Genomic DNA, 43297 nt, shown 5'->3' on the forward strand with positions numbered 1-43297 from the left:
ATCGACCGGCGCAGCTACCAAGCCACCACCAGTATCGACATCGTCATCCCCGACCCTTGACGACCACACCAACCACTTAACTGAACGGCGTTGCAGCTAGAAGCCGAGCGATCTTGGCGGTCAGCGGGCCTCCGGGTCGAGGCCGAGCACGGCCCGTCCGCCGTCCACCGGCAGCGTCACCCCGTTGACGAAGCTCGCCGCGGGCGACAGCAGGTACGCGACCGCCTCGGCCACCTCGTCGGCCCGCCCGATGCGGCCCACCGGGTGCAGGCGGGTCAGCTCGGCGTCGATCCACTGGGCCTGGGTGGGCTCCTGCGTGGCGAGGAATTCGGCGTGCCGCTCGGTGGCGATCGAGCCGAGCGCCACCGCGTTGGCGCGGATGCCGTGCCGCCCGTACTCGACGGCCAGCGCCCGGGTCAGCCCTTCCACTGCGGCCTTCGCCGTCGCGTACGGCAGGGCACCGGACACCGGTCGACGGGCCTGGTGCGACGAGACGTTGACGATCGCGCCGCCTGCGGCGCGGGCCAGGAAGCGCCGGACGGCGACAGCGGCGCCCACAACGGCTGGGCGCAGGTTCAACCCGATCAGGTCCAGTACCGTGTCGGCCGACGCGGTGTGCAGCGTGGCGTCGCGGAACACCGCAGCATTGTTCACCCAGCCGGTCAGCGGCGCGGCGCGGTCGGCCAGCTCGGCGGCGCGCTCGGCCACCTGCTCGTCGGCGGCGTCGCCGATGACTGCGACGAGCCGATCGGCGGCCGGATGGTCGGCCAACCAGTCGACAGCGTCGGCGTCGCGTTCCAGTACGACGATGGTTGCGCCGGTCGCCAGCAGCCGTTCCACCACCGCCCGGCCGACACCGCGACCGCCTCCGGTCACCACGCACGACGTGGGCACGGCTCAGCCCTGCGGTCGGCGGTGGACGACCACGCAGGCCAGGCCAGGCCCGGCGTGCGCGGCGACCACCGCACCCGCCTCGGAGACGTACGTGTCGTGCAGCCGGTCACCGAACCGCTCGGTCAGCGCGGCGCGCAGCGCTTCGGCGCGTTGCGGCGCGGCCAGGTGGTGCACCCCGAGATCCACGTCGTCGCCGTCGGCCGTCTCGAAGGCCAGGTCCACGAGACGGGCCACTCCCCGGCTGGCGGTGCGGACCTTCTCCCGCAGCACTATCGCCCCGTCCGGCATGTGCATGATCGGCTTGACGGACAGCGCGGTGCCAACCAACGCCTCGGCCGCGTTGATCCGGCCGCCTCGGCGGAGGAACTCCAGCGTGTCGACGTAGAACCAGACGGTGGTGCGGGCGATGGCGCCGAGCGCCGCGTCGCGTACAGCGGCACTGTCCGCGCCAGCCTCGGCGGCGGTGGCGGCGGCGATGGCCGGAAAGCCCAGCCCCATGCCCGCCGAGCGGCTGTCCACTACCTCGACCCGGCCGTCCAGGTCGGCGGCGGCGAGCCGGGCGGCCTCCACAGTGCCGGACAGCGCGGCGGAGATGTGCACCGAGACGATCCCGTCGGCGCCGGCGTCGAGCAGTCGACGGTACGTCCTGGCGAACTGTTCGGGTGCCGGGCGCGAGGTGGTCGCTGTGACCCGGCGGGCACTCAGCGCCACTGTGGCGTCGGCCGGCTGGGTCTCCACCCCCTCCAGCCCTTCCGCGCCGTTGAGCACGACGGTCAACGGCACGACGGTCAGCCGGTGCGCCTGCACCAGCTCGGACGGAAGGTAGGCGGTGGAGTCGATGACAACCGCGACGGGCATGCCCGGCACGCTAGCCGATCGAGGCCCCGAACGCCGAGGCGCGAATGCTCAGACCGCGTCGACGGCGACCGGGGCGGTGATCAGGCCGACGTTGTGCGCCCGCAACTGCCAGCCACTGACGTCCTGCGGACGCCCGATGGCCGGCGCACGGTCGTCGTGCCGTAGCTCACTCCAATGGCAGTTGGCCAATGAGCCGATGGAGCGCAGCACACCAGTGTCCCAGCCGAGCAGATGACCCATGCCCTGCCGGGAACCGCCACCGTGGGTGGCGACCACCACAGTGCCGCCGGCTGCCGCCTCGGCAGCCTCCCGCAGCGCGGCACCGACCCGCTCACCGAGGTCGTGCAGGGGCTCCAGATCCGCGCCCGGGTCCGGGTCACCGGCCCGCCAGCGCGCGTACTCGTCGGGGAATCGCTCGGCGACCTCGGTGAGGTGCAGACCCTGCCACTGGCCGAAGTGCCGCTCGCGCAGCCGGGCGTCGGTGCGTACCGGTAGGCCCGTCAGCGCGGCGAGCGCGGCGGCGGTGTCGGCGGCGCGGCTCAGGTCGCTGGCCACGATGGCGTCGGGCCGCAGCCCCGCGAGCAGCGGGGCGGCGGCGCGGGCCTGGTCGCGGCCAAGCTCGTTGAGGGGTACGTCGGTCTGCCCCTGGACGCGGTTGGCGGCGTTCCAGTCGGTGTTGCCGTGCCGCCAGACGATCAGTCGGGTCATTCGGCCGCGGCGGACCCGCTGGCGTCGGCCTCGACCAGGTCGCGATCGACGAACGGGATGGTGGGGCAGTCCTTCCAGAGGCGGTCGAGCCCGTAGAACTCGCGCTCCTCGGTGTGCTGGACGTGCACCACGATGTCGACGTAGTCGAGCAGCACCCAGCGGCCACCACGCTCGCCCTCGCGCCGCACCGGCTTCGCCTTGTCCGGCAGCTCGAGCAGGCTCTCCTCGATGGCGTCGACGATGGCCAGCACCTGACGCTCGTTGGGGGCAGCAGCGAGCACGAACGCGTCGGTGATGGCGAGCTGGTCGCCGACGTCGATGATCGTGATGTCCTGCGCCTTCTTGTCGGCGGCGGCCTGGGCGGCCGCGATAGCCAGCTCGTGAGCGCGTTCGGAAATCGTCACCGTTCTCCTTCGATCAAGCGTGCGATCCTCCAAGCGTCTCATACCCGGCGGCACCCCGATCGTCCAGTTCTGGTCGGTTAACGGCACGAAACTGGGCATAACGGGTGCACTCAGCGCTGATAGAGGCTCCGCTTGGCGATGTACTGCACCACACCGTCTGGCACCAGGTACCAGACCGGCTCGCCTCGGGCTACCCGAGCGCGACAGTCGGTCGACGAGATGGACATAGCGGGCACCTGGATCAGGCTGACGGTGTCCGCCGGGAGGTGCTTGTCGCTCAGCGGAAAACCGGGCCGGGTCACGCCGATGAAATGGGCCAGCTCGAAGATCTCATCCAGGTCCTTCCAAGACAGAATGCGTTGCAGGGCGTCCGCGCCAGTGATGAAGAACAACTGCACCTTCGGGCCGTACTCGGCCTGAAGGTCACGCAGCGTGTCGACCGTGTAGGTAGGGCCACTACGGTCGATGTCGACCCGACTGACCTGGAAGCGGGGGTTGGAGGCGGTGGCGATCACTGTCATCAGGTACCGGTCCTCGGCCGGGCTGACCGGCTCGTCGGCCTTCTGCCACGGCTGACCGGTGGGCACGAAGACCACCTCGTCCAGGCCGAACCGGTCCGCCACCTCGCTGGCCGCGACGAGGTGCCCGTGGTGGATCGGGTCGAAGGTGCCACCCATGATCCCGATCCGCCGGATATCTTCCTCCACCCAATGATCGTAGGCCGAGCGTCGTGGCCGACCGTCCCGGCCCGGCACCGTGATCAACTCGACTTCCTGAGAGTCGGCCCATCTGGGAGACCCGGACACCGCGAGTTCATGAAAACCGAGTCAATCCACCGAGGGCACCGCACGTAGGGGGTCGTAGCATTCTGACCGTCGGCGTATATTCGTCGGCGAGTAACCGTCGACGAGCGAGGGGGTCATCGTGCCGAAGCGGCGCAAGGTCGGCAACCTGCTGGCGCTGGCCGTGCTGTCCGCGCTGGTCCAGCGGCCGATGCACCCGTACGAGATCGCCACCGCACTGCGTGCCTGGGGCAAGGACCAGGACATGGAGTTCAAGTGGGGGTCCTTCTACACGGTGATCGGCAACCTGGACAAACACCACCTCATCGAGGCGGTGGAGAGTGTGCGCGAGGGCCGACGCCCGGAACGCACCGTCTACCGGATCACCGACGCGGGGCGGGCGGAGCTGGTCGACTGGGCCCGCGAGCTGGTCTCCACCCCGATGGCGGAGCATCCCCGCTTCCGGGCCGGGTTGTCAGTGCTCGCCGCGCTGCACCCCGACGAGGCCACCGGCCTGCTGCGGCAGCGACTCGACCTGTTGGAGGCCGCGGTCCACCAGGACCGCGAGACCCTCGACGCGCACCTGCGAGAGATCCCGCGGCTGTTCCTGGTGGAGTCGGAGTACGACCTCGCCATCCGCAACGCGGAGGCCGCCTGGCTGCGGGCACTGCTCGCCGAGCTGACCTCGGGCAGCTACCCCGGGTTGGACACCTGGCGGGCCTTCCACGAGACCGGCGAGATGCCTGCCGAACTGACCGAGTTGGCCGAGAAGACACACGCCCCGAAGGCCAACCCCGACACCCCGACCACCCACACCCAGGAGGCCAGCCCCGACAGCGCCGAACGCCCCGACAGCAGCAGCCGGGGAGCCGACACCACCGGCTGAAGAGCGGCCCCGGCGAGGTGCGCCAACACCTCACCGGGGCCCTGACCCCGAACCGACGCCTGGGAAGGCACCCGGCCCGAAGCGGCAACCACGAGGATAACCGGGCTCCCTCCCAGGTCCGCGCGCCCGCGCACCGACCACACCAGGTCCGCGCCCGCGCGCCAACGACCACAACCAGGGAGAGAGCATGACCACGGTACGAACCGCGATCGTCATCGGCGCTGGCATCGCCGGGCCGGTGACAGCGCTCGCGCTGCGCCGCGCCGGCATCACCGCAACCGTCTACGAGGCTTACCCGACCACGGCCAGCGGCATCGGCGGCACCCTCGCCCTCGCGCCCAACGGCGTGGCGGCTCTGCGTACGGTCGGCGCGCACGAGGCGGTGACGGCGATCGCCACACCGATCGACAGCAGCGCTCTGGCCGTCGGCCGCCGCCGCATCGCCATGCCCACGCTGACCGGGGTGCCGCCGCTGCACGTGGTGCACCGGGCTGAGCTGTACCAGGTGCTGCACGACCAGGCATTCGTCGAAGGTGTGCCGTTCGCGTACGGCAAGCGGCTGGTCCACGCCGAGCAGACCGGCGACGGCGTGACCGCACGCTTCGAGGATGGCAGCACCGCGACCGCCGACATCCTCGTCGGCGCGGACGGGATCCGCTCCACGGTCCGGGGTCTCATCGACCCGTCCGCGCCCGGCCCCCGGTTCACCGGGCTGCTCGGCTTCGAGGCGGTCGCCCGGCACGAGGTGGACGCCGAGCCCGGCACTATGACGTTCGCGTTCGGCCGACGCGGCTACTACCTGTACTGGCCGGAGCCTGGCGGCGGCACCCGGTGGGGGGCCAACCTGCCGCAGCGGCGGCCGATGAGCCTCGTCGAGGCCCGGGCGGTGCCGGCGGAGCAGTGGCTGGACACGCTGCGCGCCACCTACGGCGACGACGACCCGGGCCGGGAGTTGGTCGCGACCAGCAACGCCGACGACCTCCAGGTGGTCGGGTCGTTGCAGATCATGCCGCCCGTGCCGCATTGGCATCGGGGCCGGATGGTGCTGGTCGGCGACGCGGCGCACGCGCCGTCGAACAGTTCGGGGCAGGGCGCGTCGTTGGCCATCGAGAGCGCTGTGCAACTCGCCCGCTGCCTGCGCGACCTGCCGGACGTTCAGGCGGCGTTCGCCGCGTACGTGCGGTTGCGTCGTACCCGGGTGGAGAGGGTCGCGGCCCGCGCGGCCCGCATCAACCACGCGAAGGCGCCCGGTGCGGTCGCGCGGACGCTGATGCCGCTGCTGATGCCGCTGATGGTGCGCACGGTGCTGGACCCGGAGAAGACCGTCGCCGACGAGCAGCGCTACGTCATCGACTGGGACGCGCCGGTCACGGCGGAGCCCGCCCTGCGCTGAGCGGTGGCTGCGGGGTGGCTGGCCAGCCACCCCGCAGCGGCCAGCCCGCGCCGGGCCCGCCCGCGCCGGGCACCCGACGGCGTCAGCCCACGCGGGCAGCGTTCAGGCCGAGGCGGCGGCCACCGCCGTCCGGGCGACCAGCGCGCGACGCAGGTCGTCGTCGGCGTCGGTCACCACCCGGCGCAGGCCGGGGGTCAGGTCGTCGCGGGCCAGCAGCGCCGCGGCCGCCTCCCGGGTGGGCTGCGCCACGGCGTAGCGGGGGAACGCCAGGGCGGCCACCCGGTCGGCCGTCCAGGGGGTACGCCGGTGCGCGGCGGCCGGCATCTCCGCGAAGTACCGATCGACGTACGCGGCGGTCAGGTCGGCCTGTTCGGGTTGCCAGAACCCCTCGGTGATCGCCTCCAGCAGCCGACCGGACAGCTCGGTGTCCCGCACGATGATCTCCCAGGTCGCCTGCTTCGCCACCGGGTCGGGCAGCGCCGCCCGGCAGTAGGCGGCCCGTTCCGCGCCCGTGGAGCTGTTGTCGGCGGCGGCCTCGATGGCGATCTCCGCCTCGCCGGCGGCGCCCAGCACCACCAGGCGACGCAGCACCGCCCAGCGCAACTCCGCGTCGATCTTCAAACCGGCCGGCACGTCCCGGCCGGCGAGCCAACCGACGAGCAGGTCAGCGTCGGTGGTCGCGGCGATCCAACCCCGTGCGGCGGCGAGCTGCAACGACTCCCCGGCCGGCGCGCCGTCGAGCAGCCGCTGGCACGTCCCGGCGACCCTGGCCAGCGCCGTGGAGCGGGTCAGCGGGTCGAGGTAGCGGTCGACAAGGGACCGGCTGAGTGTCAGCACGTCCTCCGCGATGATCACCTCCGTTTCGGCGGGCAGCGCGGCAGCCATCAGATCGACCAGGCCGGTGACCGGCCGCTCGCCGTCGGTCGCCGCGTCCAGTGCCTCGCGCCAGAGCATCGCCCGGGCCAGCGGATCGGACAGACCGGGCAGCACCTGCGGGACGGCGTCCGCCGACGCCGGGTCGAGGCGTACCTTCGCGAAGGTGAGGTCACCGTCGTTGAGCAGCAACAACCGGGCCGCCGGCTCGCCGGTCAACGCACCGAGCACGGTGCGGCCTTCGTCGGCGTTCGGGTCGATGTCCACCTCGTCGCGTCTCGCGGTGCCGTCCATCGAGTAGCGGCCCACGCCGATCCGGTGAGGGCGCAGCACCGGGTACGACTCGGGCGCGGTCTGCACCACTGCCACCTCGGTGTAGCGACCGTCGGCGTCCACGGCGACCTCGGCCCGCAGCGTGTTGACCTGCGGGCGGCGCAGCCACAGCTCGGCCCAGTCGGACAGGTCCCGCCCGCTGCTGGCGGAGAGGCTGGCCAACAGGTCGGCGAGGGTGGCGTTGCCGAAGCGGTGGGCGGCGAAGTGCGCGTTCAGGCCGGCGAGGAACGCCTCGTCGCCGAGCCACGCGACAAGCTGCCGCAGCACGCTGGCGCCCTTGGCGTACGAGATGCCGTCGAAGTTGAGCAGGCCCGCCTCGGCGTCGACGACCTCCTGTGGGGCGATCGGGTGGGTGGAGGGCCGCTGGTCGGCGGCGTAGCCCCAGGCCTTGCGCCGCATGGCGAAGGTGGTCCAGGCCTGGTCGAAGCGGGTCGCCTCGGCGGTGACCCGGGTGCCGAGGTACTCGGCGAAGGACTCGTTCAACCACAGGTCGTCCCACCAGCTCATGGTGACCAGGTCGCCGAACCACATGTGGGCCATCTCGTGAGCGATGGTGCCGGCCCGCAGCTCGCGCTGGGTGTCGGTGACGGCCGAGCGGAACACGTAGTCGTCGCGGAAGGTGACCAGGCCCGGGTTCTCCATCGCGCCGGCGTTGAACTCGGGCACGAACGCCTGGTCGTACTTGCCGAACGGGTAGCGTTCGGTGAAGAGCTTGTGGAACCGGTCCAGGCACTGCCGGGTGATGGTGAAGATCTCCTCGGCGTCGGCGTCCAGGTGCTCGGCGAGTGACCGACGGCAGTAGATGCCCAGCGGTATGCCGTCGTGCTCGGCCCGCCGGACGTGGTACGGCCCGGCGATCAGCGAGAAGAAGTACGTGGCCAGGGGCTCGCTCTGGGCGAACTCCCAGCGCCCGGGGGCCGGGTTGGCGGCCAGCTCGGCGTTGCCGGCGACGATCCACTGCGGCGGTGCGGTGACCGAGAGGGTGAACGGCGCCTTGAGGTCGGGCTGGTCGAAGGCGGCGAAGATGCGCGGCGCGTTGTCGAGGAAGGACTCGGCGTAGAGGTAGGTCTCGCCGTCGGCCGGGTCGACGAAGCGGTGCATCCCCTCCCCCGTTTTGGAGTACGCCATCTCGGCCTCGACGATGAGCGTGTTCTCCTCGGCCAGGTCGTCGAGCGGCAGCCGGTTGTCGGCGAGCAGGGCGGGGTCCAGGTCGCGGTCGTTGAGGCGTACACCGCGCAGTTTGGCGGGCTTGACCTCGACGAAGGTCGCGGCGCCGGTGGTGGCCCGGAACCGGATCTCGACGCGGGAACGGAACAGGTCGCCGTCACCGGTCAGGTCGAGGTCCACCTGATAGGACTCGACAGTAATCGCCGCGCCACGCGCGGTCGCCTCTACACGGGTCAGGCTCGGCATCCGCTTATCCTGCCCGATGGGGATCGGCACCCGGTCACCACACGACCCTCGGCACTGGAGGAAAGAACCATGGCGCAGCACCCCAAGGGCGACTTCGACCTCTCTCGGGCGGTCTGGCAGCGGGCCGAGGGGGACACCTCCGACAGCGCCGTCGAGGTTGCCTTCGTCGACGACCTGATCGGGATGCGCAACTCGGCCGAGCCGAACGGGCCGGTGCTGGTCTTCACCCAGGCCGAGTGGGACGCCTTCGTGGCCGGCGCGCAGGACGGCGAGTTCGACCTGGACTGACAGTGCCCGCCGACCCGTCGGCGGTCGATCGCCGTGCCGGTGCCCGTGGTCGGGACACCGGCACGGCCACGCTGGCGGGTCGGCCGACACACCCCCGGATCGGCCATCCAGGGCTGGGGGTCAACCATCGCCGGGAACATCGCCGTCGCCCCAGCCGAGGCCACCCGGGCCAGGGGCGTGGTGGAAGCCCGGATGGTCGGCCACGTCGACGCAGCGTTCGCCGTCCGGGCCGACCGCGCCGCAGAACAGCCGCTCGGCCCGCTGCCAGGCGTCCGCCGGTGACAGAGCCGCCGCTCCGATTGCCACCTCCGAGCGGAGCAGGCTCAGCGCCTCCGCGTACGCCACGGCCAGCTCGCGGGCCTCAGCCGGGCCGGGCGCGGTGAAGCCCAGGTGCACTGTGAAGAACCGGTGCGGACGGGTGGGCCGCCTCGGCGGCCCGATCAGTGACCGCCCGTCGCGGCCTCCGCCGAGTGCCCCGGCCGCTCGCCGCTGCCGCCAGTGCGGCGATGTGTTGTCGCGCATCCGCCCTCCCCGTGCTCGTCCCACCAGCAGCAAACCAGGTTCCGCCGCCCCTGGGAGGGGCCAGCCGGGCGGGGTTCAGCGGCGTCGACGGGGGTATGCGCGCTGACAAACGGCGACCAGCCGCACCTGTGCGTGAGGAGACCCGATGGCGAGCATGCCGGCCGACCGCAGCCCGGACAGCACCCTCGCGCTGCTCCGCGCCGGTTACCGGTTCATCGGCGAGCGCTGCGAGCGGTACGGCAGCGACGTCTTCAAGACCCGGATCCTGCTGGCCCCGACCATCTGCCTGCGCGGCCGGCCGGCGGCGGAGCTGTTCTACGACACCGACCGCTTCCAACGCGCCACAGCGATGCCGCTGCGCGTGCAGCGAACCCTGACCGGGCGGCGCGGGGTGCAGGGGCTGGACGGGCCGGAGCACTCCGACCGCAAGGCCATGTTCATGTCGATCATGACACCGGCGGCGATCCAGCGGCTCGGTCGACTCTTCGACGACGAGTGGCGGACCCGGGCCGCCGCCTGGGAGGCCGCCGGCCCGGTGTCGCTCTACGACGAGCTGGGCCGAATGCTGACCCGGGTGATCTGCGCCTGGGCCGGGGTGCCGCTGCCCGCGTCGCAGGTCGAGCGCCGCACCGTCGAGCTGCACGCCATGATCGAGGCGCCGGCCGTGCTGGGACCCCGGCACTGGCGGGGACGGCTGGCCCGGTACCGCGCCGAACGCTGGCTCGCCGACCTCGTCGAACGGACCCGGGTCGGTTTCGCTCGGGCGCCGGCCGGTAGCGCCCTGGCCGTGATCGCCGAACACCGGGACGGGCGCGGCAACCTCCTTCCCCGGCGGATCGCGGCGGTGGAGCTGCTCAACGTGCTGCGCCCGGTGGTCGCCGTCGACCAGTACATGACCTTCGCCGCGCTCGCCCTGCACGACCATCCGGCCTGGCGGGAACGGATCCGTGACGACGACGAGGCCACCGAGCACTTCGTCCAGGAGGTACGCCGCTACTACCCGTTCTTTCCGATGGCGGCGGCCCGGGTCCGGCGGTCCTTCGACTGGCAGGGCCACCACTTCCCGCGCGGCCGGCGGGTGCTGCTCGACCTCTACGGCACCAACCACCACCCGACACTCTGGCCGCAACCGGAGCTGTTTCGCCCGGAGCGGTTCGCGGGCCGCCGGGTGGACCCGTTCGAGCTGATCCCGCAGGGCGGCGGTGAGCACTGGGCCGGGCACCGCTGCGCCGGTGAGTGGATCACCATCGACCTGATGAAGCGGGCGGTCACCAACCTCGTCACCACCATGCGCTACGACGTTCCCGTCCAGAACCTGGCCCTGGATCTGCACCGGATGCCAGCACTGCCGCCCCTCGGGCTGACCCTCACCAACGTCCGCCACACCTCCTGAGCGGACGATGATCGTGCGTGGTCGAGGTGACGAAGCGACACGGCGGACCGAAGCCCCGCCGACCCGCCTACCGATGACGTACGTGCTACCGCTGCGTTGGCACACCGACACCGACACCGACACCGACACCGGCCTGGCCGAGCTGACCGACTACCTGCGCTGGCTCGGTGACCGGGTCGAGGTGCTCGTGGTCGACGGCTCACCTCCGACCCTCTTCGCCCGGCACGCCGAGGCGTGGCAAGGGTTGATCCGGCACCTTTCACCGGATCCGAGTGAGCGTGGGCTCAACGGCAAGGTGCTGGGCGTGCACACCGGCGTCCGCGCGGCCGGCCACGAGCACGTGGTGATCGCCGACGACGACGTCCGGTACGACGAGTCCGCGCTGAGCGCGGTAGACCGGCTGCTGGGCCGGGCCGACCTGGTGCGACCGCAGAACTACTTCGACCCTCTGCCCTGGCACGCCTGGTGGGACACCGGCCGCACGCTGCTCAACCGGGCGCTCGGGGCGGACTACCCGGGCACCCTTGCCGTGCGGCGCAGCACCTTCCTCGCGATGGGCGGCTACGACCCGGACGTGCTCTTCGAGAACCTGGAGCTGATCCGCACTGTGCGCGGGTACGGCGGCACCGAGGCCGCTCCGGCCTGGCTGTACGTCCGCCGGCTGCCTCCGGACGCCGCGCATTTCCGCGGTCAACGGGTCCGTCAGGCGTACGACGATCTGGCTCAGCCGGCGCGCCTGCTGACCGCGCTCGCGGTGCTGCCGGCGCTGGCGGCGGCGGTCGTGTCGCGCCGCCCCAGGCTGCTGCTCGGCGCGGTGGCCGGTGTCGTCGCCCTGGCCGAGACGGGTCGCCGCCGCGCCGGCGGCACCCGGGTGTTCCCGCCGGCCACAGCGCTGGCGGCCCCCCTCTGGCTGCTGGAACGCGGTGTGTGCGGCTGGCTGGCGGTCACCCAGCGTCTCCTGCTGGGCGGCGTCCGCTACGGCGACACCCGAATCCGCCGAGCCGCCAACCCCGCCCCGCGCAACCCACGCCTCCCCGCGATCTTGCACTTTCGGTCGGAACAAAACCGCCGGTAGCCCCACAGAACTCCGGCCGAAATCGCGAGATCGCGCTGAGCCGAACGCAACAGCTCGCGGGCACCCGAGGGTGACCGCGAGCTGTCGCGCTGGGTTGGGGTGGGTCAGGGAGTTGCGTGGTCCTTGACCTGGTGGGCGGCGGACTTCGTGTCGTCCTTGACCGCGTGCACGGCGTCCTGAGCGGTGGACTTCACCGAATCGGCGGCCTGCTGGGCCGGCTCGCGCAGCTCGCTGGCCACCTCGCCCAGCTTCTCCTTCACGGCCCCGCTGTGCTCGCTGACCTTGGCCTTCACCTGGGTGGCGGCCTGCTGCTCGCGGCGGGAGGCCGGGATCAGCGACGAGGCCAGCCAGCCGACCCCGAACGCGATCAGGCCGGCGGCGAGAGGGTTGCCCTGGGACTTCTGCCGGATCACCCGCGGCGCGCTGTGCGCGGCGTCGCTGACGGTGGTCGCCGCCGAGTGCGCGGCGTCGCTGACGCTGGAGGCCGCCGACGAGGCGCGGTCACCCACCGAGTGGGCGGCCTGGCCGGTGCCGTGGCCGAGGTCAGACGCGGTTCCCATGACCTTGTCCCTCACATTCTGCAGAGCGGAACGGGCCCGCTGCTTGCGGTCGTCGACGATGCGGCTGGGGCTGACCTTGTACGCCAGCGCGTCCACATCGGAGCTGAGGCTGTTACGGGTGGCTTCGATCTCCCGGCGGATCTGATCGGGATCGGTGCTCATCGGGTTACTCCCTCCGGGTGCGGCTTGAGCGCGTCGGGGATCCGCTGCACGCTGTCGTTGGTCTGCTTGAGCCCGCGTACGTGCTGGGCGTTCTTCTTGGCCATCGAGTAGAGGACCGCGGCGACCACGGCCCAGATCACGGCCACGATCAGCGCGGCCAGACCGGAGTCCATGACGTTGTCCAGGAACTGCCAGATGGCGATGGACACGAAGAGGGCCACCATGTAGCCGCCGAAGCCGGCACCGCCGAAGAGGCCCGCGGCCTTGCCGGCCTTCTTGCCCTCCTGCCGGATCTCGGCCTTGGCCAGCTCGACCTCCTGACGCATCAGCGTCGACAGGTCGGTGGTGACCTGACGCATCAGGTCACCCAGCGAGCTGCCCTTCACCTCCGACGCGGTGTGCGGGGCACCCGCGTCGGGGTGGTAACCGGAGTCCAGTCCGGACCCCTGCGTCGGCATGCTCATGCCGTCGCCTCCCTTCGGACGACTCGGCGGCTCACGGGCGAGGGCTGCTGCCGCTGGACGGCACGCCCGGCAGCGGGTCGGTCTGGGTCACCGGCGGCAGCGGCTGGCCGGTGCCGGAGTGCTCCGGGTAGTCGCCCCGGCCCGGCTCGGAGGAGCCGCCGGACGCCGGGTCGGCGTAGGTGCCGGGCGTCTGGTCGGTGTAGCCACCTGATGTCGGCGGGGTGTGCGTACCAGGGGTCGGGTCGAGGTAGCCGCCCGGCGGAACGGCGTCCGGCACCGCGCGGGGCGCCGGCGGCTGCGTCGGGATCACGGCGGTCTGCTCCGGGTCGTACGCCCCGGCGCCCCGGAAGGTCGAGGACCCGTTGCCGGAGTCGTCGCCGGCGGCCGAGATGCCACGGGTCAGCCGGCCGGCCAGCACACCGAGCACCGCCGCGCCGACCAGGAAGGTGCCCGGGTTACGCCGCGCGTAGTCGCGTACCTCGGTGATCAGGTCGCCGGGCTCGCGCTGCTCGAGCCAACCGGCGACACCCTGCACCCGGTCGGCGGCCTGGCGGGCCAACTCGGTCACCGGGCCGGCCTGGCCACCCTGCTCGGCCATCGAGCGCATCTCGTCGGCCAGCGAACGTAGCCCACCGGCGGCTCGGCGCTGCTGCTCACCGGTCTGGCTGGCGAGCTGGCTGCGGGCCTCGCCGTACAGGTTGCGGGCCTGCCGGGCCGCCTCACGGCCGACCTCGGTGCCCTGCTCCTTGGCGGTCTGGGCGACAGCGCCACCAGCCTGCGCGGCCTCCGACCCGACCTGGCGCGCCTGGTCGCGGACGCCACCGCCGTTTGTCGACTGCTGCCCGTACGTGGAAGACGTAGGTGAAAGATCGTAAGTCATGATTTCCCTTCCGCTCAGAAAGTCGTAGCGGTTGTGCTGGGGGGATGCGGCGCGTTGCCGCCGCCGCTGACCATTCACCTACCCTGCGTTCTGGCTTCCATACCTCTTCGTGCATTTATCTGCGCGGCCCACCGGTTGGTCTTCAAAATGGAGGATCGTCGGGCTGCGTCACGTCGCCGCTGCGGACAGTGAGGTTCGCGAGGCCGGTAGATCCACGGAGGGGGCAGCGATGGCACGAGGCGCACGGGGCGGCCGAGCGGCCGGTCCTCGACCCCGGGTCCAGCTGGCCGCGCTGGTGGTGGCCGGGGTCTTCCTGCTGATCGGCGTCCTCGGCTTCATTCCCGGCATCACCACCGACTACGGCGAGCTGCGGTTCGCCGGGCACCACTCGGAGGCCCACCTGCTCGGGCTGTTCCAGGTGTCGATCCTGCACAACGTGGTGCACCTGCTCTTCGGGCTGGTCGGCCTGGTGCTGGCCCGCAGCGTCGCCGGTGCCCGCGTCTTCCTGGCCGCCGGTGGCGCGATCTACCTCGCCCTCTGGCTCTACGGCCTGGCGATCGAGGCGGTCAACCCGGAGGGCGGGGCGAACATCCTGCCGGTCAACGACGCCGACAACTGGCTGCACCTCGCGCTCGGCTTCGGGATGCTCGCGCTCGGGCTGCTGCTGTCGAACCAGGCCGGCACCGGCGGACGCCTGGACAACCCCGCCGACCGGCACTGAACTGGACTTTTGTGGTTTCGCGGTCTCGCCGGCAGGGGTAATTCGGCCGGCGAAGGAGGTGCGACCATGCCTCGTTGGCTGCGTGACAACGCCCTGGCCGTCGCCATGCTGGGGGCGTTCCTGGTCTTCCTGGTGTTGCAGAGCGTCTTCGGCTGGCAGACCCACAACGAGGAGCTGACCGAGTACGGGGCCGCGCCGCTGAGCTGGCCGGCGTACCTGACCAGTGGGCACTTCGCCGAGGCGGTCTTCGAGAACTGGGAGTCGGAGTTCCTCCAGATGGGCGGGTACGTGCTGCTCACCGCGTACCTGGTGCAGCGGGGCTCGGCCGAGTCGAAACCGGTGGACCAGACTGACCGACCGGAGGACGACGAGCGCCGGGCGACCCCGCAGTCACCCTGGCCGGTACGCGTCGGCGGCCTGCCGCTGGTGATCTACCGGAACAGCCTCTCCCTCGCCCTGCTGCTGATCTTCGCCGGTTCGTTCGTCGGTCACCTGCTCGGTGGCACCGCCGCGTACAACCAGGAGCAGGCGCTCCAGAGCGGGGCGCCGCCGATCGGGGTGTGGGAGTTCCTCGGCACCAGTGACTTCTGGTTCCAGTCCATGCAGAACTGGCAGAGCGAGTTTCTCGCCGTCGGCGCGCTGATCCTGCTGAGCATCGTGCTGCGCCAGCACGCCTCGCCGGAGTCGAAGCCGGTGACCGTCGAGCACGCCAGCACCGGCGCCTGAAACCGGCGAGGCGGCAGCGGCCACGCGGCCGTCAGGCCGCGACCGGCAACCGCTTGGCGAAACAGACGCTGTACGGGTTGCCCACGTACTCGCCGTAGACCGGGATCTGCTGGTAGCCACACGCTGTGTACAAGGCGATAGCGGCCGGCAGGTAGGTGCCCGTCTCCAGACAGACCACCGAGTGCCCCTGCCGGAACGCGCACTCCTCCAGCGCGGCGAGCAACTGACGACCGATCCCACGCCCCCGGTACGCGGGCCGGACGTACATCCGCTTCACCTCGCCGGACTCGGCATCGAGCGCCTGGAGGCCCCCGCAGGCGACCGCCCGACCGTTCACCACCACCGCCAGGTAGCGGACGTCGTCATGGGGAACGAAGACCTGCCCGTCCAACCCACCATCGGCCTCGCGCAGCTCACGCTGCTGCGCGATGACCATGGCGGCGATCTCCGGATCGGTGGCAGGCCGGGACTCGATCAGCATCACCCCACGCTAGGACGCGTGGATTTCGGGGAGGTTTCCGGGAATCAACCCCACCACGGAGGGCAACGAACTACTCGGCGTCGTCCTCGTCGTCGATGTCGTCGTCGGACGCGTCCGCACCCAGATCGTCGGCCGAGCGCACCCGGCGAGCCTTCCGGGCGGCGAGCCGATCCGCTGCGGAAGCCCGGTTCGACTTCTCCTCCAGGCGGACGTCGGTGCCCCGGTTGCCGGGTTTGAAGTCCACACCGGCGAAGAGCGTCGGCTGCCAGTCGAACTCGCGCACACCGATCCGGACCAGATCACCGGGCTGCGCGCCGGCCTTGGCCAGCTTGTCCTCCACCCCGAGCCGGGCCAGCCGGTCAGCCAGGTAGCCGACCGCCTCGTCGTTGTCGAAGTTGGTCTGCTTGACCCAGCGCTCCGGCCGGACACCGCGCACCGTGAACGAGCCGTCCGCCTCGGCCGTGATGGTGAAACCGTCGTCGTCCACGGCGATCGGGCGGATGACGATCCGGGTCGGCTCGGCGGGCGGAGCGGCCTTACGCTCTGCGTCGACCAGATCGGCCATCGCGTAGGTCAGCTCCTTGAGCCCCTCCCGGGTGGCCGCGGAGACCTCGAACACCTGGTAACCGCGCTCCTCCAGGTCGGGGCGCACGATCTCGGCGAGGTCACGGCCGTCCGGCACGTCGATCTTGTTGATGGCGACCAGCCGTGGGCGGTCGGTCAGGCCGCCGTACTGGCTCAGCTCGGCCTCGATGGCGTCGATGTCGGCCACCGGGTCACGGCCGGGCTCCAGGGTCGCCGAGTCGATGACGTGCACCAGCACGGCGCAACGCTCGATGTGGCGCAGGAACTCCAGGCCCAGGCCCTTACCGGTGGCCGCGCCGGGGATCAGGCCCGGCACGTCCGCGACGGTGAAGGTGTGGTTGTCCATCCGGACCACGCCGAGGTTGGGCACCAGTGTGGTGAACGGGTAGTCGGCGATCTTCGGCTTCGCGGCGGAGATCACCGAGATCAGCGACGACTTGCCAGCGGACGGGAAGCCCACCAGGCCCACGTCGGCCACGCTCTTCAGCTCCAGCACGATGTCCAGTTGGTCGCCGGGCTCCCCCAGCTCGGCGAAGCCGGGCGCCTTGCGCTTGGCGTTGGCCAGCGAGGCGTTGCCCCGCCCGCCGCGCCCGCCGCGGGCGACCTCGAAGGTGGTGCCGGCACCGACCATGTCGGCCAGCACCGTGCCGTCGGAGGTCTGCACCACTGTGCCGTTGGGCACCTTCAGCACCAGGTTGTGGCCGTTGGCCCCGTCCCGGTTCGAGCCGGCGCCGCCCTTGCCGTTGTCGGCCTTGACGTGCGGGTGGAAGTGGAAGTCGAGCAGCGTGGTCACCTGCGGGTCGACCACCAGGGACACGCTGCCCCCGTGCCCACCGTTGCCGCCGTCCGGCCCACCGAAGGGCTTGAACTTCTCGCGGTGGATCGAGGCACAACCGTGCCCGCCATCGCCGGCCTGCAGATGCAGAACGACCCGGTCAACGAACGTTGCCACGGCGTCAATCCTTCCAGCGAGGTCCAACCTCGCACTTCGCTAAAAAGGCTAAGCGGGCCGGGACCCGGAGGTCCGCGGCCCGCTTAGCCCGAGAACTACTGCTGCGGAACGATGCTGACGGTCTTGCGACCGCGCTTGGTGCCGAACAGGACCGCACCGGCGGACAGCGCGAACAGCGTGTCGTCGCCGCCACGGCCGACCAGGTCACCGGGGTGGAACTTGGTGCCACGCTGCCGGATGATGATCTCACCGGCGCTGACGACCTGACCACCGAAGCGCTTCACGCCGAGTCGCTGGGCCGCGGAGTCACGACCGTTACGCGAGCTGGACGCACCCTTTTTGTGAGCCATTGGAGGACGACCTACTTCCCGCTGGAGATGCCGGTCACCTTGACCTGGGTCAACGGCTGACGGTGACCCTGGCGCTTGTGGTAGCCAGTCTTGTTCTTGAACTTGTGGATCCGGATCTTCGGGCCCTTGGTGTGCGCGGCGATTTCGCCGGACACCGCGACCTCGGCAAGCTTCGCCGCGTCGGTCACCAGGTCGTCACCGTCGACGAGGAGCACCGCGGTGAGCTTCACCGCGTCACCGGGGGCACCGGTGAGCTTCTCGACCTCGATCACGTCGCCCTCGGCGACCTTGTACTGCTTGCCGCCGGTCTTGACGATCGCGTACATCGGAGGCGGACTCCCTGTCGTTGAGGCTGCTGGCGGTCGTTCCCGCAGCGGCTCGCCGGGTAGCAGTGCACGGCGGCGCGGGCACACGGGAACTCGGCACACCAAAGGTGGGCCGCAGGCAAGAGTACGCCATCGCGAGCCCGGACCCCAAACCGGCCCGCCCTGGTCAGCGCGCGCAGAGCTGGTCGAGGCGTTGCTGGAGCCGGTCGAGTTCGGTCTCGTCGATCGACTCTACGTCGGCACCGAGAGCGGAAACCTCGGTGCCGAGGTCGGTGAGCAGCGTCTTGAGCTGCGGATCGTCAGTCCGCTCCGACTGCTCCCGCAGTACGGTCCGCCAGTTCGCCAACGCCGCCTCGGCCCGTACCCGGGCGGCCTCGGCCGTACGGCTGTCCCCGGCGCCCACCGCCGCGAGCATCCGACCCAGCTCCCCCACGTACGTCCGGACGGCAGTCGTGCTGGCCTCCTGCGCGGCGGCGCAGACCTGGGTGGCGTTACCACCCGCCACACCACCGCTGGCCGGCATGCCGGTCGGGCCGGGAGGGGTGCCAGCGGCCGCCGAGCCAGCGCCCTCGGCGGTCCCACCGGTGGAGCAGCCGGCCGCGACGGAGAGCATGGTGAGCAGCGCGGTGAGCGCGAGCAGACGGCGCATCTTCTTCTCCTGACTCGGGACGACCGATCGACGACCGGGTGGCCACAACGACGAGGTCCCTCCCCCGTCACTTTGCCGGGAGAGGGACCTCGTCAAACACGTGGCCGGTCAGGCGCTCAGGGGCGGGTCCGCCGACGTGCGCCACCGCGACGCGACCGGCGACGGCCGCCACCGCCCTCGGTGGTCTCCTCGTCGCCCTCACCGTCAGCGAGCGCGTCCGGGTCGTCCGCCGCGGCCAGGCGGGCCGACTCGCCCTGCTGAGCGTCGGAGATCGCCGGTGCGGCGGCGGTGTCCGACTCGTAGCGGGACAGGTCGTAGCCCATGGTGTCCTGGTAGTCGGCGTCCGGCTCGGCCGTGGTGTCGGTGTCGACCACCTCGACAGCGGTCCGCTCGGCCGCGGCCGGGGCGTTCTTGCGTGCCCTGCGGCGGGACGAGGTGGCACCCTGCTCGGCCGCCGGAGCGGGAGCGGGAGCCACCGCCGAGGCGACAGCCTTGACCTTCTCCCCCGCACCGGCCGGACGCGGCTTCTCCGGCACCGGCTCGGTGTGCATGATGACGCCCCGACCCTTGCAGCACTCGCAGGTCTCGCTGAACGCCTCCAGCAGGCCCGCGCCGATCCGCTTACGGGTCATCTGCACCAGGCCGAGCGACGTGATCTCGGTGACCTGGTGCTTGGTGCGGTCCCGGCCCAGGCACTCGGTGAGCCGGCGCAGCACCAGCTCACGGTTCGACTCCAGCACCATGTCGATGAAGTCGATCACCACGATGCCGCCGATGTCCCGCAGCCGGAGCTGACGGACGATCTCCTCCGCAGCCTCCAGGTTGTTGCGGGTGACCGTCTCCTCCAGGTTGCCCCCGGAGCCGGTGTACTTGCCGGTGTTGACGTCGACGACAGTCATCGCCTCGGTGCGGTCGATCACCAGCGAGCCGCCGGAGGGCAGGAAGACCTTGCGGTCCAGGCCCTTGATGATCTGCTCGTCGATCCGGTACTCGGCGAAGACGTCACTCGTGCCGACGTGCCGGCGCACCCGGTCGACAAGGTCCGGGGAGACATGCGACAGGTACGACTCGACGATGTCGTACGACTGCTCGCCCTCGATCACCAGCTCGCGGAAGTCCTCGTTGAACAGGTCCCGGACAACCCGGATGACCAGGTCGGGCTCCCCGTAGAGCAGCGCCGGAGCGCCACCCTCGGCGGCCTTGGCCTGGATGTCCTCCCACTGCGCCTGGAGCCGCTTGACGTCGCGGGCCAGCTCGTCCTCGGTGGCGCCCTCGGCTGCCGTCCGGACGATCACGCCCGCGCCGTCCGGGACCAGCTTCTTGAGCACGTCCCGCAGCCGCTTGCGCTCGTTGTCCGGCAGCTTGCGGCTGATCCCCGAGGCGTTGCCGTTGGGTACGTAGACCAGGTGCCGGCCCGAGAGCGCGATGTGGCTGGTCAGCCGTGCGCCCTTGTGCCCGATCGGGTCCTTGGTGACCTGGACCAGCACCGAGTCGCCGGAGCGCAGCGCCTGCTCGATCGAGCGGGCCCGCCCCTCCAGCCCGGAGGTGTCCCAGTTGACCTCACCGGCGTACAGCACGGCGTTGCGGCCCCGACCGACGTCGACGAACGCGGCCTCCATGCTCGGCAGCACGTTCTGCACCTTGCCGAGGTACACGTTGCCGGCCATCGTCCCGGAGGAGTTGCGAGTGACGTAGTGCTCGACCAGCACACCGTCCTCCAGGACGGCGATCTGGGTGCGGTCACCGCGCTGGCGGACCGCCATCACCCGGTCGACGGCCTCCCGGCGCGCCAGGAACTCCGACTCGCTGAGGATCGGCGGGCGGGTACGGCGCTGCTCCCGACCGTCCCGGCGGCGCTGGCGCTTGGCCTCCAGCCGGGTCGAGCCGGACACACCCTGCACCTCGTCGACGGTCCGGCGCGGCTCGCGGATCTTCACCACTGTCGGCACACCGTCGTCCGCCGCGCCCTCGGTGTCACCGGCGCCCCGACGACGACGGCGACGACGACGACGGGTCAGACCGTCCCCGCCCTCGGACTCCTCGTCCTCGTCGGCCTCGGCCTCTGCCTCGGCGGTCTCTTCCTCGTCGGCCTGCGCCGCCTCCTCGGACTCCTCGTCCTCGGCGTCGTCGGCCCCGCCCTTGCCCCGGCCCCGGCCCCGGCGACCACGCCGGCGGCGGCGGCGCGCGGCGGCGCTGTCCTCGTCGTCCTCATCCGCCTCGGCGGCCTCGTCGGCCTCCTCGGTCGGCTCCTCTTCGGCCTCGATGGCCTCGATCGGCTCCACCGGCTCGACCTCGCGGCGGCCACGCCGACGGCGGCGGGACGGCTCGGCGGCCTCCTCGACGGCCGGCTCCTCGGCCGCCGCGGCGGGCTCCACCGGTCGGGTCACCGGCACGGCGTCCGGCTGGGGTGCCATGAACAGCACTGTGGGCGCGGAGAGCGCGGCGCGCCGACGACGGGTACGCGGCTGCTCCGGCTCGATCTCGGCCGGCTCGTTCGGCTCATCCGTCACACCGGAGACGGCCACACCCGGTGGCACCTCGCCGGAGCGGTCCTGCGCACCACTGCTCCAGGCCAGCTCTGCGGCGGACGTGCTCGGGAGGGCCGGGGAGTCGTTCAACTCGGCCTCGGCCTCGCGCAGGTCGGACTCCGCCGGCTCCTCAGCGACGTCCGGCTCCTCGACGACCGGCTCCTCGACCGCAAGCGGCTCGTCGGCGGCGGCCGGCTGCTCGGCGGCGGGCGGCTCCTCGACGGCCGCCGGCGTGGCCTTCTTTCGCCGGGTACGGGTCACCTTGACCGGCGGCACCACCTCGGCCGAGGCCGCCTCCGCGGAGGCGGCGACCAGCGGCTCCTCGGCGGTCGTCTCGACGGGGGTGGCCTTGCGGCGGCGCCGGGGGGTCTTCGGTGCGACGTCCAGGTCACCGGAGACCGGGGCGAAGACCTCCGCCTGCGGCGACTCGACGTTGCCGGCACCACCGGTGGGCGCCTCGATCGGGGCGTCGGTCTGCTCCGGCTGGTTGAGCGGGGCGGCCCGACGACGGGTCGCCCGGGTGCGCCGCACCGGGGCGGCCGGTTCGGTGGCCTCAGCAGGAGCGCTCTCCGCGCCAGCCGGTTCCACCGAGGCCGAACCGACAGCCGTGGTGGAGGTCTCGACGGCGGCGCCGTCGGCCGTGGTGCTCTGGTCGGCGGTGTCACCGGCCGGCTGTGAACCGGTCCGTTCGCCGCCCTCGGGCTCGTTCTCGAGCATGGACGTTCTCCAGTTCTGGCTAGCCCGGGCGCGGGTGAGCGCTGCCACGCAGGGTCGCCGCAAAAGTGTTTCCGCCGGGCGCGCGTGGTGCGCGACCGCCGAAGTCTGCCTGCCAGAACACCGACCGTCGGTCAGTGCCCAACGATGGCTGCCCCGTCGCGGTCCGCATCCAACGGATCCACGATCGCACCCTGCGCGGTCAACGTGCCCTGAGCCAGCCGTGTCACCCTCGGCGAAACCGGCGGCTCCAGGTCGGCCACCACGCGGAGGCCGGAAAGGACGTCATCGGGCCGTACGGACGGGGTGACCTGCCGCACGACCAGTTCGAGTATCGCACACGGTACGGCCGGCGCCCCGGAAGGCGTCGGCGTAGGCAGTTGGACATCGATCGATATCACGGCGGCTCGGGCGTCGAAAGTACGTCGGCCCTGCTTGGTCATCCGCTCGACCAGCACCTCCTCGGCCGCGACGAAGGCGTCCACCGCGGCGCGCAGCACCGCGGTGTCAACCTCAGGCAACTCGATGTGCCAGTGCGACGCCTCGATCCGGTCCGGCAGGTTGCCCCCTTCGGCGATCACGGCGTCCAGGACGTCCAGCCCCGGCGAGAGCGCGGCGTCCAACGCGGCGCGCAACGCCTCCGGGTCGACGGTCGCCTGGAGGGCGATTTCCAGGTACTCCGCCTCGCTCGCCACCCCGGTCGGGGCGGCGCTGGCGTAGGAGATCTTCGGGTGCGGGTGAAAACCCTGGGAGAAGGCGACCGGCACGGCGGCCCGGCGTAGCGCGCGCTCGAACGCCCGGGCGAAGTCCCGGTGCGAGGTGAACCGCAGCGGCCCGCGCTTGGCGTAGCGGATGCGGACGCGCTGGACGACCGGCGCCTGGCCGCCCTCGGGTTGAGGCTTTCTGGCGATCGTGGGCTCCTCGGGTGTACCTGCGTGTCCGCCCATCCTGGCGCAGGGCTCGTGACGGTACGCAGCCGGGGCGGCCGAACCGCCGGACAGACGGACACAAACCAGCCGCCAGGGTCGCGACCACCCGGCACGAAGGCCAACGGCCGGCCGGCGACGCGGAGGTCACCAGCCGGCCACCATGATCGGACCGGTTACGGCTCCCTCGGCGGCGCGGGCGGCGACCCGCCCGGCGCCTGGCCGTAGCCGGGGGGCGGGGTGTAGCCGGAGGGAGGGGCGTAACCCGAAGGAGGGGCGTAATCGGAAGGCGGGGCATACCCGGTATGAGGGGCGTGACCGGGTGGGGGCGGGTAGCCCGGCGGTGGGGCGTAACTCGCGTCAGGCGGCGGGTACGCGCCCTGGGCCGCCCGGTCGAGCACCTCGTCCGGGATGTCGGCGGCCCGGGCCGCCTCCCGCCGGTACCGACGGCGGTTCCAGATGAGGAAGACCACCAGACCCAGCAACAACACCAGCACCACGGCGATGCCGATGCCGATCACCATGACCTGCTGGTCGGTGGGGCCACCGCGATCGCCGTGCTGGGTGACGTCGAAGTCCTCGTCCGCGCCCTCGGCACGGGCCGGGCCCGGGTCGGTCGCCGCCGCGGCCGGGTCGAGCAGCGGGTTGGCGGTAACCGGTGGCACGTTGGCCGTCAGCGCCTTGATCGGGTCGATCACCCCGAAGCCGTACTGCGGATCTCGCCCGGACGGGCCCGCGTCCCGCGCGGTCCGGATGATCCGGTTGATCACGCTCGGAGCGTTGAGGTCCGGATACTTGGAGCGGATCAACGCGGCCAGAGCGGCGACGATCGCACCGGAGTCGGAGGTGCCGTCACCCCAGCCGTAGCCCCCCTCGTTGGTGACGTTGTACACGCTGTCGCCAGGAGCGGCGACCACCGCCTCCGGCCCCTGGACGGAGCCGGACCAGAACGCGCCGCCCTTGGTCGTCCCGGTCACCGCGATCACACCAGGGGTGTTGGCGGGCTTGCCCACGGCGGTATGGCCCTTGGCGGTGTTACCCGCAGAGGCAACCAGGACGACGTCATGGTCCAACGCGTACTGGATTGCGTTCTTCTGCACGGGATTGGCGAGGCCGGGGCCACCAATGGACATGTTGATCACTTTGGCCCCGCCGTCGACGGCCATCCGAATGCCCTTGGCAACCCCGGCGTCCGTGTAGGAGCCGTCGTCCTTGCGCATCTTGATGGGCAGGATCTTCACACCGGGGGCGATGCCGACCACCCCGTCGCTGCTCGGTTTCGCCGCGATGATGCCGGCCATGTGCGTGCCGTGCCCGTCGTCGTCAGACCGGCCGTCTCCGGAGGCGCCGTAGCTGCGACCACCGGGAAGCACCTGACCGCGCAGGTCCGGGTGGCTGGCCTCGACGCCACTGTCGATCACTGCCACGACCACGCCCCGCCCGGTCGAGATCTTGTGCACCTGCTCGATCCGGAGCTCATCCAGATACCACTGCTCGGCCCGTCGGGGCGCGGCTGCCGCCGGCTGAGCGGCCCCCACCACCAGGAAACCCGCCAGCAGACAGGCGACTACCGGCCGGAGGCCTCCGACGTTCACCCTCATCCGTCCATCCTCATCGAAGGACACCCGGGGACGCCCCGTCACCAGGGCCCCACGGATCGTCATCCTCAGTCAACCACGACGAGTGCTCAGAGCCGGTGCCGCCACCCTGCCCGGCGCCACCCGCGCCGCCCATCATGCCGCCGCCCATCATTCCGGCACCGCCGACGCCTGCGCCACGCGCGCCGCCCGCCATCCCGGCGCCGCCGGCGGCCTGGGCCGTGCGCAACGCGTTCGCCGCGCTCGTCATCGGCGGCAGCTTTCCGTTGCCGCCACCCACCATGCCGGGGATGCCGCCCACGCCGATCCCGGCACCGCCGCCCAGGCCACCGCCGGCACCGCCGCCGATCCCGCCGGCCGAGCCGACGCCGGCACCGCCTCCGAAACCACCGCCGGCGCCACCGAGACCGGCGCTGCCGACCCCGCCGCCGCCGATGCCGCCGCCCAGGCCACCGACCCCGCCCGGGGTAGCGCCAGCCAGACCGCTGCTGTAGCCAGCGTCGCCGTCCGCGTAGCCCGGCAAGCTGGAGCCGGTCGACGGGGGCGTGAGCTGACCCGTGCCGCCGGTGGGCGAGCCATCGCCGAGCCCACCGGGCTTGGTTGGGGAGAACGGGTCGACGCTGGACGTCGGACCGCCCGTGTCACCGATGCCCGGCGGCCTGCTGCCGATCGTGGGGCCGCCACCACCGATGTCGGGCTTCCCGCCGAAGTCGCCACCACCGATGTCGGGTCGCCCTGTTGGCGGAACCCGGGGGTCGCGACGGATATCGTCCACTCCGTCCATTTTATCTGGGCTGTTGACAGTGAGCTTGGGGCGCTCCGTGTAGACCGCCTGGGGCAGCGGCGCCATCGCGGTGTTCGCCGCGTTCTGATTGTCCCGGTACCAGTTGTCCAGGTGGGCTCCGGTGTCCCACCAGCCGCCCCGCTTCTGGTCACCGGCCTGACCGTCGACCTTCATCGTCGCTTCCAGGTCGTCGGCCTTGTCACGGAACGCGCCGTCGGCGTACGAGCCGGGGTTGTTCTGGTAGTCCTTGCGCAGCGCGGCGAGGAACCCCGACGAGCTCTCGCCGTCGCGGGCATCGTCGAGCTCGGTGCCGTTGGGCAGGCTCCACTCGTTGAAGCCGAAGTCGTCCATCAGTGGGATCGGGATCGTGGAGACCGACTTGCGGATGTCGCCCTCGATCCGCGTCAACGCGCCACTGACGTTCGTCGCGTCGGTGATGAGATCCTCGATCTGCTTGCCGATCTTGCCCAGGTGCTCGCGGTACGCATCGCCACCGCTGCCCTGCCAACCGGCGAGCATCCCGGGCAGACCGCCGACGTGGGGGCGCTCCTGGCCTGTCGCGATCGGACCGACGAACGATCGACCGACGAGCGCGTCCCGCAGTTGTTGCAGGCCGCTCGAGAGGTTGCTCCAGCCCGCTCCGACCGATCCGACAGTTTCCGGGTCCGCGGAGAGCGTCACCTCGCGGACGCACCGCTCCCAGGTTCCTCCAGCCATGACGTCCCCCTCAGGCCGTGTACGGGTAGGTGGGTGCGCCGCTGGCAGTGGGCGGCGGCGCCGCCGACTCCAGCAGCCGCTCGATCTCCTTGCCGTTGGCGCCGTTACGCGCCTCGGTGTCGCGGAACGCCTTGGCGATCTCCTCGGTGCCCTCCTTCAGCGCGGCGAGCTTCTGGGAGAGCGTCGTGAGGTGCGCTTCCATGTTCGCCGTGGACACCTCCAGGGCCCGCCACTGCATGCGGGCGTCCTCGTACGCGCCGAAGGGAGTGCCGTTCGGGACGGTCTGGGCGTTGTTGCTGTCGCCCTTCATCCGCTCCTTGATGCGTTCCATCTCGTACTTGATGGTGTCGTCGATGTACTGCCTGAGCCGCTCGACGTACGTGGCGGCGGCGTCCAGGTCCTCGACGCTGACTTGCAGATCGCCGATGCTCGGCGGCGGGATGCTGCCCATGCGTTTCCTCCCCCGTCCCCGACCCGCCGGGTCGGTCCATGTCAGACGCAGCGTATCGAGTCTGACCTAGTCGAGGCAGCCCCAGCCACCAGCACGTGGTACAGATGGCTGCCGATCTCGCGGAAGTTTCGGCGTGGGGCACCGCGCGGGCCGAGCCCGAACAACGCCAACGGGCCCGCGAGACGCGGACCCGTTGGGCGACATGTCGGGTGTGGAGGGTGGTGGGTCACCGCCAGCCGGCGCTGCCCGAAGGCAGCGCGGTCAGGGGTGCGAGTGCGAGTGGCCCGACGGGACCTTCATGCCGTTGCCGCCCAGCGGGGTGAGCGGCAGCAGCTTCTTGCCGGTGGGGCCGATCTGGATCTCGGTGTCCATCGATGGGCAGACGCCGCAGTCGAAGCAGGGCGTCCACCGGCAGTCGTCCTGCTCGAACTCGCTGAACGAATCCTGCCAGTCCTGCCAGAGCCAGTCCTTGTCGAGGCCCGAGTCGAGGTGGTCCCAGGGCAGGACCTCCAGCTCGTCGCGCTGACGGGTGGTGTACCAGTCGAGGTCCACCCCGAACGCGGGCAGCGTCTCGGCCGCGGCCTCCACCCAGCGCTGGTACGAGAAGTGCTCGCTCCACCCGTCGAACCGGCCGCCGTTCTCCCAGACCTTGCGGATGACCGAGCCGACCCGGCGGTCACCCCGGGAGAGCAGCCCTTCGATGAGCGACGGCTCGCCGTCGTGGTAGCGGTAGCCGATGGCCCGGCCCAGCGAGCGGTCCGCGTTGATGGCCTGCTTGAGGATCTTGAGCCGGTGGTCGATGACCTCCGGACGGTCCATCGCTGCCCACTGGAACGGGGTGTGCGGCTTCGGCACGAACCCGCCGATGGAAACCGTGCAGCGGATGTCCTTGGAGCCGGTCGCGGCCCGGCCGGCCCTGATCACCTCGTGGGCCATCTCGGCGATCTCGAGGACGTCCTCGTCGGTCTCGGTGGGCAGGCCGCACATGAAGTAGAGCTTCACCTGCCGCCACCCGTTGGTGTACGCGGTGACGACCGTACGGATCAGGTCTTCCTTCGACACCATCTTGTTGATGACCTTGCGGATCCGCTCCGACCCGCCCTCCGGGGCGAAGGTCAGGCCGGTACGCCGCCCGTTGCGGGACAGCTCCTGCGCGAGGTCGATGTTGAAGGCGTCCACCCGGGTCGAGGGCAGCGACAGCGAGACGTTGGTGCCCTCGTACTGCTGGGCGAGGCCCGAGCACATGTCGCCGATCTCGGAGTGGTCCGCCGAGGAGAGCGACAGCAGGCCGACCTCGTTGAAGCCGGAGAACTCCAGGCCCTCGCGGACCATCTGCGCGACGGTGGTGATCGACCGCTCCCGCACCGGGCGGGTGATCATCCCGGCCTGGCAGAACCGGCAACCCCGGGTGCAGCCCCGGAAGATCTCCACCGCGTACCGCTCGTGCACCGTCTCGGCCAGCGGAACGAGGGGCTTCTTCGGGTACGGCCAGGCGTCCAGGTCCATCGTCGTGCGCTTGTGCACCCGGAACGGCACGTCCGCCCGGTTCGGTACGACCCGCTGGATCCGGCCGTCCGGCAGGTAGTCGACGTCGTAGAAGCGCGGCACGTAGACGCTCTCGGTGCGGGCCAGCCGCAGCAGCAGCTCGTCGCGGCCGCCCGGGGAGCCCTCGGCCTTCCACTCCCGGACGATCGCGGTGATCTCCAGGACCGCCTCCTCGCCGTCGCCGAGCACCGCGGCGTCGATGAAGTCGGCGATCGGCTCCGGGTTGAACGCGGCGTGCCCGCCGGCCACGATCACCGGGTCGGCGTCGGTGCGGTCGGCGGCCAGCATCGGGATGCCGGCCAGGTCGATCGCGGTGAGCATGTTGGTGTAACCCAGCTCGGTGGAGAAGGAGATGCCGAACACGTCGAACCCGCGCACCGCCCGGTGCGCGTCGACGGTGAACTGCGGCACGCCGTGCGTGCGCATCAGCGTCTCCAGATCCGGCCAGACCGCGTACGTCCGCTCGGCGAGGGTGTCGGGCAGCTCGTTGAGCACCTCGTAGAGGATCTGCACGCCCTGGTTGGGCAGGCCCACCTCGTAGGCGTCGGGATACATCAACGCCCAGCGCACGGTGGCCGAGTCCCAGTCCTTCGTCACCGCACCCAACTCGCCCCCGACGTACTGGATGGGCTTGGAGATCTGGGGTAGCAGCGGCTCGAGCTGGGACCACACGGAGTTGGTCGCGGCCGCGCGCGGCGTCGTGGACGGGGCACTCATGATGCCCAAGGGTACGCGTTGGTTCGGCGGCGATCGCGCGCACGCCCGATCGGCGGTGGTGGCGGCGCGGTATTAACCTCGGTTCGGCGCGAGAGGAGATTGCCGCGATGCCGGAGCCCCAGCCGGGAGCACGGCCGGCCGACGGGAGCACCCCGGGCGCGGAGCCGGAGCGGGACCGGGCGGTCGCCGACGAGCCGACCTCCCCACCCGTACCCCCGGACCAGCCGGACCCCTCGGACCAGCCCGAACCCTCGGACCAGCCCGAACCCTCGGACCAGCCGGAAGCCCCGGACCAGCCCGAACCCTCGGACCAGCCGGAAGCCCCGGACCAGCCGGAAGCCCCGGACCAGCCGGAGCCTGCCGCGACCGCGGAGGTCCCGGCGCCCAGGTGGAGTGGTTCGGCCCCGGTGCCGCCTCCGCTGCCCCGCCGACCCGCCTGGGGCGAGTCGGCCGAGCCGACCCCTCCCCCGCCGGTGACCGTCGGGCCGCCGGAGCACCAGACCCCGGTCGACCCGTGGGCCGGCGTGGACACCGGCGGCTGGGACCTGCCCTCCGCCGAACTGCCCCCGCTGCCGTATCCGACGCCGCCGGACACCCGGCAGTGGTCCGGGCCGCCCGCTCCCCCGGCCCCATCGCGGGACACCCGGCAGTGGTCCGGGCCGCCCGCTCCCCCGGCCGGGTCGCACCCGGTGCCGCCGCCGGCCGCCCCGAGCGCACCCCGGGCCATCGGACCCATGGTGCCGGCCCGGCCGATGTCGCCACCCGCACCACCGAAGGCGCCGAAGGTGCCGAAGCAGCGCCGGGGTCGGCGATCCACGGCGCCACCGCCGACGCCGCCCGGTTGGCAGGCCCCCAAGGGGTACGTGCCGCCGCCGGCCCGCCGACGACGCCGCTGGCCGTGGCTGCTGCTGCTCACCCTGGCCTGCTGCTGTGGCTGCCCCGCCTACTACGGGTTCCCGATCTCGGCCCAGTACCCGGCGCGCGCGGCCCTGCCCGTCCAGGTGGACGACCTCAGCCTGCGCCAGGACAGCCGCAGCACCGAGGCCGCCCAGAAGTTGGAGAACGAGGTACGCAAAGAGCACTGGCTGGCCGAGGAGACGTTCGCCGGTGTCTACGCCACGACGAGCGGCAAGCGGGTGACCGTCTTCGGCGGCACCGGCTTCCGGCTGAGCCCGGAGTCGGACGCGGAGGCCGAGATCAGCCGGCTCACCGACCGGTACGCGTTGGGTGCCCCGGAGAGCGTGGACACCGGTGTGCGGGGCAGGCACGAACGGTGCGCGGTGGGTAGCGCCGACGGCAGTGCCGTGGTGGTCTGCACATCGGTCGACCACGGCAGCATCGCCACCGGCGTGTTCACTCGACTCTCCGTCGCCGACAGCGCCGATCTGTTGGGCACCCTGCGCGCCCAGATCGTCCAACCCGAGCGGAATTGAGCCACATCCAGGCTGGCCGGGGTGCGCGCAGCTGCTGACGGGCAGGGTGCGCCAGTCGGGGTCAGGCGTCGCGGGTCGGGTCCGGGTGGGCGCGCGGCGGGGCGTAGCGGGGCACGTACTCCTGGCCGGTGAGCTTCTGGATCTCACTCATCAGCTCGTCGGTCATCTGCCGCAGCGAGGTGCGGTCGTCCGGTCGGCCGGTGAAGTCCAGCGGCTTGCCGAATCGAACCGTGATCTTGGCAGTGCCCGGCCGGGGCACCCGGGCACCGATCGGCTGCGCCTTGTCCGTGCCGATCATGCCGACCGGGATGATCGGCACGCCGGCCGAGATCGCCAGCCGGGCCGCGCCGGTGCGCCCCCGGTAGAGCTTGCCGTCCGGCGAGCGGGTGCCCTCCGGGTAGACCACCACCAGGTCACCGCCCTTGAGCGCCGGGATCGCCGCGTCGAACGCGGACAGAGCCGCCCGGCCGCCGGCCCGCTCGACCGGGATCGCACCCAGGCCGGTGAGGACGAACTTGGAGATCGCGCCCTTCACGCCGGCGCCCTTGAAATACTCCGACTTGGCCCAGAACGCCAGGTGCCGGGGCACGACAGTGCCGAGGAACAACTCGTCCGCCACCGAGAGGTGGTTGCCGGCGAAGACAGCGCCACCGGTCTCCGGCACGTGTTCCAGCCCCTCCACGGTCGGGCGGAACGCCAACCGCAGCGTGGGCGCCACGGTGAGCTTGCCGATGGTGTAGAGCAGGGGCACTGGTCCTCCGGCAGATCAGGTGCGAACAGGCGGTGTCACGGTAGCGGACGCCTCCACACCTCCCGGACGGAGGTGGTGAGGCGCCCGCACCCTGGCGATGGTCCGTTATACCCGGCGGACGACCACAGTTACCCGCTCACCATCGCCGACCTCGCCAGCGAAGCCCTCCAGGCCCTCAACGGCGGAGCCGCCCGAGCCCTCAACGAAGTCCACCGAGTCGGCCAGCACCTCCGCGGAGACGAAGTCGACGTACGCGGACACCGCCGCGCGTACCTCGTCGGACGCCGACACCGACACCACGATCCGGTCGGAGACGTCCAGGTCGGCGTCCCGGCGGGCCTGCTGCACCACCCGCACCACGTCGCGGGCCAGCCCCTCGGCTGCCAACTCCGCTGTGACGTCGGTGTCCAGCACCACCACGCCCTCACCGCCGGGCAGCGGCGCGGAGTGCTCGGCGTCGGCGGCGACCAGGCGCAACTCGTACTCGCCCTCGGCGAGGGTGACGCCGGCGGCCACCGGGGCGCCGTCGACCAGCTCCCACTCGCCCGCCTTGACCGCCTTGATCACCTGCTGCACCTGCTTGCCGACCCGCGGGCCGAGCGCCCGGGGCACCACCGTCAACACCTGCTCGCAGTACGCGGACAGCTCCGCGCTGAACTCCACGGTCTTCACGTTGACCTCGTCGGCGACCAGGTCGGCGAACGGCCGCAACTGCTCCGCGGCCGGCGAGGCCACTGTCAGCGTCGACAGCGGCAGTCGCACCCGCAGCCCCTTGGCCTTGCGCAGCGACAGCGCCGCCGAGGCGACCGCCCGCACGTTGTCCATCGCGGCGACCAGGTCGTGGTCGGCCGGGAACTCGCTCGCCTCGGGCCAGTCGGTCAGGTGCACCGAACGCTCCCCGGTCAGGCCACGCCAGATCTCCTCCGCGGTCAGCGGCGCGAGGGGCGCCACCACCCGGCAGAGGGTCTCCAGCACCGTCGACAGGGTGTCGAAGGCGTTGGCGTCACCGGACCAGAACCGGTCCCGGGACCGGCGCACGTACCAGTTGGTCAACGCGTCCAGGTAGGACCGGACGGTGGCGCAGGCACCGGAGATGTCGTACGCGTCCATCTGCGCGCCGACAGTGGACACCAGCTCGTTCGTCTTCGCCAGCACGTACCTGTCGAGCAGGTGGGTGGAGTCGGTACGTCGCCGGGCCTGATACCCGTCGGCGTTGGCGTAGAGCGTGAAGAAATACCACACGTTCCACAGCGGCAGCAGCACCTGCCGGACGGCGTCGCGGATGCCCGCCTCGGTGACCGCCATGTCCCCACCGCGCAGCACCGGCGAGGACATCAGCATCCAGCGCATCGCGTCCGAGCCGTACGCGTCGAAGACGTGGTAGACGTCGGGGTAATTGCGCAGGCTCTTGGACATCTTGCGACCGTCCGAGCCGAGCAGGATGCCGTGGCTCAGGCAGTTGCGGAACGCCGGCCTGTCGAACAGCGCGGTGGCCAGCACGTGCATCGTGTAGAACCAGCCGCGGGTCTGCCCGATGTACTCGACGATGAAGTCACCCGGGTAGTGGTGCTCGAACCAGTCGGCGTTCTCGAACGGGTAGTGCACCTGGGCGAACGGCATCGACCCGGACTCGAACCAGCAGTCCAACACCTCCGGCACCCGGCGCATCATCGACTGGCCGGTCGGGTCGTCCGGGTTGGGGCGGACCAGGTCGTCCACCGCCGGCCGGTGCAGGTCGGTCAGGCGTACGCCGAAGTCCCGCTCGATGTCGGCCAGCGAGCCGTAGACGTCCAGGCGCGGGTAGTTCGGGTCGTCGGACTTCCACGCCGGGATCGGCGAGCCCCAGAAGCGGTTCCGACTGATCGACCAGTCCCGGGCGTTGGCCAGCCACTTGCCGAACGAGCCGTCCTTGATGTGGCCGGGCGTCCAGTTGATCTCCTGGTTCAGCTCGACCATCCGGTCCCGGAACTGCGTCACCGCGACGAACCACGACGACACCGCCTTGTAGACCAGCGGGGTGTCGCAACGCCAGCAGTGCGGGTACGAGTGGGTGTAGGTGTCCTGCTTGAGCACCACCCCCCGGTCCTTCAGCTCCCGGATCACCGGCTTGTTGACGTCGAAGACCTGTTCACCCTGGTACGGCGGGACCAGCGCGGTGAACCGGGTGTGGTCGTCCACGGTGACGATGGTCGGGATGCCGGCGGCGTTGCAGACGTTCTGGTCGTCCTCACCGAAGGCCGGGGCCAGGTGCACGATCCCGGTGCCGTCCTCGGTGGTGACGAACTCCGCGCCGAGCACCTGGTAGGCGTTCTCCCCGGCCTGCTCGACGAGGAAGTCGAACAGCGGCGTGTAGCGACGTCCGGCCAGGTCCCGGCCGAACACGGTGCCGACCTGCTCGTAGCCCTCCAACTCCTTGGCGTACGCGGCCAGCCGCGCCGCCCCCACCAGGTAGCGGTCGCCGTCACGTTCGAGCACCGCGTACTCGATGTCGGGCCCGACGGCGAGCGCCAGGTTCGACGGCAGGGTCCACGACGTGGTGGTCCAGACGCCCAGCTTGACCGGCCCGCGCACCAGCTCCGGCGCGGACTCGTCGGCGGTCAGCTCGAACCACACCGACAGGGTGGGGTCGTGCCGGTCCCGGTAGACGTCGTCCATCCGGGTCTCGGTGTTCGACAGCGGCGTCTCACAGCGCCAGCAGTACGCCAGCACCCGGAAGCCCTCGTAGATCAGACCCTTGTCGTGCAGGGTCTTGAAGGCCCACATGACGCTTTCCATGTAGTCCAGGTCGAGGGTCTTGTAGTCGTTGGTGAAGTCGACCCAGCGGGCCTGCCGGTTGATGTAGCGCTCCCAGTCCTGGGTGAACTCCAGCACCGAGGTACGGCAGGCCTCGTTGAACCGGTCCACACCCAGGTCGATGATCTCCGCCTTGCTGGTGATGCCGAGCTGCTTCTCGGCCACCACCTCGGCGGGCAGGCCGTGGCAGTCCCAGCCGAAGCGCCGCTCGACGTGCCGCCCGCGCATGGTCTGGTAGCGCGGCACCACGTCCTTCACGTAGCCGGTGAAGAGGTGACCGTAGTGCGGCAGGCCGTTGGCGAACGGCGGGCCGTCGTAGAAGACGTACTCGTTCTTGCCGTCCGTGCCGGCGGGGCGGGCCTCGATGCTGGCCTCGAAGGTCTTGTCGGCCGTCCAGTGCTCCAGCACCCGGCGCTCGACCGCGGGCAGGTCCGGGCTCGCCGGGACACCGGCGGCGGTCGGGTCGTGCAACGGATAGGCCATCGGGGGTCGCTCTCCTCATGCAGCTCACTCAACGTGGGTCTGCGAGGACGAACCTTCCGGGGTACGCCTGGAACGGCGCTCCCGGGTGGCCCGCGGTACCACCCCGCTTGGCGGTCAGGATCGACCGCCCGCTCATTGTCGGCTGTGACGGGCCGCACCCGCCCGGTTCTACTGGGCCGGTTGCCCGACTGTTCTTCCGGAGGCTCACCGGTGATGGCCGGGTCATCGCCTTACGGGGTCCAACGATACAAGACCCACCCACCGCCACGCCTTCGAGCCGCCCACCCCGGCCGCCTCGGCGGCATGAGCGGGATCACAGCTCCGGTTGTCACGACCCGGCCCGGCCCATCCGTCGTACCGGCGTCGGACCGATCAGGAGGTAGTCGTGCAAAGAATGAACCCGGCCGAGGTCGCACCGCAGGCGTACAAGGCCGTCATGGGGTTGGAGAAGTACGTCCAGACGAACGTCGACCGCACAGTGCTGGAGCTGGTGAAGCTGCGGGCGTCGATGATCAACGGGTGCGCGTACTGCGTGGACATGCACAGCCGGGACGCGCTCGCCGACGGCGAGTCGAGCCGGCGGCTGTTCGCTGTCGCCACCTGGCGGGAGGCGCCCTTCTTCGACGAGCGGGAGCGGGCCGCGCTGGCCCTCACCGACGCGGTCACCCGGCTCGGCGAGCACGGGGTGCCGGACGAGGTGTGGGATGACGCCGCGAAGGTCTGGTCGGAGAAGGAACTGGCCGACCTCGTCGTCGCGATTGCGACAATCAACGTGTGGAACCGAATCGGTGTGACGATGCGGCTGGAGCCTCCGGCCCAGGCGTGACCACCGAGGCGGCAGCGGAGGCGGCCGGTGCGCTCGAGGCGCACCGGCCGATGCTGCTTGGGCTCGCGTACCGCCTGCTCGGCAGCCGGCACGACGCGGAGGACGTGCTCCAGGAGGCGTACCTGCGCTGGCTGGGTGTGGATCGGGCCCGGGTCGAGGAGCCGCGCCGGTACCTGTCCCGGGTGGTCACCCGGCTGGCCCTGGACCGGCTGCGGGTCCGGCAGGCGGCCCGCGAGACGTACGTCGGGACGTGGCTGCCCGAGCCGGTGCCGACCGCGCCCTCGCCGTTCGGGCCGTTGGACCGGGTGGAGCTACGCGACTCGCTCGCCACCGCGTTGCTGCACGTCCTGGAGCGGCTCACCCCGCCGGAGCGGGCGGTGTACGTCCTGCACACGGCCTTCGACCTGCCGTACGCGGAGATCGCCGAGATCCTGGACCGGTCCGTCGACGACTGCCGGCAGCTGTACCACCGGGCGAACGGCCGGGTACGGCAGGAGCAGCGTCGGTTCACCGCCAGCCGCCCGGAGCGGGAGCGGCTGCTGGACGCGTTCCTCGCCGCCGCCCGCGAGGGTGACCTGGCGAGGCTCACCGACCTGGTGGCCGCCGACGCCACCGCGTGGAACGACGGCGGCGGTCGGGCGCGGGCCGCCCTCAACCCGGTCACCGGCGCCGACCGGATCGCCCGGTTCTACGCAGGGGTCTACGGTCCACGTCACCGAGTGGCGATGGATCCGGTCGAGCTCAACGGCGAACCGGCAATGTTGATCACCCGCGCCGACGGCAGTCGGTACACGCTGACCATCGCCGCGGCCGACGGACGGATCACCGGGATCTACGTGGTCGGCAACCCGGCGAAGGTGCCGGCGGTCGGCTGAAACCGGGCGTCGTCGGTCGGCCCCGGCCGGTGGGCGTCAGCCCAGCTCGGGGAACCAGAGCGCGATCTCGCGCTTGGCGCTGTCCGTCGAGTCGGAGGCGTGCACCAGGTTCTCCCGGTTGGACAGGGACAGGTCACCCCGGATGGTCCCGGCGGCGGCCTTGCGTCCGTCGGTGGCGCCGACCAGACCGCGAACCACGTCGATGACCTGGTCGCCGGAGAGCACCAGGGCGACCAGCGGGCCGCCGGTCATGAAGTCCTTCAACGGCGGGTAGAACGCCTTGTCGACGTGCTCGGCGTAGTGCTCGTCGGCGAGCGCGGCATCCATCGTCCGGTGCGCCATCGCGTCGATCCGCAGCCCCTTGCGCTCGAAGCGGGAGAGGACCTCGCCGACCAGGCCGCGGCGGACCGCGTCGGGCTTGATCAGAACGAGGCTGCGCTCATCCGGGCTGTTGCTGGACACGCTGGGTTCCTCCTGTACGCGCTGAACGCTTGGGATCGGTACGGTCAGCCTAGCGACCCGGTCCCGGCGCCGGCGCGGCGGCCGGTCTTTCCCCCGGTGGCCGATCCGGCCTAGCCTGGTCCTGACCCCGGGAGGTCCACTGTGGCGAATGGCGGGAACCGACCCATCGCGCCGGTACGCAAGCTGATCGGCGCGGTGCTGGGCACCGTGGCCACGTTCGTCGTCCTGTTCGGGCTCGGCATGACGAGTTGGGCCATCGTGGCCCTCGGGGTCGCCCTGCTGGTGCTGGCGATCGCGCTGGCTACCGTACGCGGCGGCGGTCGCACGTGGGTCGTCGGCGTCGGGCACGTGCACAGCGCCTCCGAACCACCCACCCAGTACGCGTTCGGCCGCTGCGAACTTCAACTGGTCATTGACGCCCCTGGTCTGCCGCCGCGCTCCAAGAAGATCATTGAGCCGAGGGTGCCGGTCTCCAAGTGGCCGTCGCTGGGCCAGACTCTGCCGATCCGGGTCGCGTTGGACGACCAACGGCACGTCAAGGTCCTCTGGGACGAGGTGCCGACCCATGCCGAGACCGCCGCTGCCGTCGCCGATCTACCCCCGGAGTTCGCCGACGCGGAGGCGATGGACGAGCTGTTGATCCAGCAGGACGCGCCGCCGTGGGCAGACCGCGCACCCGACGACGACTTCCGCGACGAGTTCCGCGACCCGGTCGGTGACCCGTTCCGGGACCCGGTCGGTGACCCGTTCCGCGACCCGCTCGGTGACCCGCTGCGCACCGACGCTTCGCGCACCGACCCTTCGCGGACCGACCTTCGGCGCGACGACCTCCGGCGCGACGACCCGGGCGTCGTGCCCGAGGAGCGCGAGCCCGTGGTGATGCACCAGAGCCCGGGTGGCCCTGTGGTGTTGGAGGGTGTCGTCGTCGAGCCGCAGGCCGGCGGGCTGCCCCGACGGGCGACCACTCCGGCGCCGCGCCCGCCCGCCGAGGAGCGCTTCGACGAGCCGGCCGCCGACCGGTTCGACGCTTCGGGAGCGGGCGGCACGACCGCACCGCCCACCGAGGATCCCGTCGACCCGCCCAGCGCGGAACGCTTCGAGCAGCCCGGCGCCGAACGCTTCGAGCAGCCCAGCGCGCAACGCTTCGACCCGCCGCCCGCGCAGCGGTCCGGCACGGGCGCGGCCGACCCGCTGGACCCACTCGATCTTCCGCTGGATGATCCCTCCCCGGCCGGGACCGCACCCACGACAGTGACCGACGAGGAACTGGACCAGGCGATCTTCGGGTTCGACGCTGGCTCGGCCGCGGATCCGGCCGCGCCGATCAGCGGGGTGGGCCTCACCCTGCTGGTCACCGACCTGCCCCGGTCGCTCGGTTTCTACCGCGACGTGCTCGGCTTCAGCGAGGTCGACCAGGGTGCCCACAACGCCGTCCTGGCCTCCGGGTCGACCCGGATCGTCCTGCGCGAGGTGACCGGGGCGGCGCCCATCAGCCGCCGACTCGTGCACGTCAACCTCGAGGTGAGCGACATCGAGGCGGCGTACGAGCGGTTGCGCGGGTCGGGCGTCCGCTTCACGTACGCGCCCCGGGTGGTCAACAGGGGCACCAAGCTGGAGGGGTGGGCGGCGGCCTTCCGCGACCCGGATGGCCACGGCGTCGCGCTCACCCAGTGGCGCGAACGCGCCGACGCCTGACCCGGCCCGCCTTCGGACGGCGCCAGCCGGGTCCGGCGTCAGCCGAGAATGACGCGGCGAACGTGCAGCGCGTACGCCCAGACCAGGGCGAAGATGATGCCCAGCCCGAGCAGCGACCAGTGCAGCAGACCGCCCAGCAACAGCAGGCCCTGGAGCACGGTGCCGGCGTTCCAGGCCCACTGGCGACGCATCATGCCGGCGAGCACCACGGCGGCCACCGCCAGTGCCACCACCGCACCGATCGCGGCGCCGCCGAGGTCACCGCCGACCACCCGGATCGGCTGGATCGCCAGCAACAGCACCAGCGCCTCCAGGCTGAGGGTGCCGGCACCGAGACCGCGTACCGCCCGCTCCGGGTTGCGCAACCCGGAGCGTCGCGGCTGCCCCGCCGTGGGCTCCTCCCCCGCTGGCTGCTCGACCGGCGTGCCGGTCGGGTCCTCGGTGGGGTGCGGGTCCCGCTCCGGGCTGGTCATCGCTTCAGCAGCCGACGCGCGTCGGCGACAGTCACCACGGACCCCGTGACCAGCACACCGACGCCGCTCAGCTCACCGGGGACGTCCTCCTCGGCCATCGCCACCGCCAGCTCGATGGCGTCCGGCATCTCCTCGGCCGAAGCCACCCGCTCCTCGCCGAAGATCTCGGCGGCCAGCGCGGCGAGTTCCTCCGTCGGCATCGCCCGTGGCGAGGTGTTGCGGGTGACCACCACCTGGTCGACCACCGGCTCCAGCAACTCCAGCAGCGCTTCCGCGTCCTTGTCGGCCAGCACGCCGATCACGGCCACCAGCTTACTGAACGCGAACTCCTCCTGGAGCGCGGTGACCGTGGCCTTCATGCCGTGCGGGTTGTGCGCACCGTCCAGCAGGATGGTCGGGGCGTTACGGACCCGCTCCAGCCGACCCGGGGAGCTGGTCGAGGCGAAGCCCTCCCGGACCGCCTCGATGTCCAGCTGACGTCGAGCCCCCGCGCCGAGGAACGCCTCCACGGCGGCGAGCGCCATTGCCGCGTTCTGCGCCTGGTGGGCACCGTGCAGCGGAATGAACACGTCGTCGTACACGCCACCCAGCCCCTGGAGGGTGAGCACCTGACCGCCGACCGCGACCGCCCGACCCAGCACGCCGAACTCGCCGCCCTCCCGGGCGATGGTGGCCCCGACCTCGGCGCAGCGTTCGAGGAGGGGACCGGCGGCCTCCTCCTCCTGGGCCGCCGAGATCACTGTGGCCCCCGGGTGGATGATGCCGGCCTTCGCCAGCGCGATGTCCTGGAGCGTGTCACCGAGCCACTCGGTGTGGTCCAGCCCGATCGGGGTGATCACGCAGACCCCGGCCTGGAGGACGTTCGTGGCGTCCTCGGCCCCGCCGAGGCCCACCTCGACCACCGCGATGTCGACCGGCGCGTCGGCGAAGGTGGCAAACGCCAGCGCGGTGGTCATGTCGAAGTACGTCAGCGGCTCGTCGGATCGCGCGTCGACCAGCTCGGCCAGTGGCTTGATCTCCCGGTACACCGACGCGAACCGTTCCTCGCTGACCGGCTCCCCGTCCAGGCTGATCCGCTCCCGGACGGTCTCCAGGTGCGGGCTGGTGTACCGCCCGGTGTGCAGCCCGTGCGCCCGCAACAGCGAGTCGATCATCCGCGCGGTGGAGGTCTTGCCGTTGGTGCCGGTCAGGTGGATCGCCGGGTACGCCCGCTGAGGGCTGCCGAGCAGGTCGAGTAGCGACTCGATCCGGTCCAGCTCGAAGACCATGCGGGTGAAACCGCGGGCGTTCAGCTCTGCTTCGACGGCGGCGAATTCGTTACGGTCGGTCACGAGGGCAGTGTCTCCAGAGCAGCGTTGATCCGGACCAGGTCGGCCTCGGCGGTGGCGAGCCGGTCGCGGATCTTCGCGACCACCGGCTCGGGGGCCTTGCCGATGAAGGCAGGGTTGTCGAGCTTCGACCGGGCCTGCGCGACCTCCTTCTCGGCTGCCGCGCGGTCCTTCGTCAGCCGGGCCCGCTCGGCGCCCACGTCGATCGACCCCCGGGTGTCCAACGCGACACCGACGGCGCCGGGCATGGCCAACGTGGCGCTGGCCTGGAAGTCGTCACCGGCCGGATCCAACCGGACCAGCGAACGGATCAGCGGCTCGTGGGCGGCGATACCCGCGCCGGACAGCCCGTCCAGGCGGGCAGCCACCCGCTGCGTGGGGCGCAGCCCCTGGTCGGAACGGAACCGGCGGATCTCGGTGACCACCCGCTGCACGCCGACCATCTCGGCCTCGGCGGCGTCGTCGACCAGCGATCGGTCCGCCACCGGCCAGGCCGCGGCCTGCACCGTCTCGCCGCCGGTCAGCGCGAGCCACAACTCCTCGGTGACGAACGGGATGACCGGGTGCAGCAGCCGCAGCAGCTGGTCGAGCACGTGCCCGAGCACACGACGGCTGGCCTCCGCGCGCTCACCGCCCTCGGCGAGCACCGGCTTGCTCAGCTCGACGTACCAGTCGCAGACGTCGTCCCAGGCGAAGTGGTACAGCAGGTCGCACACCTTGGCGAACTCGTACGCCTCGAACTGCTCGTCGACCTCGGCGGTGACGTGCGCCAACCGGGACAGGATCCACCGGTCGACGGTGGAGAGCTGCTCGGTGGGGGGCAGGTCGCCAGTGGTGTGCGCACCGTTCATCAGGGCGAACCGGGTGGCGTTCCAGAGCTTGTTGCAGAAGTTGCGGGAGCCCTGGCACCACTCCTCGCTGACCGGGACGTCCTGGCCGGGGTTCGCACCCCGCGCCAGGGTGAACCGGGTGGCGTCGGCACCGTACCGGTCGATCCAGTCCAGCGGGTCGACCACGTTGCCGAACGACTTCGACATCTTCTTGCCGAACTGATCGCGCACCATGCCGTGCAGCGCGACCACGTCGAAGGGCGGCCGGCCGTCCATCGCGTAGAGGCCGAACATCATCATCCGGGCGACCCAGAAGAACAGGATGTCGTAACCGGTGACCAGCACGCTGGTCGGGTAGAACTTCGCCAGGTCCGGAGTCTGCTCGGGCCAGCCCAGGGTGGAGAACGGCCACAGACCGCTGGAGAACCAGGTGTCCAGAACGTCCTCGTCCTGGTGCCAGCCCTCGCCGGTCGGCGGCGCCTCGTCGGGGCCGACGCAGACGATCTCACCCGCCGGGCCGTACCAGACCGGGATGCGGTGCCCCCACCACAGCTGCCGGGAGATGCACCAGTCGTGCATGTTGTCGACCCAGGCGAAGTAGCGCTTGGCCAGCTCGGCCGGCTCGATGCGCACCCGACCGTCGCGGACCGCGTCACCAGCGGCCTGGGCCAGCGGGGCGGTGTTGACGAACCACTGCAGCGACAGCCGCGGCTCGACAGTGGTCTTGCACCGCGAGCAGTGCCCGACCGCGTGCACGTACGGGCGCTTCTCGGCGACGATCCGGCCCTGCTCCCGCAGCGCCGCCACGATCGCCGGTCGCGCCTCGAACCGGTCCAGCCCCTCGAACGGGCCGGGCACGGTGATCACACCCCGCTCGTCCATCACGGTCAGCGCGGGCAGGTCGTGCCGCTGGCCGATCTCGAAGTCGTTCGGATCGTGGGCCGGCGTCACCTTGACCATGCCGGTGCCGAAGGACGGGTCGACGTGCGCGTCGGCGACGATCGGGATCCGCCGGCCGGTCAGCGGCAGCTCGACCTCGGTGCCGATCAGGTGCTGGTAGCGCTCGTCGTCGGGGTGCACCGCCACGGCGGTGTCGCCGAGCATCGTCTCGGCCCGGGTGGTGGCGACGACGACCTCGTCGCTGTAGCGGATCGAGATCAGCTCGCCGTCGTCGTCGGTGTGCTCGACCTCGATGTCGGAGAGCGCCGTGAGGCAGCGCGGACACCAGTTGATGATCCGGTTGGCCCGGTAGATCAGGCCGTCGTCGAAGAGCTTCTTGAAGATGGTCTGGACGGCGCGGGTCAGCCCCGCGTCCATGGTGAAGCGCTCGCGGTCCCAGTCGACGGAGTCGCCGAGGCGACGCATCTGACCGAGGATGGCGCCCCCGGACTCGGCCTTCCACTGCCAGACCCGCTCGACGAACTTCTCCCGGCCGAGATCGTGCCGGGACAGCCCCTCGGCGGCGAGCTGACGCTCAACCAGGTTCTGGGTGGCGATGCCGGCGTGGTCCATGCCCGGCAACCACAGCGCCTCGAAGCCCTGCATCCGCTTACGCCGGGTCAACGCGTCCATCAGCGTGTGCTCGAACGCGTGACCCATGTGCAGCGAGCCGGTGACGTTCGGCGGCGGGATGACGATGGTGAACGGGGGCTTGTCGCTGTCGGCGGAGGCCCGGAAGTGCCCGCCGGCTACCCACTGCTCGTACCGTCGCTGCTCTACCTCACCGGGCTGGTACTGGCCGGCAAGCGTCGGGGCGTCGGGGCGTCGGGCATCCAGTCTCTCGGTCACCGGACAAGTCTACGGAGGGCTTCCGCAGACCTGACGTGCGCCACCTGCCGTTCGCGTACGGTGTCGGCTATGTCCGACGCACATCTCACCGAGCGGTCGCGCGACGGCGGCCGCGAGCCGGTCGAGCTGACCGAAGAGCCGATCCAGCTGAGCACCCGGGACTCCGGAGGCGACCCCGACGAGCGGCCCAGTGGCTGGTCACGCCGCCGCAAGATCGGTTGGACGGTCGCACTTGTGGTCGGTCTCGCCGGTGCCGGCGTGCTTGGTGTCGGTGGGTGGCGGGTGGCGCAGCAGAAGGACACCCAGGTGGCCTCACCCGATCGGGTGGCGGGTCTGACGCGTGACGACAGCGAGCGGGCGAAGAGCACTGCCGACTATCTGCGCAGCGGCCTGGCGGCGAACATCGAACTGGACCGCAGTTTCGGCACCGTCTACCGCGACCCGGCCGACGACAAGCGCTCCGTGCTCATCTTCGGGGGCACCACACTGCTCTGGCAGCCGGAACGGGACCTGGACAGCCTCTTCCGCCTGATGTCGGACGAGACCGGCGCGGTGAACGGTCTGCGGGAGCTGCCCGCGGGTGATCTCGGCGGGGTGCTGAAGTGTGGCAGCACCAGCGGCGAGGGCGGGGACTTCGCGGTGTGCGGCTGGGCCGACCACGGCAGCGTGGTCATGGCGATGTTCCCGGGCCGGGCGGTCAGCGACGCCGGCGGCCTGCTGCGCAACCTGCGCGACGGCATGCAGACCCGAGACTGACCGAGCATGCGGGCCGCCCGCCTCGATCACCGCCACTCCCCCCATCCCGGCCCGCAGGCCCGCGCAACATCCTGGATGTAGTTAGTGGCATCAGGACGCGCGGATACCACTACAACCAAGGATCGAGCGTGACCTTGTCGGGCTTA

The 43297-nt window shown here is 71.4% G+C and carries 39 protein-coding genes; 12 read left to right on the top strand and 27 right to left on the bottom strand.

The window, feature by feature from the left end; all coding sequences use genetic code 11:
• Positions 1-120 precede the first annotated feature (120 nt).
• From AB0C19_RS32025 to nadD, 5 genes are all read right to left on the bottom strand, one after another.
• The gene (locus AB0C19_RS32025) at positions 121-894 is read right to left on the bottom strand and encodes an SDR family oxidoreductase (protein WP_357191403.1); all 774 of its coding nucleotides are present in this window, start codon (positions 892-894) and stop codon (positions 121-123) included.
• Between the two features lie 3 nt (positions 895-897).
• Positions 898-1752, bottom strand: coding sequence for a DegV family protein (locus AB0C19_RS32030; RefSeq protein ID WP_357191405.1), 855 nt, complete (start codon positions 1750-1752; stop codon positions 898-900).
• Positions 1753-1800: 48 nt separating this feature from the next.
• Positions 1801-2460, bottom strand: a complete 660-nt coding sequence (locus AB0C19_RS32035) for a histidine phosphatase family protein (protein WP_357191407.1) — start codon at positions 2458-2460, stop codon at positions 1801-1803.
• Positions 2457-2864 (bottom strand): ribosome silencing factor, encoded by a 408-nt coding sequence (rsfS, locus tag AB0C19_RS32040; RefSeq protein WP_210785344.1) that lies wholly within the window; start codon positions 2862-2864, stop codon positions 2457-2459. The genes AB0C19_RS32035 and rsfS overlap by 4 nt, the downstream gene beginning before the upstream one ends.
• A gap of 110 nt (positions 2865-2974) precedes the next feature.
• Positions 2975-3571, bottom strand: coding sequence for a nicotinate-nucleotide adenylyltransferase (gene nadD / locus AB0C19_RS32045; RefSeq protein WP_030336528.1), 597 nt, complete (start codon positions 3569-3571; stop codon positions 2975-2977).
• Positions 3572-3788: 217 nt separating this feature from the next.
• Between nadD and AB0C19_RS32050 the strand changes: the two genes are divergently transcribed.
• Both AB0C19_RS32050 and AB0C19_RS32055 read left to right on the top strand, forming a co-directional pair.
• Positions 3789-4532, top strand: a complete 744-nt coding sequence (locus AB0C19_RS32050) for a PadR family transcriptional regulator (RefSeq protein WP_357191409.1) — start codon at positions 3789-3791, stop codon at positions 4530-4532.
• A gap of 187 nt (positions 4533-4719) precedes the next feature.
• Positions 4720-5925: an FAD-dependent monooxygenase gene (locus AB0C19_RS32055; RefSeq protein ID WP_357191412.1), complete on the top strand. Its 1206-nt coding sequence runs from the start codon at positions 4720-4722 to the stop codon at positions 5923-5925.
• A 102-nt stretch (positions 5926-6027) separates the two neighbouring features.
• Here the strand turns inward: AB0C19_RS32055 and pepN are convergent, their stop codons facing one another.
• Positions 6028-8544 carry an aminopeptidase N gene (gene pepN, locus AB0C19_RS32060; protein WP_357191414.1) on the bottom strand — a complete coding sequence of 839 codons (2517 nt, stop codon included), beginning with the start codon at positions 8542-8544 and terminating at the stop codon, positions 6028-6030.
• A gap of 69 nt (positions 8545-8613) precedes the next feature.
• Here pepN and AB0C19_RS32065 point away from each other — a divergent pair, with 69 nt between their 5' ends.
• Positions 8614-8832, top strand: coding sequence for a DUF397 domain-containing protein (locus tag AB0C19_RS32065; RefSeq protein WP_124817462.1), 219 nt, complete (start codon positions 8614-8616; stop codon positions 8830-8832).
• Positions 8833-8952: 120 nt separating this feature from the next.
• On the opposite strand, the gene AB0C19_RS32070 is transcribed toward AB0C19_RS32065, so the two are convergent.
• Positions 8953-9354, bottom strand: coding sequence for a hypothetical protein (locus tag AB0C19_RS32070; protein WP_357191416.1), 402 nt, complete (start codon positions 9352-9354; stop codon positions 8953-8955).
• A gap of 145 nt (positions 9355-9499) precedes the next feature.
• Between AB0C19_RS32070 and AB0C19_RS32075 the strand changes: the two genes are divergently transcribed.
• Both AB0C19_RS32075 and AB0C19_RS32080 read left to right on the top strand, forming a co-directional pair.
• A complete protein-coding gene (locus AB0C19_RS32075) occupies positions 9500-10747 on the top strand; it encodes a cytochrome P450 (RefSeq protein ID WP_357191418.1) in 1248 nt (415 codons plus the stop codon).
• Between the two features lie 73 nt (positions 10748-10820).
• Positions 10821-11822, top strand: a complete 1002-nt coding sequence (locus AB0C19_RS32080) for a glycosyltransferase (RefSeq protein WP_357191420.1) — start codon at positions 10821-10823, stop codon at positions 11820-11822.
• 104 nt (positions 11823-11926) lie between these two features.
• Here AB0C19_RS32080 and AB0C19_RS32085 read toward each other — a convergent pair whose 3' ends face one another.
• The 3 genes from AB0C19_RS32085 to AB0C19_RS32095 are packed head-to-tail and all read right to left on the bottom strand — an operon-like array spanning position 11927 to position 13888.
• Positions 11927-12544: a DUF3618 domain-containing protein gene (locus AB0C19_RS32085; RefSeq protein ID WP_238685113.1), complete on the bottom strand. Its 618-nt coding sequence runs from the start codon at positions 12542-12544 to the stop codon at positions 11927-11929.
• Positions 12541-13008, bottom strand: coding sequence for a phage holin family protein (locus AB0C19_RS32090; RefSeq protein ID WP_238678469.1), 468 nt, complete (start codon positions 13006-13008; stop codon positions 12541-12543). Before AB0C19_RS32090 ends, AB0C19_RS32085 begins: the two co-directional genes overlap by 4 nt.
• Positions 13009-13039: 31 nt before the next feature.
• The gene (locus AB0C19_RS32095) at positions 13040-13888 is read right to left on the bottom strand and encodes a hypothetical protein (RefSeq protein WP_357191423.1); all 849 of its coding nucleotides are present in this window, start codon (positions 13886-13888) and stop codon (positions 13040-13042) included.
• Between the two features lie 229 nt (positions 13889-14117).
• Between AB0C19_RS32095 and AB0C19_RS32100 the strand changes: the two genes are divergently transcribed.
• Both AB0C19_RS32100 and AB0C19_RS32105 read left to right on the top strand, forming a co-directional pair.
• Positions 14118-14609 carry a DUF4383 domain-containing protein gene (locus tag AB0C19_RS32100; protein ID WP_357191424.1) on the top strand — a complete coding sequence of 164 codons (492 nt, stop codon included), beginning with the start codon at positions 14118-14120 and terminating at the stop codon, positions 14607-14609.
• 66 nt (positions 14610-14675) lie between these two features.
• Positions 14676-15335 carry a DUF6766 family protein gene (locus AB0C19_RS32105; protein ID WP_357191426.1) on the top strand — a complete coding sequence of 220 codons (660 nt, stop codon included), beginning with the start codon at positions 14676-14678 and terminating at the stop codon, positions 15333-15335.
• Positions 15336-15366: 31 nt separating this feature from the next.
• Here the strand turns inward: AB0C19_RS32105 and AB0C19_RS32110 are convergent, their stop codons facing one another.
• The 11 genes from AB0C19_RS32110 to AB0C19_RS32160 form a co-directional block, all read right to left on the bottom strand.
• Positions 15367-15816, bottom strand: coding sequence for a GNAT family N-acetyltransferase (locus AB0C19_RS32110; protein WP_357191428.1), 450 nt, complete (start codon positions 15814-15816; stop codon positions 15367-15369).
• Between the two features lie 70 nt (positions 15817-15886).
• The gene (gene obgE / locus AB0C19_RS32115; protein ID WP_238685118.1) at positions 15887-17353 is read right to left on the bottom strand and encodes a GTPase ObgE; all 1467 of its coding nucleotides are present in this window, start codon (positions 17351-17353) and stop codon (positions 15887-15889) included.
• Between the two features lie 95 nt (positions 17354-17448).
• On the bottom strand, positions 17449-17703 hold the full coding sequence (rpmA, locus tag AB0C19_RS32120; RefSeq protein ID WP_007464062.1) for a 50S ribosomal protein L27: 255 nt from the start codon (positions 17701-17703) through the stop codon (positions 17449-17451).
• Between the two features lie 11 nt (positions 17704-17714).
• Positions 17715-18029: a 50S ribosomal protein L21 gene (rplU, locus tag AB0C19_RS32125; protein WP_007464063.1), complete on the bottom strand. Its 315-nt coding sequence runs from the start codon at positions 18027-18029 to the stop codon at positions 17715-17717.
• A 166-nt stretch (positions 18030-18195) separates the two neighbouring features.
• Entirely contained in the window at positions 18196-18678 is a 483-nt protein-coding gene (locus AB0C19_RS32130; RefSeq protein ID WP_357191431.1) for a hypothetical protein, read from the bottom strand.
• A 116-nt stretch (positions 18679-18794) separates the two neighbouring features.
• A complete protein-coding gene (locus AB0C19_RS32135) occupies positions 18795-21923 on the bottom strand; it encodes an Rne/Rng family ribonuclease (RefSeq protein ID WP_357191433.1) in 3129 nt (1042 codons plus the stop codon).
• A 131-nt stretch (positions 21924-22054) separates the two neighbouring features.
• A complete protein-coding gene (locus AB0C19_RS32140; protein ID WP_266304630.1) occupies positions 22055-22867 on the bottom strand; it encodes a TIGR03936 family radical SAM-associated protein in 813 nt (270 codons plus the stop codon).
• Between the two features lie 155 nt (positions 22868-23022).
• Positions 23023-24447, bottom strand: coding sequence for a type VII secretion-associated serine protease mycosin (gene mycP, locus AB0C19_RS32145; protein ID WP_357191436.1), 1425 nt, complete (start codon positions 24445-24447; stop codon positions 23023-23025).
• Between the two features lie 10 nt (positions 24448-24457).
• Entirely contained in the window at positions 24458-25945 is a 1488-nt protein-coding gene (locus AB0C19_RS32150) for a hypothetical protein (protein ID WP_357191438.1), read from the bottom strand.
• Between the two features lie 10 nt (positions 25946-25955).
• Complete coding sequence (locus tag AB0C19_RS32155; RefSeq protein WP_210785324.1) at positions 25956-26396, bottom strand: hypothetical protein; 441 nt, start codon at positions 26394-26396, stop codon at positions 25956-25958.
• Positions 26397-26657: 261 nt separating this feature from the next.
• Complete coding sequence (locus tag AB0C19_RS32160) at positions 26658-28658, bottom strand: TIGR03960 family B12-binding radical SAM protein (RefSeq protein ID WP_357191440.1); 2001 nt, start codon at positions 28656-28658, stop codon at positions 26658-26660.
• Between the two features lie 107 nt (positions 28659-28765).
• Between AB0C19_RS32160 and AB0C19_RS32165 the strand changes: the two genes are divergently transcribed.
• On the top strand, positions 28766-30091 hold the full coding sequence (locus AB0C19_RS32165) for a hypothetical protein (protein ID WP_357191442.1): 1326 nt from the start codon (positions 28766-28768) through the stop codon (positions 30089-30091).
• 61 nt (positions 30092-30152) lie between these two features.
• Here the strand turns inward: AB0C19_RS32165 and AB0C19_RS32170 are convergent, their stop codons facing one another.
• The gene (locus AB0C19_RS32170; protein ID WP_357191444.1) at positions 30153-30842 is read right to left on the bottom strand and encodes a lysophospholipid acyltransferase family protein; all 690 of its coding nucleotides are present in this window, start codon (positions 30840-30842) and stop codon (positions 30153-30155) included.
• 105 nt (positions 30843-30947) lie between these two features.
• Complete coding sequence (gene ileS, locus AB0C19_RS32175) at positions 30948-34118, bottom strand: isoleucine--tRNA ligase (RefSeq protein ID WP_357191446.1); 3171 nt, start codon at positions 34116-34118, stop codon at positions 30948-30950.
• 385 nt (positions 34119-34503) lie between these two features.
• Here ileS and AB0C19_RS32180 point away from each other — a divergent pair, with 385 nt between their 5' ends.
• Positions 34504-34944, top strand: coding sequence for a carboxymuconolactone decarboxylase family protein (locus AB0C19_RS32180; protein ID WP_357191448.1), 441 nt, complete (start codon positions 34504-34506; stop codon positions 34942-34944).
• Positions 34941-35819, top strand: a complete 879-nt coding sequence (gene sigJ, locus AB0C19_RS32185; RefSeq protein WP_357191451.1) for an RNA polymerase sigma factor SigJ — start codon at positions 34941-34943, stop codon at positions 35817-35819. Before AB0C19_RS32180 ends, sigJ begins: the two co-directional genes overlap by 4 nt.
• 36 nt (positions 35820-35855) lie before the next feature.
• On the opposite strand, the gene ndk is transcribed toward sigJ, so the two are convergent.
• Complete coding sequence (gene ndk, locus AB0C19_RS32190) at positions 35856-36281, bottom strand: nucleoside-diphosphate kinase (protein WP_088949743.1); 426 nt, start codon at positions 36279-36281, stop codon at positions 35856-35858.
• Between the two features lie 141 nt (positions 36282-36422).
• Between ndk and AB0C19_RS32195 the strand changes: the two genes are divergently transcribed.
• Complete coding sequence (locus tag AB0C19_RS32195) at positions 36423-37976, top strand: VOC family protein (RefSeq protein WP_357191453.1); 1554 nt, start codon at positions 36423-36425, stop codon at positions 37974-37976.
• A gap of 38 nt (positions 37977-38014) precedes the next feature.
• Here AB0C19_RS32195 and AB0C19_RS32200 read toward each other — a convergent pair whose 3' ends face one another.
• Genes AB0C19_RS32200 through AB0C19_RS32210 form a run of 3 tightly spaced genes read right to left on the bottom strand, consistent with a single transcriptional unit; the run spans position 38015 to position 42395 of the window.
• A complete protein-coding gene (locus AB0C19_RS32200; RefSeq protein ID WP_357191455.1) occupies positions 38015-38449 on the bottom strand; it encodes a DUF4233 domain-containing protein in 435 nt (144 codons plus the stop codon).
• Positions 38446-39780, bottom strand: a complete 1335-nt coding sequence (locus AB0C19_RS32205) for a folylpolyglutamate synthase/dihydrofolate synthase family protein (protein WP_357191457.1) — start codon at positions 39778-39780, stop codon at positions 38446-38448. The genes AB0C19_RS32200 and AB0C19_RS32205 overlap by 4 nt, the downstream gene beginning before the upstream one ends.
• Positions 39777-42395: a valine--tRNA ligase gene (locus AB0C19_RS32210; protein ID WP_357191459.1), complete on the bottom strand. Its 2619-nt coding sequence runs from the start codon at positions 42393-42395 to the stop codon at positions 39777-39779. The genes AB0C19_RS32205 and AB0C19_RS32210 overlap by 4 nt, the downstream gene beginning before the upstream one ends.
• 69 nt (positions 42396-42464) lie before the next feature.
• On the opposite strand from AB0C19_RS32210, the gene AB0C19_RS32215 reads away from it, so the two are divergent.
• Positions 42465-43151, top strand: a complete 687-nt coding sequence (locus tag AB0C19_RS32215) for a hypothetical protein (protein WP_357191461.1) — start codon at positions 42465-42467, stop codon at positions 43149-43151.
• Positions 43152-43297: the final 146 nt, after the last annotated feature.

This window comes from Micromonospora sp. NPDC048842 (genome assembly GCF_040649935.1).
GTDB lineage: Bacteria > Actinomycetota > Actinomycetes > Mycobacteriales > Micromonosporaceae > Micromonospora > Micromonospora hortensis.

Bases quoted from the DNA above. Each gene is read 5' to 3' on its own strand.
- AB0C19_RS32030 (WP_357191405.1), bottom strand. From the start codon at position 1,752: ATGCCCGTCGCGGTTGTCATCGACTCCACCGCCTACCTTCCGTCCGAG.
- AB0C19_RS32035 (WP_357191407.1), bottom strand. From the start codon at position 2,460: ATGACCCGACTGATCGTCTGGCGGCACGGCAACACCGACTGGAACGCC.
- AB0C19_RS32055 (WP_357191412.1), top strand. From the start codon at position 4,720: ATGACCACGGTACGAACCGCGATCGTCATCGGCGCTGGCATCGCCGGG.
- pepN (WP_357191414.1), bottom strand. From the start codon at position 8,544: ATGCCGAGCCTGACCCGTGTAGAGGCGACCGCGCGTGGCGCGGCGATT.
- AB0C19_RS32065 (WP_124817462.1), top strand. From the start codon at position 8,614: ATGGCGCAGCACCCCAAGGGCGACTTCGACCTCTCTCGGGCGGTCTGG.
- AB0C19_RS32070 (WP_357191416.1), bottom strand. From the start codon at position 9,354: ATGCGCGACAACACATCGCCGCACTGGCGGCAGCGGCGAGCGGCCGGG.
- AB0C19_RS32075 (WP_357191418.1), top strand. From the start codon at position 9,500: ATGGCGAGCATGCCGGCCGACCGCAGCCCGGACAGCACCCTCGCGCTG.
- AB0C19_RS32080 (WP_357191420.1), top strand. From the start codon at position 10,821: ATGACGTACGTGCTACCGCTGCGTTGGCACACCGACACCGACACCGAC.
- AB0C19_RS32085 (WP_238685113.1), bottom strand. From the start codon at position 12,544: ATGAGCACCGATCCCGATCAGATCCGCCGGGAGATCGAAGCCACCCGT.
- AB0C19_RS32090 (WP_238678469.1), bottom strand. From the start codon at position 13,008: ATGAGCATGCCGACGCAGGGGTCCGGACTGGACTCCGGTTACCACCCC.
- AB0C19_RS32095 (WP_357191423.1), bottom strand. From the start codon at position 13,888: ATGACTTACGATCTTTCACCTACGTCTTCCACGTACGGGCAGCAGTCG.
- AB0C19_RS32100 (WP_357191424.1), top strand. From the start codon at position 14,118: ATGGCACGAGGCGCACGGGGCGGCCGAGCGGCCGGTCCTCGACCCCGG.
- AB0C19_RS32105 (WP_357191426.1), top strand. From the start codon at position 14,676: ATGCCTCGTTGGCTGCGTGACAACGCCCTGGCCGTCGCCATGCTGGGG.
- AB0C19_RS32110 (WP_357191428.1), bottom strand. From the start codon at position 15,816: ATGCTGATCGAGTCCCGGCCTGCCACCGATCCGGAGATCGCCGCCATG.
- rpmA (WP_007464062.1), bottom strand. From the start codon at position 17,703: ATGGCTCACAAAAAGGGTGCGTCCAGCTCGCGTAACGGTCGTGACTCC.
- rplU (WP_007464063.1), bottom strand. From the start codon at position 18,029: ATGTACGCGATCGTCAAGACCGGCGGCAAGCAGTACAAGGTCGCCGAG.
- AB0C19_RS32130 (WP_357191431.1), bottom strand. From the start codon at position 18,678: ATGCGCCGTCTGCTCGCGCTCACCGCGCTGCTCACCATGCTCTCCGTC.
- AB0C19_RS32135 (WP_357191433.1), bottom strand. From the start codon at position 21,923: ATGCTCGAGAACGAGCCCGAGGGCGGCGAACGGACCGGTTCACAGCCG.
- AB0C19_RS32140 (WP_266304630.1), bottom strand. From the start codon at position 22,867: ATGGGCGGACACGCAGGTACACCCGAGGAGCCCACGATCGCCAGAAAG.
- mycP (WP_357191436.1), bottom strand. From the start codon at position 24,447: ATGAGGGTGAACGTCGGAGGCCTCCGGCCGGTAGTCGCCTGTCTGCTG.
- AB0C19_RS32150 (WP_357191438.1), bottom strand. From the start codon at position 25,945: ATGGCTGGAGGAACCTGGGAGCGGTGCGTCCGCGAGGTGACGCTCTCC.
- AB0C19_RS32155 (WP_210785324.1), bottom strand. From the start codon at position 26,396: ATGGGCAGCATCCCGCCGCCGAGCATCGGCGATCTGCAAGTCAGCGTC.
- AB0C19_RS32160 (WP_357191440.1), bottom strand. From the start codon at position 28,658: ATGAGTGCCCCGTCCACGACGCCGCGCGCGGCCGCGACCAACTCCGTG.
- AB0C19_RS32165 (WP_357191442.1), top strand. From the start codon at position 28,766: ATGCCGGAGCCCCAGCCGGGAGCACGGCCGGCCGACGGGAGCACCCCG.
- ileS (WP_357191446.1), bottom strand. From the start codon at position 34,118: ATGGCCTATCCGTTGCACGACCCGACCGCCGCCGGTGTCCCGGCGAGC.
- AB0C19_RS32200 (WP_357191455.1), bottom strand. From the start codon at position 38,449: ATGACCAGCCCGGAGCGGGACCCGCACCCCACCGAGGACCCGACCGGC.
- AB0C19_RS32215 (WP_357191461.1), top strand. From the start codon at position 42,465: ATGTCCGACGCACATCTCACCGAGCGGTCGCGCGACGGCGGCCGCGAG.